Here is a 53,267-nt window from a genome sequence, read left to right on the forward strand (position 1 = left end):
ACCGGCACGGATGGTGTGTTCCGTTGTCCCCATTCCGTGGTTGCCGCAAGGATTCCGGCGGTGGCCTCGACCAGGCGAGGCCACGGCACCGTGCGCAGTTCGTCCTCGTCCTCGGCGCCGACGATCTCCAGATAGGCGGCGGTGCGGGCCAGCGACTCGGCAGGCGTGGCGAGGGGCATGGCGAGCGGGACGCTCTGCAGGATGGCCCGGTGGAAGAGACGGCCGCCACCTGCGTGGGCCGCGAGCGCCGCGGTGGAAAGGGCGCCGGCGGACTGGCCGGCGACGGTGACGTTGCAGGGATCCCCGCCGAAGGCGGCGATGTTGTCCTGGACCCAACGCAGCGCGGCGAGTTGGTCGGTGAGCCAGACGTTGCTGCCGCCCTCGGCGCCGTCGTCCGGCGCGAGGGACAGCAGGCCGAGCGGCCCGAGTCGGTAGTTGAGGTTCACCACCACCAGGTCGCCGTGGAGCGCGAAGGTCTCGCCGGAGTAGTTGGGCATCGCGCCGGACCCGGAGATGAAGGCGCCGCCGTGGATCCAGACGAGGACGGGACGGCGGGCGTCGTCGGTGCCGGGGGTCCACACGTTGAGCGTCAGACAGTCCTCGTCGAAGGGCGGGACGCCGTGGCCGCCGAGTATCGGGTCGCCCTCGCGGACGGCCTGTGGGGAACCGGGGCCGTACGCCGTCGCGTCGAGGGTGCCGGTCCATCCCGGATGCGGCTGTGCGGGGCACCACCGCAGGGGCCCGACGGGCGGCTCCGCGTACGGAACGCCCTTGAACACTGCCAGGTCGCCTTCGACGACGCCGCGGATCGCGCCCGAGCGCGTGTTCACGACGGGAGCAGCGCGGTCCTGAGTGGGGCCCATGGCAGTGCGTCCTTCCGGACCGGGATCGAGGATCTTGGACAACCTCACGATATTGCGTTTTTATGGCGAGCGTCAATATTCTTCGATCCACCATCAAGGGGAGGCTCGCATGGCAACGTGGCGCATCGGTGCGACGACGATCCACAAAGTGCTGGCAGCGGAGCTGCCCGTTCCCGTGGCCGGCCTGCTCCGGCGCGGTGGCGACGGGACCGTGCGGTTCGTTGCGGAAGACCTGCGCTGACCGTGGACTTCAGGCAGCTGACGTACTTGCTTGCCATCGTGGACCAGGGCGGCTTCAACCGCGCGGCTGCGGCCCTCTACGTGTCGCAGCCGTCCCTGTCGCAGGCCATCCAGGCACTGGAACGCGATCTCGGCAGCAGCCTGTTCCACCGGATGGGCAGGAAGGTGGTCCTGACCGAGGCCGGTACCGCACTGGTTCCCCGGGCACGTGAAGCCCTGCACGCCCTGGAGCTCGCCAGAGCGAGCGTCGGTGCCGTCCGTGAACTACGCGGCGGGCGCCTGGAGATCGCTGCGATGGCGTCGCCCACGGTCGAACCCCTGAGCACCATGGTCCAACGCTTCACCGAGCGCTTTCCGGCGGTGTCGCTCAGCCTGCGCGTAGCCCTCACCCGCGAGGCCGTGGTCGAGATGGTGCGCACCGGAGGCTGCGAGCTCGGACTGCTGACCACCTCGTCGCCACTGGCGAGTCGGGACGTCGTCCCGCACCATGTCGGAGACGACCGGCTCGTCCTGGTCACTCCGACGGACGGCCCCTTCCCGGCCGGACGGGCTGTTCGACGCGAACAGCTCGAAGGGCACCGGCTGATCGTCGGGCAGCGGGGGACCGGGATCCGGGCTTACGTCGACGACCTGAAGGCGCAGGGCATCGACGTCCGCATCGCGGTGGAGAGCGAACACCGCATGGCCTTCCTGCCCCTGGTGCTCGCGGGTGTCGGACTGGCGGTGGTGACGGCATCCTGGGCCGATCTGTCCGAGCGGGCCGGAGCCCTCGTCCTCGACCTGGAGCCGGCCTCCCTCCAGCACAACATCCTGGTCAGCCGCAAGGAGCAGCCGACGCCGGCTGCCCGCGCCTTCCTGGACATAGCCGTCCCGCCGGCCCATAGGGACAGCCTATGAGGGGCATCGGGGATACGTGTTGGACCCGGAGGGCGCCCGATTGCTGGAATTCGAGCCATGACGAACCACAGCATCGCCCTCATACCCGGTGACGGCATCGGCACCGAAGTCCTCCCGGCGGCACGGGAGGTCCTCGACACGGTCGGGCAGCGTCACGGCATCACCTTCACCTACGAGCGATTCGACTGGTCCTGCGAGCGGTACCTGCGACTCGGCTCGATGATTCCCGAGGACGGCCTGGAGCAGCTCCGCCGTCATGACGCGATCCTTCTCGGCGCGGTCGGCTACCCGGGCGTGCCGGACCCCATCTCCCTGTGGGGGTTGCTCATCCCGATTCGCCGGGCCTTCGGACAGTACGTCAACCTCCGGCCGATCCGCGTGTTCGACGGCCTTCCCAGCCCGGTGCGCGCCGCCGTGTCCGGCGAGGTGGACTTCGCGGTCGTCCGGGAGAACACCGAGGGTGAGTACAGCGAGATCGGCGGTCGGATGAACCGCGGAGGCGCCGATGAAATGGCGGTGCAGCAGGCCGTGTTCACGCGCAGGGGAGTGACCCGGGTCCTGGACTTCGCCTTCTCCCTCGCCGAGCGGCGCGGCGGCCGCCTCACGTCGGCGACGAAGTCCAACGGCATCGTGCACACGATGCCGTTCTGGGACGAGCTGGTGGCCGAGCGTTCCGCCGAGCACCCCACGGTGGCCTGGGATCAGGAGCACATCGACGCGCTGGCCGCGAAGTTCGTCCTCGATCCCGCGCGCTTCGACGTCGTTGTCGCCTCCAACCTCTTCGGGGACATCCTCAGCGACCTGGCGGCGGCGGTGGCCGGCGGTATCGGCATCGCTCCGTCCGCCAACCTCAACCCGGAGGGCGAGTACCCGTCCATGTTCGAACCGGTCCACGGATCGGCTCCGGACATCGCCGGGCAGGGCGTCGCCAATCCGATCGGCGCGATCTGGTCCGCCGGCATGATGCTCGACCACCTCGGCCACCCCGAGGCCGCCGCTGACGTCACCGACGCCATCGCCCGCGTCCTGGCCACCACCGCGGTGCGGACGCGAGACCTCGGCGGCCGTGCCTCCACCGCCGAATTCACCTCCGCCGTCATCCAGCACCTCTGACGGGCGCCGAGGCGGGGGCGCGCCGGGGCGGGGCGGTGAGAACCGCGCGCCACCGACCTCGATCCGCCCCGCCCCGTCAGAGCCCCGACTCCGCGTGCCAGATTCGGCGGGATGCCGGGAGCGGGTCCTCGACGACCGACGGGTCGGTGTCACAACAGGTGAGCCGTCGGCCGATCCGTTGTGAAGGGGGCCCAGCCGGGATCCCCCGAGGCGGCGAAGGAGACCCAGGAGGAACGGAGCTGTTCGGACAAGCGCGTGAAGTCTTCGGAGGGGCCCTTGCCGCCGAACAAGAAGCCGGCAAGAGGGCCTCGTGCGTGGTCGAAGGTCGCCGGTATGTCCACGGTGTGACAGGCGTCGAGGGCCCCGCGTCCTTCCCCGCTCGCGGCCTCCGCCGGTTCGAGCGCGCCGCGCACCGGGCCGGGGCCGCCGAGCGGCTGCTCGCCGGTCCAACTCCTGGAACACCGGCCCCGGCCGCCGTGCGGCCATCACCCGGGCCCTGGGCGGTTTCCGGGGCGAGGGCGGCACCGCCCTGGAGGAGATCCACGCCTTCCTCGCCCTGCGCATCCTCGGCGTCATCCCGGCAGCCCGGCTGACCGGCCACGACCTCCTGCTCGTGCTGATCAAGCTCGCTGAAAGCCAGGGCCCGCTCACGACCCTCGGCACGTTCCTCACCACCACACAGGCACCTCACCCCAGCCCCGGTGAACGGAGCAGCCATGTCCCTGCCCCTGCTTGAGATCCCCCTCCAGGGCCGCAACGCCCTCGTCACCGGCGGCGACACCGTCGCCGTCAACCACCTCGGCCAGGACCCCGACGCCCATGCCCTCCTCGCCGCCTTCGAGCGCGACGGAAGCCCCGACATCGCGGCGAACGCCGACCTGACCGCCCCGACCGCCGTACAGACCATGGCTGATCTCGTCCGCGCCACCGGGTAATTCGTCCACGTCGATGGCGGCTGGCTGCTGCACTGAGACGTCAACAAGCAAGGAGACAGAGCGAAATGATCGAACGAGTCCGAGCCGTCCTCGTCACCGCGGACGACACGATGCTGGTCATCCGCCGCACCAGGCCCGGAATCCCCGTGTACTGGGTGCTGCCCGGCGGCGGGGTCGAGGAGAGCGACGCGTCCCGGGAGGCCGCTCTCCACCGGGAGATCCACGAGGAGATCGCGGGGAAGGCCGACATCGTCCGTCTCCTGCACACGATGGAGTCCGAAGACGAGCGTCAGCTCTTCTACCTCGCCCGCATCACGACGTGGTCCTTCGAGGACCGCACCGGCCCCGAGTTCAGTGCCGAGGGTCGTGGCGAATACGCGATCGAGGAGATCCCGTTGACCGTGGACGGGCTGGACTGTATCGACCTCAAGCCCGAGGAGATCGCCCACGTTCTGCGGGCTGCCATCGGCCCCGGCACGCTCGGGACCGGGGCCGTGGCCTAGCTGTACGACGTACGGACACGCCGTCGGGGCCTCTTTTCAGGCTCCGGCGGCGTGCTGGTGGGCCCGCACGATCGTCGAGTCGACGCAGACGATCGTCCAGTCGACCTCGCCGATCGCATCCGAGTGCTGCTGAATGGTTGGGCAGTTTCCGGTGGTGTGTGGCCGCGTCGTTTGTAGTGGCTGACGCGGGCTTGGTGTTGTCGTTGGCGGCGCCACTGGGACCAGTGCAGGACGTGTTGAACGGGTGCTGGTCGGCGGTGGGGGCTACCGGCCGGCGCCCGTGAGGAGTTCCTCCGCCACACCCGTCCGTGAGTAGAGCACGACCCGCCCCGCCCGGTGCGCCGACACCAGACCGGCGGCGCGGAGCGCTCCGAGGTGCTGGGACACCGCGCCGGCGGTGAGGCCGGTGCGCCGGGCCAGTTCGGTCGTCGCGGTGGGTGCGGTGAGCTCCGCGAGGAGCCGCGCCCGGGAGCGCCCGAGCACCCGGGACAGGGCCGCGGAGGCCGATCCCGGCGGGGCCCCCCACAGCGTGCCGATGCCGCGCGGCGGATACCGTAGCGTCGGCTGGTACACGGCGTCCGTCGTCGCGAAGACCCGCGGCCACACGAACGCCGACGGCACGAGCAGCAGCCCTCGTCCGTCGAGTCGTCGCACGCCCCGCAGGAAGCGGTGCTCGACCTTCAAAGTCCCTGACGACCAGGCCAGTTGGGGTGCGAAGTCCTCGAAGAGGCTGTGCGTGCCGTCCTCGGCGAAACGGCGGGCCCGGTAGTGGATGTCGGCCTCCAAGTGCATCTGGATGCGGGGCCAGTACGGGGCCATCGCGAGCTCCCAGAACGCGGCGATGGCATCGGAGAGGCGCCCGAGCCCGCGCCCGGGATCCGCGCGCAGTGCCTCGATGCCGGCCTGCGCCTCGGGCGCGGAGGCGCGCAGCCGTTCGGGCGGGGTGGCGCGCAGGGCGGCCAGCTCCACGCCGAGCGACGGGCCGGACGTGCTGGGCGGAGGGCAGAGGAACCCGGGGACGGAGGTGGCCGTCACCGGCACCAGCGCGGTCAGCGGGCTCAGATCGAGCCGTGCGGCCGCGATCCGGTCGCGTGCCTGCCCGGCCCACCGGCGGTGCAGCACCTGCTCGTCGGCGCCGGACAGGATCCGTACCCCCGCGACGACCTCCCAGAGCGGCGAGATGGCGAAGCGGGTCCGTGCGACGTCCTCGGCCGAGAACTCGATCTCGAGCACCGGGCGCCCTCCTCCCTGGAAGGCCCTGGAGGCCGACCGTGCGCCATGGATTTAGGACAGGCTAAAACATTGGGTCGGAGCTGCGGTGACCGGCACCGTAACGGGCATGCCCAGACACCTCCCCGCGACCGCCGACGCGCACTCCCCGTGGCGATCGGGCGGCTTCCGCGTGCTCTTCTCCGCATCAGTTCTCGGCGTTCTCGGCACGAACGTCTCCTACGTCACCATCCCGCTGATCGCCGTACTCGCCCTTGACGCGGGCCCCGGGCAGGTCGGGGTGCTGGCCGCCCTGGGCACGGCGGCGTTCCTCCTCATCGGCCTGCCGGCGGGGGCATGGGTCGACCGCGTACGGCCCCGTACGGTCCTGGTCGCCGCGGACCTGCTGCGCGGCATCCTGCTCGCCGGGATCCCGCTGGCCTGGTGGTGGGACGTCCTGACCTTCGAAGGGCTCTGCGCGGCGGTGTTCCTGAGCGGGGTTGCGACCGTCTTCTCCGACGTGGCCGCGCAGAGCGCCCTGCCGCAGCTGGTCCGCCCCGAGGCCCTGGTCCCGGCCAACTCCGCCATGGTGAGCTTGATGGCCGCGGGCAACGTCGCGGGCCGGGGCGCGGGGGGCGCGCTCGTCCAGCTCCTCGGCGCACCGGTCGCTCTGGTGTGCGCGGCGGTGGGCCACCTGGGATCCGGGCTCCGGCTGATCCGCATGGAACGCGGCGATGCCGCTGACATCCCGGGCATGGCCGACGGCCCCCGCCGGGGCCCGAGCCTGCGCGCCCGGATCGCCGAGGGCCTGCGGCACGTCCTGCGCCACGGGGAACTGCGCGCCCTCGCGCTCACCGGGGCACTCGGCAACCTCGGGACGGTCATGGTGAACACGATGCTGCCCGTCGTCTTCACCCGCGAACTCGGTCTGTCCGCAGGCGCACTGGGCCTGTTCTGGGCGGTCGGAGGAGTCGGCCTGCTGGTCGGAGCCCGCTGCGCACGCCGGCTCGCCGACCGGTTCGGGCATGGGCGGGCGCTGGTCCTCGCGGACGCCTGCCTCGCCCCGACGGGACTCCTGGTACCCCTGATGGACCGGGGCATCTGGTTGTGGGTGGCGGGTGCCGGATGGTTCCTCTTCGCCGTCAGGACGGGGACGGGCAACGTCCTCGGAGTGAGCCTTCGCCAGCGCCTGACCCCGGATACCCTGCTCGGCCGTATGAACGCCACCTTCCGCTTCGTCCTCACCGGGGCCATGGCCCTCGGCGCCGCCCTGGCCGGTGCCATCGGTTCCTACGGGTCTCCCGGCGCGGCCCTCTGGTCAGGCGGAGCCCTGCTCTGCCTGGCCTCCGTCCCGACTCTGGTCTCCCCGCTGCGCGGGCGTCGCGAGCTCCCGCCCGCGGGCGCCGCCGGGGGCACCCTGCGCGGATCGGGCCGGGGGACGTGCCGTACCGCTTCGTGACGCGGCGCGGGCCCTCGGCAGGGGCAGGGGGCGGCTTCCAGCCCGACCTTCACGCGCTACCGGCTTGCAGTACTAGAGCTGCGCGGTCAGTCCCCGCGCAGCGCGGCGGCCACCGGGCCCTCGCCGTGCACCTGGAGGCGGCCTGCTCTGACGGCCTGTGCCACGCCGAGCGCGCCCTCGCCGAGCTCCCGGCAGGTGTCGGCGTCGAGTACGAGGCGTGCGTCCGCCGCGTCGGCGGGCCCGTCCCCGTAGACGGGCACGTCCCCCCGGGTCGGGCCGAGGCGGACGTGGAACACGCCCTCGTCGAGGACCACGTCGACCACGGCCGGTCCCCCGGTCGCCGGGAGGCGGCGTAGCAGGGGGAGGGCGTACCAGTGCGCGCGCAGCGCGTCGGTGGGGCGGCGTTCGGCGAGGTCGGGGGCGCCCCATTCGGCGAGTGCCGTGAGCACGGGTAGTAGTTCGGCGCCGCGTGAGGTCAGCTCGTACACGGTCGCGGGCGCCGGCGGTGGCAGCTTGCGGCGGGTCGCCAGGCCCTGCGCCTCCATGTCCTTGAGCCGGCCGGCCAGTACGTCCGTGGAGACGCCCGGCAGGTCGGCGTGGAGGTCGGTGTACCGGCGGGGGCCGGCCAGCAGCTCCCGGACGATCAGCAGGGTCCATCGGTCCCCTACCGCGTCCAGGGCGCGGGCCGAGGCGCAGTACTGGTCGTAGCTTCGGCGGCGTGGCTGACGAGGTGACATGCAGCGAGTCTAGACAGGGTGTTGGACTTTCCAAGCTTCTACTTGGTAAAACCAAGCAGGTAGTCCGGAGTGCGGGAACAGCGGGAACAGCGGGAACAGGGAGGGCACGGCATGGAGTTCAGGCAGTCGAGCAAGCTCAGCGAGGTCTGCTACGAGATCCGGGGCCCGGTGATCGAGCACGCCAACGCGCTGGAGGAGGCGGGCCACAGCGTGCTGCGGCTCAACACCGGCAACCCGGCCGCCTTCGGCTTCGAGGCGCCGGAGGAGATCGTTCAGGACATGATCCGGATGCTCCCCCGGGCCCACGGGTACACCGACGCGCGCGGGGTGCTCTCCGCCCGCCGGGCCGTCGTCCAGCGCTACCAGGCGATCGGCCTGACCGATGTGACGGTGGACGACGTCTTCCTCGGCAACGGCGTCTCCGAGCTGGTCTCCATGGCCGTCCAGGCACTGCTGGAGGACGGGGACGAGGTCCTCATCCCCGCCCCCGACTTCCCGCTCTGGACCGCCGTGACCACCCTCGCGGGCGGCAAGGCCGTGCACTACGTCTGCGACGAGTCCGCCGACTGGTACCCGGACCTCGACGACATGGCGTCCAAGATCACGGACCGCACGAAGGCCGTGGTCATCATCAACCCGAACAACCCCACGGGCGCCGTCTACCCCCGGGAGATCCTGGAGGGCATCCTCGAACTCGCCCGCCGCCACGGTCTGATGGTCTTCGCCGACGAGATCTACGACCAGATCCTGTACGACGACGAGGTCCACCACCACGCCGCCGTCCTCGCCCCCGACCTGGTCGTCCTCACCTTCTGCGGGCTCTCGAAGACCTACCGGGTGGCGGGGTTCCGGTCCGGCTGGCTGGTGGTGAGCGGCCCCCGGCAGCACGCGCGCAGCTACCTGGAGGGGCTGACCATGCTCGCCTCCATGCGGCTGTGCCCCAACGCCCCGGCCCAGTACGCCATCCAGGCCGCGCTCGGCGGACGCCAGTCCATCAAGGAGCTGACCGCCCCCGGCGGGCGCCTCCTCGAACAGCGCGACCGCGCCTGGGAGAAGCTGAACGAGATCCCCGGCGTGTCCTGTGTGAAGCCGAAGGGCGCGCTGTACGCGTTCCCGCGCATCGACCCCAAGGTGCACCCGATCCACGACGACGAGCGGTTCGTGCTCGACCTGCTGCTGCGGGAGAAGATCCAGGTCGTCCAGGGCACGGGCTTCAACTGGCCCCGCCCCGACCACTTCCGGATCCTGACCCTGCCGTACGCCGACGACCTGGACGCGGCGATCAGCCGGATCGGCCGCTTCCTGAGCGGGTACCGCCAGTAGGCGAGGTCCGGGGTCCGGGGGTCCGGGCGGGACGTTCGGAAACGGACGATCGGCGAGGTCCGGCGACGGGCGGTTGTGCGCGCCTGCGCCGCGGCCTCGGGCCGTCGGGAACGGTCGACGAACCGGTCGCGGCCACCTTCCGGATCCCCTGCTGGTTTGGTGCCGGTTCGCTGTCCTTCACGGCGTGTAGCCCTCCGCCCTGCCGGCCCCGTCGGTGGTCATTCCGTGTCCGGCGGCCATGTGGTGCGGTCGCGGAGGTGGTGGAACTCTGTCAGCTGGGAGGCGAGGACGTCGAAGTGGGGGAGCGGGGCCCACAGGCCGCGCTCGCCGATGACGTAGAGGCGGCGTTTGGCGCGGCTCGCGGCGACGTTGAGGAGGTGCGGGGTGCGGGCCGCCCAGTCGCGGGCGCCGGGGCGGCCGCCGCCGAGCACGAGGACGACGACATCGGCTTCCTTGCCCTGGGCCCGGTGGACGGTGGCGCAGCGCTCGTCGATCAGTTCGGACGTCCAGCCTTCACGGCCGCGACAGATCTTCTGGCATTCGGCGACGAGGGCCCGGAAGGGGGCGATGATGCGTACGCGCTCGATGTCGACGTCGTGCCGGTGCAAGTGGTCGAGGACGAACTCGAAGGCTCGGCGGTCACGGTCGCCCCACGGGGCCTCGGAGGGGCGGCCCGGGTCGTCGGTGTTGAGCCAGCGGCTGGGGAGCAGGCCGTCCCGTTCCGCATCAGGGAACGCCTTGGGTGCCGTGCCGTAGACCATGAGGCCGCCGTACGCGACCTCGTTGCTGACCGTGAACATCGGCTCTTCGCAGCGGCGGTGCACGCGCAGCGGCGAGCCCACCCAGACGTGCTCGTCCTCGGTGTCCGGGGCGGGCAGGTAGGTGCCATAGCGGTTGGTCCGGTCGGCGACGGCCTGGGCCGAGGTGGCCGAGGGCAGCCAGTGCTCGTTGACTCCGTAGGCGCGCAGCAGCCGGCGCTGCAGGGCCGTGGGCATGGTGACAACGGGTTCGAGCTGGAGCGGATCACCGACCAGAACGGCACGGCGGGCGCGCCACAGCGCGCCGGCGGCGGCCTGCGGGGTGGCCTGCCCGGCCTCGTCGACGAGGACCCAGCCGATCGACTCCCGGCCGAGGCGGGCGAACATGCTGCCGACGGAGGAGAAGGTGGTCGAAACGACGGGCACCAGGAGGAAGAGGGTCTGCCAGGCGCGCTCGACCTCCTCGTCGGGTACGGGCCCGTTGGTGCCGGCCATCAGTTCCATGAGGACCTGGAGGTTGCCGCGGACCTTCTTCGCGGCGCCGGCGACGAAGGCGCGGTGCAGGTCGAGGGCGCGCAGGAACAGGTCGCTGCGGGCGGTGGACCATGCCTCGTCGGACCAGGGCGAGCCGAGTTCCTGGTCGGCTTCGTCGAGGTGCGACCAGCCGAGCGGCAGCGACGGCAGCGTCAGGGCCGCCTCCCGCAGTTCGCGGTGGCGGCCGTCGAGTTCGGCCACGGCGGCCCGCAGGTCGCGGCGGGACGAGTCGGCGACCCACCGGGCGTGCCGAAGGGCGGCGGCTGCCGCGGCCTCCCGCGCGCTCGCGGCCCGTTCGTGGTCGAGGGCGGCGGTGAGGCCGGCGGCGGCCTCGTCGACGGCGGCGGCGGACCCGGTGTGCCGGCCGGCGGCCAGGGACTCGGCGCGCACGGCCGCGGCGACCTGCTCCACGGAGTCCTCGAGCGCGGCGCGCTGCTGGACGAGCAGGTGCGCGATCTCGGCCTGGGTGTGCTCCTGCTGTCGTTCGGCGGCCTGCCGCTCGGCCGAGCTCTGCAGCAGGCGGCGCAGCCCGCCGCGCAGGCCCCGCTCGACAGCCGGGGGCGTGTCGTGGCGGGCGGTGAGCGCGGTCACGTACTCACGGTGGTGCGCGGCCACTTCACGGGCGGCCGAGAGGTCCGCGCGGGCGGTGGCCAGCTCCTGGCGGGCCCGCGGTACGTGCTCGGAGGCCGTCCCGTGTCCGGCCTCGGCCATCGCCGTGGCCGTCCGGGCGGTGATGGTGGCGGCGGCAGCCCGGTCCAGGACCGTCGTGGCGGCGGCGGCCTGCTGGTCGGCCCGGGACACGGCGGCCTCCAGGTCCGCGATCCGCTGCCCGGCCGACGGGGACTCGACGGTCTCCAGGGCCCCGGCCAGCCGGGCGCGCCCGGCGCGCAGCCGCTCGACCTCGGCCTGGGCGCTGCGGAACGCCGTGACGGCATCGGTCCACGAGGGCACGGGTTGGGCGGGCCCGGCCATCGCAGCCGGGGCCTGGCCCGCAGGGACGACCGGGCGCCGGCCGGCGGTCGGGGGCTTGGGCGGAATCCAGTCGCGCAGGATGTTCTCCATGCCGCGCAGCGGTGGCAGTCCCGCGTCGGAGCGGGCCTCGGTCTCCTTCTCTGGCAGCTGGCCCCACCAGAACCGGTTTCCGAACTCCTTGCGGTTGGACTTGTTGCCGAGCACCGCCGCGACCAGACCCCAGGCCGGCCCGCCCAGGAGCGCGGAGGCGAGGTCGGAGAAGTGGTCGGGGCCGTCATGCCAGTGCTCGCCGAGCGCGCCCATGCCGGGCAGTTCGGCGGTGATGTTCTCCACGGCGCCGTTGTTGGAGGAGGCGACCACGATCTCGAACCCGGTCAGCCGCTGGTCGAGCCGCGACACGAACCGGGGATGCCTGCCCTGGCGGTCCCTGCCGTGCCACGCCGGACCGGTGAACGCCTTCCCGGGCCGGTCGAACGTGGCCAGCACCGCCGCCCGCTCGACGACCAGTGCGGCGACCAGGTCGCGCAGCATCGTGGTCTTGCCCGTGCCCGGCGGGCCGTTCACGGAGAACATCCCGCCCTCGGTTCCGGCCCGGTCGGCGAGCATGCGGTCGACCGCGAACTGTTGGCTCAGCGCGAGCGGGAACCGTGCCGGCGCAGGCCAGCGGCCGGCCGGAACAAGGTCCGGAGCCACCCCTTCCAGGACGACCTCGCGTTCCCCGCGCACATCCGTCCGCGCCCCCACGGCGACGGAGTCGAGCTCGGTCAGGTACGCCTCCAGCGCCGGGCCGATCCCTTTTCCGACGGCCGCGGACACCCGGGCCAGATCCGGCGGGAGAAGACTGTTGAGGAACGGCGCTGTGGCGGCGACCTTCGTCCGCGGGTCCCGCGGCCGGTGGACCAGCCTGCTGCGTACCCGGACCACCCTTGGCCGCAGGTGGTCCCGTACCCCGCACAGGTCGGCGATCTGGGCGGTCAGGGCGACCAGATCGGCGAACCCGAGCGCACGGGGACCGGCGTCGGCCCCGGACTCCGCCTCCGGCGGCGTGTTCGGACCGTCGGCCGACGCCCTCTCGGGAACGCCCTCGGTGCCGTCCGGCCGCCCGGATTCGGCCTGCTCCTCGGCGGGCCGGCGGGCCGCGACCCAGTCCGCGGCACGGCGAACCAGGGGTTCCGCCGCGCCCTGCAGGGCGGCGCCGGCGACCTCGCCGAACAGGGCCCCGACCGCGCCGACGGCCGCGCCGCCCAGGATTTGGGCGAGCAGCCGCTGCCAGCTCCCCCCGCCGGCCGGCGTTCCCGCCACACCCCCTGAGTCGGGCCACGGCTCGTACGTCGTTCCGGCGGCCGTGGTGGTGGGGCCGTATGGGATCGTGGTGGCCGTGAGCTCGTCGATCGCAGTGCCGAACGCTTCGTTGAGTTCCTCGAAGCCGTCCAGCCACCCCGCTGCGGACGGCCCCGGATCGAACAGACGCCCCGTCGCCCAGCCGCATGCGGAGATCACGGACGTGTCCTCGAGCGGTCGGCCCCCGTCGTCCAGGACCAGTGCGAACATCGCGCTCTGGCCCGACAGCACCAGCTCGCTCTGCGGCACGCCGGGATCGGGATCGGTCCCCGCGGGCAGTACCGCGATCATCGCCTGGCGGAGCAGCTCCAGGTCGAAGACACCGCAGTAGACCTCGTGCCGCCACATCCGGCCGTACGGTGCCCGCCGTGCCCCCGTCTCGGGATGGTCCGGCGCCCACGGTAGGCGTGGCGGTGTCTGGCCCGGCTCCGGGGTGAGGTCGATGACGTACTCGTCCCTCGGCCCGGAGCGGGCGGCGGGGCGTCGGCGGGGTAGTGCCGGGATGGTCGGCGGGCTGAACAGCTCGATCGCACGCCAGCACTCCAGCAGAGCCTCCCGCCGACGGTCCTGCGCGTGTCCGCTCCGCACCCACTGCCCCCGTGTCGCACACGCGGCATCATGCCGCTCCCCTGAAGATCAGCTGTACAGCCGAATCTACCGGACCGTCAGCAGTCCGGGTCCCGGTCAGAGGATCCTCGGGTGCTGGAACGCCCAGCCACAAACGCCCAGCCACACAGGGCCGGTTCGGCTACTCCGCCCCATGCTGGAGCGCGCCCGCGAGAGCGCCCGCGTCGAGGGCGCCGCCAACGCATCCTTCACCCAGGGCGACGCCCAGAGCCATCCCTTCGCACCGGACACCTTCGACGTGGCGATCGGCCCCACGGTGCGGCTTGGCGCCAGTGGGCGCGCTCGAACTCCGTTGTGGGCCGTACGCCTTGCCGGTTCGGTACGCCCTACCGGCTTCGCCCGGCAGTGGTAGATCTTGCGGGCGGCGGCGGCGGCGGCGGCGACGGGGGCGGGCATGGACTGGCAGAACGATTCGGCTGCTGGGGTGCGCGGCGTGTGGCGTATGGGTTTGCGCCCCTGGGCACTCAGGGAGCCGGGGAGTCGGTCGCGCGGGCGATGCCGTCGAGGCGGCCGTCGATCCACGCGTGCCGCGCCGCGTCGCGCGCGGCCGGGGGTGCGCCGGGGTGTCGGTTACGGGTGCGGACGTTCTCCACGACCGCCCAGCCCTTGCCGCCGTCGAGGGTCCTGAACTCGACCAGGTGGTGGTCGAGGTGTCCAGTGATCATCACTGCCATGAGGGACAGGTACTCTCCCCGGAGGTCGGGGGTGAGCTCGCCGCCCTGCGGCCCTCCGAGGAGGACCTGTTGTTCCTCGGCCAGGAGCGTGCAAGTGGTCTGGACGGCCCGGACGAGTGCCTCGAACTGCTCCCCGCCCAACCGCGTCCGTAAGAACTCCAGATGGGAGCCGAGGACGTCGTCCGCCTCGAGGCCACCTCCCGACCCGCCGGGATCCACCTGCGCTCCAGGCCCTCCAGGGTCCGGCGGATGGTTCTCGGTCACGCTTCCGCCCTTCCCCCAATGGCCGTTGCCCTGCGCAGTGTAGGCAGAGGCCCGCGCTCCGACGGCGCTCTTCAGCCACCCGGCCAGCCCCGGCTGCCTTCTCTGCGGCGCCCCTGGCCCCAGGCGCCCCGCACCCAATCGACTATGCCAATTGCACATTCAAAATGAATGCGATTTCGGCAATTCCGGGATGGATTACCCGCGTTCACTCTCCCAACGTTGACAGCGTGCTGCGTCTTGAGGGTAAATGAGTTCACAGGTGGCCTGATGTGGTCGCAGGTAGGCTGGATCAGGCCACTCCGTGACCGGTTCATTCCGCCCGTCACCTGGTGTGGCCGTGGCGATGTCGCAGTAGAGGGGTGTTTGGGTCGCGGGTGTACAGCGTGGTCGTGTAGTGAGCGGGTATTGACGAATCCGATTCTTCCGTGGGGGATCAATGGCCCAGCTCAGTTCCTTCTCCGTCCCCGATTTCCACCTTCCGTTCGGAAACTCCAAGCATCCCGGGGCCGCCCGGGCGAACGCCGAGGCGACCTCGTGGGTGTTGCAACACGAGCTCGTGACCGCCGCGGCCGAGGAGTTCTCGGGCATCGGCGTGGGCCACCTGGCCGGCCGGGTGAGCGGTGACGTCCCCTACGAGCGGGTCCTCCTGCTCGCCGAGTGGATGGCCTGGTCGTTCGTCCTGGACGATCAGCACGACCACCTCATCAGAGCGGGAGAGGTCGCTGCCTGGCGGCCCGTCACCGATGCGATCACCGGCTATCTGCGAACGGGGCGGATCGAGAGGTCGGCAGCGGGCCGAAATCCGTTGGTGACGGGATTCGTCGACCTGTGCGACCGGATCCTGGCCGGCATGTCCGAGGGGACCGCGGCCCGGTACCGCACCCATGTCCCCCTCATGCTCCGCTCCTTGGACCAGGAGGCGGGCAACCGCGCCACCGCGCGACGCCCGGGGGTCCAGGAGTACGCCCTCATGCGCCGCCACAGCTCCCAGATCCTTCCGATGATGGACATGGTGGAGGCCGGGCTGGGGATCGACCTCCCGCAGAACGTCCACGACCTCCCCGAGTTCCAAGCTCTCGCCGCGAGCGTGCTCGACGTCATCTCATGGGGCAACGACGTGTTCTCCCTGCCGAAGGAGCACGCCTGTGGGGACACCAACAACCTCGTCTCCCTCATCTCCTTCTGGGAGAGGTGCTCCCTCTCCGACGCCGTCCAGGCGGTCGAAGGGCGCATTCAGGAGCGCATCGAGCAGTACCTGACCGAAGAGCAACGTCTGATTCAGGCCGTCCATGCGCTCCCCGGGACGGAACCGTCGCTGGTCGACGCGGTCACCCGCTGCGTGCGCAGTTACGAGGACTGGATGATCGGCGCCGATCTGTGGCAGCGTTACGAGTGCACGCGGTACAGCGACGAACGGTTCGCGGCCGGACTGGAGTCTGCGTACACCCGCCCGGATCTCATATCCGCGGCGTGACGGAAAGTCAGTCCATGGCATCTGAAGCGCATTCCGGTCCCGAGGTCCATGCTCCGGTCGCCCCAGGACGGCTGCCGCTCCTGGGCCACGCACTGCAACTGTGGCGCCGGCCGATCGCGTTCCTGGAGTCGCTCCGGGAACACGGCGACATCGTACGGCTCGACATCGGGACCTGGCCCGTCCACGTGCTGACGAGCCCGGAGCACGTCCACTCCGTACTGGTCCAGCAGGCACAGCAGTTCGGCCGGGGAAGGATCTTCGACAGGCTCCGCCCGGTGTTCGGCAACGGGATCGTGACCACCGACGGCGACTTTCATCGCAAGCAGCGCCGGATGATGCAGCCCGCCTTCCACCGCAACCACATCGCCGAGTACGCCGAGGTGATGTGCCGGCAGGCGGAGGTGATGTCCGCGTCGTGGACGGCAGGCCGTGAGATCTCCATGGTCACGGAGGCGCGCGGGTACGCGATGTCCTCGGTCGCCGAGATGATCTTCTCGGGGGACCTGAGCCGGCCCGCCGTCGACGAGGTGCACCGCTCGCTGCCCATCGTCCTGGAGGGCATGCTCGTGCGGGCGGTCATGCCCAAGTCACTGGACCGGCTGCCCATTCCGTACAACCGGCGGTTCGACGGCGCAGCCGCCCGGCTGCGCCGGATCATCGACGAGGTGATCGAGCAGTACCGCGCCGAGAAGCCGGCCGAGCGGGGCGACCGCCAAGACCTGCTCTCCTTGCTGCTGGCGGGCGTGGACTCCGAGACGGGCTCGACGATGGATGCCGAGCAGGTGCGGGACGAGGTCATCGCCATCATGCTCGCCGGCACCGAGACCTCTGCGACCACCCTGTCCTGGATCTTCCACGAGATCGGCCGGCACCCCGAGGTGGAGGCGCGCGTCCACGCCGAAGTCGACTCGGTGGTGGGGTCCCGGCCCGTGCGTCCCGAAGACATACCCGCGCTGACCTACACGCACGACGTCTTCCAGGAAGCCCTGCGCCTGCATTCCCCCTTGCTCTTCACCCGCAGGGCCCTGGCCCCCCTCACCCTCGGCGGAATCTCGATCCCGGCCGGCGCGGAACTGGCCTACAGCCCGTACGCGTTGCACCGGGACCCCGTGCTCTTCCCCGACCCCGGCGTCTTCGACCCGGACCGCTGGCAGAAGGGGGCGAAGGAGCGGTCCCGTACTCACAGTTACGTCCCGTTCGGGGCCGGCCAGCACAAGTGCATCGGCGATTCCTTCGCCGTGGCGGAGATCCTGACCGCGGTGGCAACCGTCGCCCGGCGATGGCACCTGAAGCCCGCCCCGGGCATCACCGTGCGCGAACTTCCCGCAGGGATCCCGCAGCCCAGCGAACTGCCGATGATTCCCGTGGCGCGAAAGGTACAGCACTCTTCTCATACGAGTGATGAGATACCGCAATAGTGTGCTGAAACAGCATCAACTTCTCCTCCGGCCCGTACACTCTGCCGCACGTGCTGGAGGGGGCAAAGAATGTCGCAGGTCACGGAACCGAGAAGCTGGAACACTCAGCCCCTGCTGGAACGGGAGGCGGAAGTCCTCGCGATCCGACGCGCGGTGGACGTGCTCTGCGGCATCTCGGGCAGTGGTTCGGCCAACCGCAGCGGGGGTGTCCTGACCTTCGCCGGATCGGCCGGCATAGGCAAGACCACCCTGCTGAACGAGGCCCGCCGCCACGCCGCCGACCGCTCCTGCACTGTGCTCTTCGCACGCGGCGGCGAGCAGGAGCGGCAGGTTCCGTTCCACGTGATGCGCCAGCTCATCCAGCCGGCCCTCGCCGCCATGAGCGAGGACGAACGGCGCGACGCGCTCGGCAACTGGTACGGCATCATCGCCCCCGCGCTCGGGCTGACCGCCGCCCCGAAGGGTCCGACGGGGCCCGACCCGCAGGGCGTGCGCGACGGACTCGACTGGGTGGTCACGCATCTGGCGGTACGCAACGCCCCCGTCGTGCTGATCGTCGACGACGCGCACTGGGCGGACGCGGAGTCCCTGAGCTGGCTCACCTCCTTCGCGGCGCGCGCCGGGGAACTGGCCATGCTGATCATGGTGGCCTGCCGGCCCGACGAGATCCCCGCCGACGCCGGTGCGCTTCGCGCCCTCATGGGACGCCAGGGGACGCGCCCGCACGAGCTGGCTCCCCTGACCACGAGCGCCGTCGCGCGCGTCGTGCGCGACGCCCTCGGTGAGAACGCGGACAACGTGTTCTGCCGCGAGTGCTGGGCGATCACCGGCGGAAACCCCTTCGAGGTGGTCGAGCTGGTCATGAAGGGCCGCGACCGGGGGTTGAAGCCGTACCAGGGCAACATCCCCCAACTGCGCGACCTGGCTTCCGCGGTCAAGGGCAGCGGCCTGATCGACCGGCTCGAACAGCTCGGCCCGTCCACCGTCCGGCTCGCGTGGGCCGCCGCCGTCCTCGGCACCGCGGTCCCCCTCGGCATCGTCGGTGGCGTGGCCGCGCTCGGTGAGGCGCAGGCCGCCGAGGCCATCGACCGGCTGCGGGCCGCACGCATCCTGACCGTCCTCACGGGCGTACGGCGCAAGGAAGTCGTGGAGTTCTTCCACCCGCTCATCGCCACCGCCGTGTACCGCTCGATTCCGCCCGGTGTACGCGTAGGCATGCACGGGATGGCCGCCCAGGCCGTGATCGACGACGGGCAGGGTTCCGCGGCCGCCGCCCGCCACCTGCTGGAGATGCACCCCGAGGGCGACCCGTGGGTCGTGCAGCAGCTGCGCCAGGCCGCGCGCGAGAGCTTCTCCGCGGGCGCTCCTGATGCCGCGCGCCGCTACCTGGCACGTGCCCTGCGCGAGCCCCCGGAGGTGGAGGACCGCGCCGAGGTCCTGTTCGAACTCGGATCCGCCAACCTCCTGCACGATCCCGCGACGACGATCAACCAGCTCAGGGCCGCGCTGGAGGAGCCCAAGACCGACCAGGCCCTGCGCGAGGCGATCACGTACCGGCTCGCCCAGGCGCTCGGCCACACGGGTCAGCTGGGTCTGGCGGCAGGGCTCCTCGCGGACGAGGCCCGGCGTGCCACGAGCTCCCGTACGCGGCTGCGCATGCAGGCTGAGCAGTTCAAATGGAACGCTGTCCGGTTCGACGAGGAGAACTCGCCCGCCCGCTCCCGGCTCCTCGCCCAGTTCGCCAAGCGGCTCACCGGTCGGGGTCTGCCCGAGCGGCACATCCTCGGTCTGCGGGCCTGGGACGCCGCGATGCGCGGCGAGTCCGCCTCCACCGCCCTGGAGTACGCGGAACAGGCGCTTGACGGGGGCATGAGCTGGACCGACCAGGACTTCGGCTTCGAGGTGCCCGCCGTCCTCGCGGTCACGCTCATGTACTGCGACCAGCCCGGCCGGGCCGAGGACCTCTTCAACACCGCGATCGTCGAGTTCGAGGGGAAGGGCTGGCGCGGCGCGCACCTGTCGTTCGTCTACACCCTGCTCGGCTACGTCCGCTACCGGCGCGGGCAGCTCGCCGAGGCCGAGGACTTCGTACGCAACGGCCTGCAGATCGCCGACCGCGTCGGGACCGGGATCCCGGCGCAGTGGTACGCGATCGGTACCCTCATCGAGACCCTGCTCGCCCGGGGGAACACCGCCGAGGCCCAGCGCATCGCCAAGGCCTACAAGCTGGCGGACGGCTTCCCCCAGGCCGTGGTCTATCCCGATCCGCAGGCCGTGTGGGGCAAACTGCTCCTGGCCCAGGGCAGGATCGAGGAGGCGGAGCACCACCTCACCGCAGCCGGCCGGCGCCTGGATCTGCGCGGAACGCGCAATCCCTCGTGGAGCCCCTGGCAGCTGGACCTGGCGCTCGCGCAGGCAACGCACGCGCCCGAGCAGGCACAGGCCACGGCGGCCGAAGCGGTCGCACGGGCCCGCGCGTTCGGGACGTCCAGCGTGATCGGACACGCCCTGCGCGTCGCGGCCGCGGCCACGGACCCGTCCCATGCGGTGGGCCTGCTGCAGGAGGCGGTGGAGCACCTCGAACAGTCTCCGGCCGCCTGCGAACTCGCGCACGCGCTCATCGACCACGGCATGGCCCTGCACGCCATCGGCGACCCGCACCAGGCGGCACAACAGACCTACCGGGGCATGGAGTTGGCTGCCGACTGCGGCGCCGACGGGCTCGTGAGCCGGGCCAGGGCCCAGCTGGCCTCGGCAGGTCTGCGGCCTCGCCGTCTGCACACCTCCGAGCAGGACACCTTGACCGTCGCCGAGCTCACGGCTGCCCGCCAAGCCTCGGCGGGGATGGACAACAGGGCGATCGCCGCGGCGATGCACACCAACGCCCAAGCGGTGTCCGAGCTGTTGTCCGCGGTCTTCACGAAACTGGGCACCGGCCGGCTCGGACTGCACCGGGCGCTCGGAGCCTGATCGCCCGGCCGGCCCGGAGGAGAACCCGGGCCGGCGCCGGTGTCCCCGGCGCGGACCGACGGCCGTCTGCACGTGAATCCCGTGATCACCGCCTGGCACAACGGGGTGCTCGACGGGGTCAACACTGCTGGCGCTGGGGGCTGTTCGTGAGTCGATTCCTCGCGGGCGGGCCCTGGAGGTGGCGCTTGACTTCGCGCTGCCGTGGTCCGATGCCTTGCAGGGATGTCAGCCGACAGGGGCGGGTTTGCGGGGGTCGGTCGGGCGCGGGACGAAGACCGGGGAGTCCGACTGGTAGAAGAGGTCGATGTCGGCCTCCTCGCCGCCGACGATCAGGGTGTCCCATGCGCCGCTCTCCCGCAGGGTGCGGAGGGTGGCCGGGGCGATCGAGGCGAGGTGGGAGCGGAGTTCCCCGTCGCCGGGTAGGCCGGGCATCCGGGGCGCCAGCCGTTCGCGGATTCCGGCCATCCGGTCCAGGAGCGCGTCCAGGTCGTTCCCTTCCCCGGCGCCGCCGGTACCGGGGAAGGCGACCGCACTCCCTCCGGCCTCGGTGCTGCGCGCGATGATGTCCTTGATGGCGCGGGTGACGCCCTGTTCGTCGGTGGTCACCATGGCGTTCCAAGCCCGGCTCTTGTGCCGGTACTGGAGCATGGACATCGCCGCCTCGTGGCGGATGAAGTCGGCGTCCCGCAGCGGCTTGCCCCGCCAGGCGCGGCTGAGTGAGCGGGCCAGCGAAGTGGCCGAGGCCAGACCGCTGTTGAGGCCGCGCCCGGGCCAGAAGTGAATGGCGTTGGCCGCGTCGCCCAGGAGGAAGCCATAGGTGCCGGGAGAGGTCGCGGTGGGTTGGTGCAGCTGGGCGGTGAACCGTGGGCGCTGCACCATGTCCAGGCGGAAAGAGGTGATCGCGGACAGGTCCTCCTCGGCCACCCCGAACAGGCTGAGTCCCTGCCGGATCTCCTTCCACAGGGGGGAGCCGCGCAGCAGGGCGGGCAGGAAGAGGGTGCCGTGGGTGGGGCAGCGGAACTCGTTGTCCTCCTCCTGCCGGCTCATCAGGCAGGGCCGGGCGGCGATGCACTCCTCGAAGACCTGGCGGACCGGGTCGATGCCGATGACGTTCTTGGTCTCCTCCCGGGTGAGTCGCATGTTCAGGAAGCCCTCGCCGCGCAGAGAGTTGAGCAGGAACCGGTTCTGCGACACGGTGAGCAGCACGCTCATCGGGTCCGGCAGCGTCGACTTGACGCGCAGCCCCAGCACGATGTCCTGGAGGTGCTCGCCGTCGAGGGAATAGATCGAGGCGTCGGCCGAGCCGAAGCGGTCGGCGTAGTGCTCCCGGGTGCGGGAACGGCCGCCCTCGGCGACCACAAGGACGTGTTCCTGGGTGATCCGGTTCTGCTTCTCCGTCGCGTCGAAACGCTCGGGGACCAGGCGGATGGACGGCCTCCGGTTGGCCAAGTCCAGTAGCTGGTCCTCGATGTGGGCGATCCGGATGTTGCGGGGCGGGCGGCCGTCGACCGAGTCGGGGCCCACGGGCCACATCTCGGAGTAGGCGCCACCGTCGTCGAAGAGGGCGGTGAGCACCTCCTCGGACAGGGCGAGGTACTGCCGGCTCTGGACGGTCACCACCTGCTGGCGGCGGAAGTTCCCCTGGGTCTCGTCCTTCCAGACGACCGAGGAGCCCTTCCTGGTCCAGCGCCCGTCGTAGACGGTGATGGCGGTCCGCCCGGGCAGCATCTCGTCGAGCGCCAAGGCGAAGGCGAGGCCCACCGGGCCGCCGCCGGTGACGGTGACCCGCAGGGTGCCGGGGTCCGCAGCGCTCGGCCGGGGCACGTCCAGGAGGGAGAGGTCCATGACCGTCTCCATCACGTCCGAGGCCTCATAGAGGAACGTTTCATCGCCGATCCGGATGCAGTCGTTCGGACGCAGTACATGCCGTGTGACGCGCTGGTCGTTGACGAATGTGCCGTTGCGGCTGTCCCGGTCGTAGAGGACGAAACCGGCGTCCTCGTTAAGGATCTCGGCGTGCAACCGCGAGGCACTGGGGCTGACGATCACGATGCCGTTGTCGCTCTTGCGCCCGAAACTGAGGGGCTCGCTGCCCAGGACCACGCTCTGCCCGGTGAAGGGACCAGTGCTTCCAACGATGACCGAAGGCACGCCACGCTCCTTGAAAAAGACTCCTGCTGACTCCTCGTACGACGCAACACGCGATGGCGAACGTGCTCGGTTCAATCATTCTCGAAAAATCTCGACCACCCCGTTGAACTGGAAGTCCCGGTCCGTACGTGATGTCAGCGTCGGTAGGCGATCAGAGGAGAACCGCCCCCATGCACAACGAGGAATCCGAGACCGTGACGGAGAGCACGCTCGCTGCCACCACAACGGGCACGACCGCGGCCGCCACCGCGGCCGGACCGGCCGCCCCGGGCGGGGAACGCCTGGTCGCCGGCCGCTACCGGCTGCTGTCCCGGCTCGGCGAGGGCGGTATGGGCACCGTGTGGCGAGCCCGCGACGAGACGCTGCACCGCGAGGTCGCCGTCAAGGAGGTCCGGGCCCCGGCCCACCTGCGTGCCGGCGACATCGAGCGGATGTACAGCCGGTTGGAACGTGAGGCGTGGGCGGCCGCCCGGATACCCGACCGCAATGTGGTGACGGTCCACGACGTGGTCATGGAGGACGACCGGCCCTGGATCGTCATGGAGCTGATCCGCGGGCAGTCGCTGGCCGATCTGCTGCGCGCCGAGGGGCCGCTCACACCACGCCACGCCGCACACATCGGCGCTGAGGTGCTGTGCGCGCTGCGCGCCGCGCACGCCGTCGGGGTGGAGCACCGCGATGTGAAGCCGGCGAACGTGCTGCTCGCCGAGGACGGGCGGGTGGTGCTCAGCGACTTCGGCATTGCAATGGTCGAGGGCAGCACCGCGCTGACCATGACCGGCGAGGTGGTCGGCTCGCCCGAGTACCTGCCGCCGGAGCGGGCGCTGGGCCGCCCCTCGGGCCCCGAGTCGGACCTGTGGTCCCTTGGCGTGATGCTGTACGCGGCGGTGGAGGGGATCTCGCCGTTCCGGCAGGACTCCGCGCTGAGCACCCTGCGGGCCGTCGTGGACGAGGAACCGCCGGAGGCGACCCGGGCCGGTCCGCTCGCCCCGGTCATCGCGGGGCTGCTCCGCAAGGAACCGGGTGAGCGGACCCCCGCCGAGGAAGCCGCCGCGGCCCTGCGTGGTATCGCCCACGAACCGGACGCCACCACGACCGCCGCCCGCGTCCTGTCGGCCCCGGCGGAACGCGCTTTGGCCACTGGAGCAACAGCCACTGGAGCAACAGCCACGGCAGCAACAGCCACGGCAGCGGCGGTCGCGGCGACAGCTGCGGCTGCGGCAACGGTCCCCAGCGCGATGGCGCCCACCACCGCGGAGCCCGTCGCTGCCGCACCCACCTCGCCCGCCCCGCCCGCGCACCCGACAGCCGAGGTGCCGGCCGCCCCGCCCGGCAAGCGACGCCGTACGGCTGCCTTCGTCTCGGCAGGCGTGGCCGCATGCGTACTGATCGCCACCGGGCTGGTCTACGCCCTCAGCGGCAACGACGAGGGTCCCGACACCGGTTCGGGCGGCGTACGGATGTCGGTGGCGGGCGCGAACACCACCTACACCGGCAGCTGCCCGACCCCCGAGAGCCGGGCCCCGGCCTTCACCGCGACCTTCACCGCCTCCGAGCCCACCCTGATCTCCTACCGCTGGGTTTCCGGTGACGGCTCGGTGGTGGATCCGCACTGGCGCACGATGTCCATCGGGGACAAGGCCGACCCCACCGGGCACGACACCGTGCGCCTGACGACCTACGCGAAGGCCGGCACCCTGACCACCGGAATGGCCGTGGAACTCCAGAGCCCCACCCGTACCACCTCCAACCCGGTCCCCTTCTCCATCACCTGCACCGGCTGATCGCGGATGCGGCATCGCGGGCGTCGCCGATGTCCCCGCGGCCTCCGGAGCCGGGTCGGCGTGGAGGCGCTTGCGAACTCCGTGTCCTCACGGGGGCGGGGAGCCCGCTCGGTCATGGCCGCATGAGCCGGCTGGTGGCACCGGGAAAGAGGCTCGATTCCTGGACTGCTCGCGGGCGTGGACGCGGGCGCGGGCGCGGGCGTGGGCGTGGACGCGGACGGGCGAAGTGCGCGTCAGCTGACCCGAAGGCCGACCGCCAGTGTCAGTTCAAGGACGCGGTGTGGCGATGCGAGATCCGGAAACAGTTCCCGCAGCTGCGACATCCGGTAGCGGACTGTCTGGGGATGGACGAACAGCGCCGCCGCCACCTCGTCCCGCCTGCCCTGGTGCAGCAGCCACGCCCGCAGCGTCTCCTCCAGCCGCCGTGCGGTCGCGGCGGGCAAGGTCCGCAACGGGGCGAGGGCTCGGGCGCGCAGGTCTGCGAACGCGTCCGCGTCAGCGCTCAGCACCAGCTCGGGCAGGTGGTCCTCGGTGTCGCGAATGTCGGGGGAGAGGGAGCGCGCGCGTGCGGCTCGTGCGTACGAGTCGGACGCACGAGTCCATGGCCGGGCCGGGCCGACCACGGCGGTGCGGTCGGTCAGCTGCCGCAGGAGATGTGATCGGTCGGCATCGGGGACGAGCAGCACACCGGTGTCGTCCGGCAGATCGTCGAGGACGAGGGTGCTCGGGTCGAGCGCGCGGTAGGCGGGCCGGGCCTGGGCGGCGGGCAGCAGGACCGCGGTCAGCGAAACCGGAGGCTGCCACCCGGCCCGTTGAACAGAGGCGAGCAGCACGTCCGGGCTCGCGTCGGCGAGGAGATCGCGGGCCAGGTGTTCCAGGTGGCGCTCGTGGGCCCTGCCCCGGGCGGCCAGTTCGTCGGCGTGGCCCGCGGCGCTCGCGGCGGAGAGCTCGTCGATGTAGGCGAAGGTCAGCTCGGCGAACTTGGCGACCTCGGCGGCGGGCAGACCGGCGGGTACGGCACCGGCTGCCAGGCATCGCCAGGCCACGCGGGCGCCGACGCGGTAGGCGCTGAGCAGGGCGTCCATCGAACGGCCGTCGCGCACCTCGCCGCGGCCCAGCTCATACGCCGCGTCGCCGCCGTCGCCGCCCGTCGCGTTTCCGCTCGCGAGGTCCAGGTAGTGCGCCAAGGCGGTGCGGACGGAACGGCGGATGGTGCCGCCCATGCGGCCCGAAAGGGCGTTGGCGTAGGACGGGACCTCGTCGATGATCGCCTCGACGACCTCGTCGGCGGTGGTCTTCAGCGCGGCCCGAAGTGCTGTGACCGTCGTCTCATCCAAGGCCAGTTCGGTGGCCCTACGGATTGCATGGCTCATGTTTTTGTTCCCTGTGAACAATTCAGCCGACCAGATTTACGTCCTTGGGACAGGACTTTACGCCCTGAGGCACATCAAGCTGGAGCCATGACGAGTACAGCCCTCCGCAGCAGGGCGTGGAAACTGCTGGAGATGGTCACGACGCCGCTGCTGCCGTCGGACTACCTCGACCTGGTCAGCCCGCTGCGTGCGGGCGCCGACCTGCGTGGGCGCATCGAGGCCGTGCACCCCGAGACGGGGGACGCCGCGACCATCGTGATCAGGCCGGGACGGGGCTGGCGCGGCCACACCGCCGGTCAGTACGTCCGGATCGGGGTCGACGTCGACGGGGTGCGCCTGTGGCGTGCCTACTCCATCACCTCGCCGACGAACCGCCAGGACGGCCGCGTCACGATCACCGTGAAGGCGATCCCGGACGGCAAGGTCAGCAACCACCTGGTCCGCAGGGCGAAACCGGGCACGCTGATCCAGCTCGACCAGCCGACCGGTGACTTCGTGCTGCCGCAGGCCAAGCCCGCCAAGGTGCTGTACCTGACGGCCGGCAGCGGCATCACGCCCGTGATGGGCATGCTGCGCGACACCGAGTTCGACGACGTCGTCATGGTCCACTGCGCGCCACGGCCGCAGGACGTGATCTTCCGCAACGAACTGCACGACCTGGTCGCGGACAAGAAGCTGCGGCTCACCGAGGTGCACACCGACACGGACGGCATGCTCGACATCGCCCGCCTCGGCGAACTCGTGCCCGACTGGGCCGAGCGCGAGACCTGGGCCTGCGGACCCGCGGGCCTGCTCGACGCCGCCGAAGAGCACTGGGCCGCGCACGGCGTACAAGAACGCCTGCACACCGAACGCTTCCGCCCCGGCATCGTCGTCGCCGGCGACGGCGGCGAGGTCACGTTCAGCGTCACGGGCAAGACCGTCGACGCGGACGGCGCCACGCCGTTGCTGGACGTCGGCGAGGAGGCCGGCGTGCTCATGCCCTCCGGGTGTCGCATGGGCATCTGCTTCGGCTGCGTCACGCCGCTCAAGGCGGGCGCAGTCCGCGACCTGCGCACCGGCGAGATCACCGAGGCCGAGCCGGGCGTCCTCATCCAGACCTGTGTGTCCGCCGCGGCGGGCCCCTGCGACATCGAACGGTAGGAGCACCTTGACCGCCATCGACCCCACCGCCCATCTGACCGCTGAGCAGATCGAGGAGCTTGGCCGCGAGCTGGACGCGATCCGCGACGAGGTGATCGCCGACCGCGGCGAGAAGGACGCCGCCTACATCCGTAAGGTCATCTCGGCGCAGCGCAAGCTCGAGCTGGTCAGCAGGGGCGTGCTGCTGTTCTCGATCTTCCCGCCCGCGTGGCTGATCGGCACCGCCGGTCTGTCCGTGGCGAAGATCATGGACAACATGGAGATCGGCCACAACATCCTGCACGGCCAGTGGGACTGGATGCGGGACCCGAAGATCCACTCCACCACCTGGGAGTGGGATCACGTCTCGCCGTCCGAGCAGTGGAAGCACTCGCACAACGAGCTGCACCACACGTACACCAACGTGATCGGCAAGGACAACGACCTCGGCTACGGGATCATGCGCGTCGACGAGGACCAGAGGTGGCACCCGTTCCACCTCGGCCAGCCGCTGTGGAACTTCCTCAACGCCTGCTTCTTCGAGTACGGCATCGCGGCGTACGACCTGGAGCTCGGCAAGAACCTCACCAAGCGCCGCCGCAAGAACCCGGAGTTCCGCGCGCGGGCCAAGGCCGTGGGCCGCAAGATCCGCAAGCAGGTGCTCAAGGACTACGTGATCCACCCGCTGCTGTCGGGCCCGTCGTTCCTCCCCACGCTCGCCGCCACGTTCACCGCGAACCTGGTCCGCAACATCTGGACCCACTCGGTGATCATGTGCGGGCACTTCCCCGAGGGCGTGCAGGTCTTCGAGCGGCGGTCGATCAAGGGCGAGACGCGCGGCCAGTGGTACCTGCGCCAGATGATGGGCTCGGCGAACATCAGCGGCAGCAGGGCCATGCACTTCATGACCGGCAACCTGTCGCACCAGATCGAGCACCACCTGTTCCCGGACCTGCCGAGCAACCGCTACGCCGAGGTCGCGGTGAAGGTGCGCGCGCTGTTCGAAAAGTACGAGCTGGAGTACGTCACCGGCCCGCTGCCCAAGCAGGTGTTCTCCGCATGGCACAAGGTCTTCCGGCTCTCGCTGCCGAACAAGAAGCCCAAGGTCAAGGCGCCGGACCGTGAGCGGGAGCTCGTCGCGGCCTGATTCCCGGTACTGGTTCGGATCCTTCGGCCGTCCCGGCGGGGCCCCGCCGGATTCGGTGACAGGCTGACAACGCTCGTGACGTGTCGGCGTGCAGGATATTTCGGCGGGTGCTCGGCAACCTTTCGGGTTCCGGCGGCAACTGATGGGTGAACAGCGCACCTCACTCCAAGGAGCCACCGCCCATGTCTGCTTCCCCCCACCGCCGCCCCACTGGACGTCGAAGGCTTGCCCTGGTCGCAGTGGGCGCCCTGGTCGCCGCCGGTCTCGGCGCTGTGCCGCTGGTCGTGAGGCCGATGCCGTGGCGCCCGCCGACCTCGCCCACGGCGTGCTGCCAGCCCAGGACGGCTGGGCCGCGAGCGGCTCGGGCACCACGGGCGGCCGGGCCGCGGACGCGGCCCGCGTCTTCACCGTCTCCACCCGCGCCGAGCTGGCGAAAGCCCTGGCCGCAGGCCCGGCCGCCGCCCCGCGGATCGTCCGGGTCAAGGGCCTGATCGACGCGAACGCCGACGACAGCGGGAAGCGGCAAAGCTGCGCGGACTACGCCGCGGGCACCGGCTACTCGCTCGACTCCTACCTCAAGGCCTACGATCCCGCGGTCTGGGGCCGTGCCAAACTGCCGTCCGGCGCCCAGGAGGACGCCCGCAGGGCGGCTCAGGCCAGGCAGGCCGCCCGCATGGTCTTCACGGTGCCGGCGCACACGACCGTCATCGGTGTACCCGGCAGTGGAGCGGGCATCACCGGCGGCAGCCTGGTGGTGAAGAACGCCGACAACGTGATCATCCGCAACCTGTCGCTCACCGACGTCCGGGACTGCTTCCCGCAGTGGGATCCGACCGACGGTTCCGCCGGCAACTGGAACTCCGCCTACGACGCCGTCAGCCTGCGCGGCGCCACCCATGTCTGGGTCGACCACAACAGCTTCTCCGACCTCCCGCACCCGGACTCCGCCGAGCCGGTCCGCTTCGGCCGCCACTACCAGGTCCACGACGGCGCCCTGGACATCACCAACGCCTCCGACCTGGTCACCGTCGGGTACAACATATTCGGCAACCACGACAAGACGATGCTGATCGGCAGCAGCGACCAGGACACCAAACTTCGGGTGACGCTCCACCACAACGTCTTCCAAGGGGTGGTCCAGCGCGCCCCGCTCGCACGGGTGGGCCGGATCCACCTGTACGACAACTACTACGACACCACGGCCTCGGAGGGCTACAGGCACAGCTACAGCATCAACTCTCGTGCCGGTGCCCAGGTCGTCGCGCAGAACAACCACTGGAAGCTCTCCTCCGACCGGAAGGCCTCCCAACTGCTCAGTGGGGACGGCACCGGAGCCGTCGCGGGCAGCGGCAACCTCGTCGGCGGCGTCCCCGTCGACCTGGTCGCCGCCTACAACGCGGCCAACCCCGGGAAGAGGATCAAGACCACCGTCGGCTGGAAGCCCACCCTCACCGCCGGGCTGGAACCCGCCGCCGGACTGCCGAAGAAGCTCGCGGCGCAGGCGGGCGCGGGGGTCCTCACCGAGGCCGGAGGCCAGGGGGCGCACCCCGTCCGGTCCTGCCCCGTCCGCTCCTGCCCCGTCACGTCCCGCCGGCGCCCGTACGCTGACGGTCGCCGCCGACGGCTCCGCCGCCCACCGTTCCGTACAGGCGGCCGTCGACGCCGCCACCGCGGGCGACACCGTCCTCGTGGCGCGCGGCACCTACCGGGAGACGGTGAACGTCCCCGCCTCCAAGCACGGGCTGACCCTCAAGGGTGCCACCGGCAACGCGGAGGACGTCGTCATCACCTACGACAACGCCTCCGGCACGCCCAAGCCCGGAGGCGGTACGTACGGAACCGCGGGCAGTGCCACCGCGACCTTCTCGGCGAACGACATCACCGTCACCGGTGTCACGGTCGAGAACACCTGGCAGAGGTCGGCGCACCCGGGCGTCAAGGACACCCAGGCGGTGGCGCTCAACGCGTCCGGCGACCGCCAGCGGTACCTCAACTCGCGCTTCATCGGGCACCAGGACACCGTCCTGAACTGGGCTCCCTCGGCCACCGGCCAGTACCGCCAGTACTTCCGCCACTGCTTCGTCGCGGGCGACGTCGACTTCGTCTTCGGCAACGCCACCGCCGTCTACGACCACGTCAACATCACCCTGCGCGACCGGGGCGCCGCGGCCGGCGGTCACAACGGCTACCTCGCCGCACCGAACACCGACTCGGCCAAGCCGTACGGGATCCTCATCACCGACAGCACGATCAGCAGCCCCGCCCAGCCCCGGACCTACTACCTCGGCCGGCCCTGGCACCCCGGCGCGAGCGCGGTCGGCCGGCTGGTCATCCGCAACACGACTCTGCCCGCGGCCGTCAAGACCGAGGGGCCGTGGACCGACATGGGGGGCTTCTCCTGGAAGGCGGCCCGGTTCGCCGAGTACGCCAACACGGGCCCCGGCGCCGGCACCGGAGCCAACCGGCCCCAGCTCGGCCCGGACCAGGCGGCAACCCACACCACCCGCGCCTACCTGGCCGGTACCGACGGCTGGAACCCGACGGGATGACGGGCGCGACCGTGCTGACCGGCCCCGGGCGGACGGAACCGCCCGAACGGACATTCGGGCGGACTGTTGCTCTCCGGTACCTTCCTGAGATCGCCCCCGCCGTACCGAGAGGCCGTACCGAGGTCATGACCGAAGACCAGGCGGCCGCGGAGTTCCACGCGTTCTTCGAACGCCACCACGCCGAACTCTCCCGGCTGGCATAACTGCTGACCGGAGAGGCGGACGCAGCCGACGACCTCGCCGCGGACGCGATGATCGCGCTCTGGCGCCACTGGGACAGGGCCCGCGGCGCCGACTGCGCGGCTGCCTAGGCCCGCGGAATCGTCGCCAACCTCGCCCGCAGCCGGATCCGGAGCACGGTGCGCGAGCGGCGGCGCGTCCTGCTGTTCTGGTCTCACCGCCCGGAGCGCACCGACGGGCCGGACATGGCCGCCGTCATGCCCTGGCGGTGAGCGCCGCCAGGCACACGCCGGACGTGCCGCCGACCCCGACGGCCGCTGCCCCGTCCGCCACCGGCCGCGTGGCGCCGCCGACGACGGCTGCGGGCAGCCGGACGCAGGACGGCCCGCTGTGGGCCGACGGCTCGGTCGACCCCCACAGCAACGCCTACTGGGCACAGAGCAACAGCAGCACGTCCAGCGCCTGCGCGAGATGCCGGCCCCCGGCCCCGCCCGCAGCGGCGGCCGCCAGTCCTCCGGACCCCGCCGCACCGGAGCCGCCGGGAGCCGGTGACCCGGGCCGTTGATGCCTGCCTGGTCAGGCCGACGCAGCCGGACCCGGAGCGGGCGTGAGTTCGGTCCGGGCTGCACGGAGCGGCCAGGCCCGCTTTCCGGCGTGCTGGGGCTCACTGGCAGCGTGGGCAGCTCGCTGCGAGTGCTGACATGGCCGTGGACGGGGGTCCATCCATCGGCGACGACGCTGTCCACCGTGGTCGCCAGGTCGGCGAGTTCACCGAACATCTCGGCGGCCTCCGGCGAAGGGGCGCGGTCCCAGAACGACTCGCCCACCAGAACGCGGCCACCGGGAGCCAGGTGCCTACGGGCCGCTGCGAGGGTGGGGAGGAGACCGCCGAAGGCATGCGTGGCGCCGACGCTGATCACCAGGTCGAACGGCCGAGGAGAGCCGAAGTCCGCGGCCTCCTGCTGATGGAGGACCAGCCGGTCTCCGACCCCGAGTTCGCTCGCTGCCTGGCGGGCCCGCGTCAGGGACACTTCGGAGACGTCGACGCCCTCGGCGCGCAGGTACGGGCGCTTCGCCAGCGCGCGCAAGAGCCACTCCGCCGTGCCGCATCCGAGGTCGAGCACGCGCTCGTCGCCCCGCGGGAGGCAGCGGTCGAGCAGCTGGGTCACCGACTCGTCGGAGAGCGGAGACTTGATCGGGTGGTCGGCGTGGGCGATCGCGGAGATCTGTTCACGGCTCATCGGTGCGGTCTGCTTCGTGTCGAGGATCAGCTTCGCGGCCACCGCCGTGCCGTCGGTGCGGATCGTGGCGGCGACGGCCTTCGCCCGTGCTTCGGTCTCCGGGGTCAGGGCCGTCACGAGTGCGGCGGACAGGGATTCGAAGGTCGGGGTCGGACCGTCGTGTGCCGCGCCGATGCCCAGCTCGGCCACGCGGGCGGCCCAGTGCGGCTGATCCACGAACTGGGGCACCACCACCTGGGGTGCACCGGCCCGCGCGGCCGTGGTCGTGGTGCCCGCGCCGCCGTGGTGGACGACGGCCGCGACCCGGCGGAACAGTGACTGGTGGTTGACGTCGCCGACGGCGAAGCAGTCGTCCGAGTCGTCCACCAGGCCCAGGTCGGCCCAGCCACGGGAGACGAGCACGCGGCGTCCCTGCGCGCGGGCCGCTTCGACGGTTGTCCGGGCGATGTCGGAGGCCGTTCCCATGGGCATGCTGCCGAAGCCGACGTACACCGGCGGGGTGCCGGCGTCCAGGAACGCCTCCAGATCGGCGGGCAGGGGGCGTTCGTCGGGCAGGATCCAGGCGCCGGTCTGTATGACGTCGAGGTTCGTCAGCCGCTGCCAGGGGCCCAGGACCGGGTCCACCGCCAGCCACGGCCGTTCCGTGAACACGTGGTCGCGGACGTTGTCCACCGGCGCGAGGCCGATCGCCGCGCGGTGGGCATTGAGGGGCTGGAGGTAGAGGGCGTTGACCTTCTGGGCGTCCAGGTCCCACAGCGCCTGGTTGTCGGTCATGCCGGGCGGAGCCGGCGGGCCGGGCCGCGGCGACGGCCGGTAGTGCTCGGAGGGCATCTCGAACGGGTGGAAGCCGGCGTACACGTAGCGGATGCCCAGCTTTTCGGCCACCGACCGGACTCCGGCCGGCATCAGACCGCTCGCCACCAGCACGTCACAGTCCTCGGCAGCCTTGCCGACCGTGTCGAAGTGCGCGGCGACCAGCTCGGCCGCGAACGCGGCCGGGTCCGACGGGGGCGCGTGCGTCCGCAGCGCGCGCACGTCCCGCCCGAAGGGCACCAGCTCGGCGCCGACCCCGGCCAGCAGTTCCGCGAACTCCTCGTCCGGCGGTGCGCACACCCGGACCTCCGCACCGCGGTTCCGCAGCTCGGCCGCCAGTCCCGCCAGCGGTGCGATGTCGCCGCGGGATCCGTACGCCATCAACAGCACTCGCATGTCGTCCTTCTCATTTCTGTGGGTGCCGGTCTCGGCCGGCCCTCGTGCGGCAGGACCCGGTCGGATCTGCCCCGGGCCCCTTGGGCCGGTTCGTGTCGGGGGGGAGGTGGCGAATCGTGTTGCCTTCACCCTGCATTCGCGACGGTGAAGGGAGCGGGAATGATCGACTGTGTCTCCTGAATCACCGGGCCCAGGGCAGTTCACGGGTGCCCTCGGTGCCGGGAACGGAGGCGACCCCGTCGGCGGGCATCGAGACGTGGGCCTCGGCCCGTTCCAGAGCGTGGATCCGGCGGAGACGGCCCGCCGGCAGGATCAGGGTCTGGCCGGCCGCAACCTTCACCGTACGACCGCGGCAGGTCACCTCCAGCATGCCCGCGGTGACCGTCCAGACCTGCTCCCGGCTGATGGAGTGCTCGGGACCGGTGGCGCCCGCCTCCATCGCGACAGTCCACGTGCTGAGTTCGGTGCTGCCGCGGCTGGGGGCCGCCAGGCCGGCCATGGTGGCGTTCGGGGAGATGGTGACGTGGCCGGTGGAGGGCGTGATCACGACCACGGCGGCGCTCTCCTCGTCGCCCGCCGGATCGGCGTCGCCGACGGATGTCCACTCGACGAGCTGGACGACGACGCCGTTCGGGTCGGTCATCTGGAACAGCCGCTCCCCCCAAGGCTCTTCGCGCAGCGGCATGGTGATGGGGGCACCCGCGGCGCGCAGCCGGGCCTCCTCCGCCGCGAGGTCGGCAACGGTGAGCGCCAGGATCAGACCGGCCGCCCGCTGGTCTCGCTGCTCGGGCGGGAGGACGTCCGTACCTCCGCGGAGCAGGACGACGTCCACGGCGGCGTCTTTGCGACTCAGGGACACGAAACCGTCGTCGGCCATGGCCACTTCGTAGCCGAGGTGGGTGCACAGGAACGCGCGGGAGGCGTCCACGTCGGCGACGGTCAGGGAGAGGGTGGAGGAGGAGACGTTCATGACAGCACCTTCGCGAAGTGAGTGAGGGAGAAACCGGTGTCGAACGCCTGCCCGCCGAACGGGTCTTGGACCACGGTGCGGGGGTGGGAGGCGCGTGTGGAGGCGGCCACGGATCAGGTAGCGGGCACGTCGAGTTGGAGCTCGCACGTGCGCCGGTAGGAGCGGAACCCCAGGCGGTGGTTGACCGCCAGCATGTGGACGTTGTCGTCGGCGTTGTCCGTCTCGATCTCGACGACGCCGGGGTGCTCGGCGCGCAGGAGGTTGGCCATGGCGGCCTTGACCCACAACCCCAGCCCGTGGCCGCGGTGTTCCGGCACGACCGCCGTGTCGTACTGCTGGACCCGCGGCGGCGCTCCATGGGGGATCAGGATCTCGGTGTAGCCGGCCACGGCCCCGCTGTCGTGCACGGCGGCGAGGGTCAGCAGGGTGTCCCCGCGGTCGGCGACCACGGCGGCCATGGCGCGAACGCGATCCGCGTCCCACGCCACGCTCCCGTAGTCCAGGTCACCGACGGGCGCGTCGTTCATCGCGTTCTTGGCAGCGGCGAAGGCGGCGGCGAGGCCGTCGGGAACCGTTCCGGTCCAGCCGGTCAGCCGGTACCCGGGGTGCTTGGCATCGGCGATCCGGAGCAGGTCGGCCCCGTCCGTCTCGTCGAGGCGCAGCAACAGGTGACTCAAGGCCAGCGCCCGGCGGAAGCCCCTTCGTCCGCTGAAGGCTTCGCCCGGACCGTCGGCCGCGGTCGTGGCGATCAGGCTGCGCCGGTTCTCGGCGCGGCAGGCGGCAACGACCGCTGACAGGAGGAGGGAGCCGGTTCCCAGGCGCCGGTGTGCGGGGTCGACGTGGAGTTCCAGCTCGGCCAGGTGCTCCTGGCCCGCGGAGGTGAACACCCGCAGGGAGGCGACTCCGACGGTGACCCCGTCCGTGCCGGTGGCCACCCACATCAGCCGGCGGCTGCCCAGAGGGGGCTGGGTGAGCTGGGCGTGGATCTGTCCGGGTTCGGGGGTCGGTACTCCCGGCAGGTCATGGGCCGTCGAGGCAGCGACGACCCGATGCCACGCGAGGGCTTCGGCGGCCGAGACGTGCTGGAGCGGGTTGACTTGTACTGATGTGGGCAAGGTGGGCAAGGTGATGGCCTTCGTGGTCGAGTTGGTCGTGCGTCGGATACTTGAGTCACTTCGAACGCCCGCGGTACTTCGCGTACGTGGGTCGGTCGTCCAGTCGGTGTGGCGCACAAGCGGCCAGTCGACGTCGACACGGGCGGCCGTCGCGAGGTAGTTGGTGAACACGTTGAGAGCGACATGGGCGATGACCTCGACGATCTGCCCGTCGGACAGCCCGGCGCGCCGGGCCGCGGCCAGCTGCTCGTCGGCAACGGTTCCACGGTCACGGACCGTCGCGGCGGCCAGCTCCAAGACAGCGGTGGCCCAGGGGGCGTCGGCCTTTCCCCGGCGTGCGCTGGTGGCATCGGCCGCACTCAGCCCGGCCGCCATGGTCCCGCGGAACGCATGCACGGACAGGCAGTAGTCGGACCCGTTCTCCTGCGCCACCAGCAACGCGATGCTCTCGCGCACATCCGCCGGCAGGGTTCCCTCCGCGCTCAGCAGGGTGACGACGCCCAGGTACCCCTTCAGTACGGCCGGGCTGTTGGCCATCACCCTGGCCAGGTTGGGGATGACCCCCAGGGCCCGGTGCGTGGCGGTGAACAGAGCTGCGGTTTCACCGGTCGCGATCTCCGGTTCAACGGTGTGGAGTGACATGCCGGTAACCATGCGGCTTGATCTTGATACATTCGCGATGCTTCTTCGATGCACGCACTGGTGACCCCGGGGGTAACGGCATGCGGTTCACGATCCTCGGCCCGGTGGAGGCCCTGGCTCCCGGTTCGGAAGCGCCCGGCCTGGCACCCCGTCATCGTGCGGTACTCGCCTACTTGCTGCTGCACGCCGGGGTCGCGATCAGCACGGATCGTCTGATCGACGCGATGTGGGGGCCGCTGGCACCGGATTCCGCCCGCGCACAGATCCAGACCACGATCGCCGCGATCCGACGGATGCTGCGGGCTTCGGAAGCCGACGGGATGCTGGCCACGCGACCGGCCGGCTACGTGATCACCACCGAGCCGGGGCAACTCGATCTGGACGAGTTCACCAGCCTGACCGCGAGTGCAGCGGCCGTCTCCGACGAGCCGGGGGACGCCGTGGACCGGATACGTGCGGCGCTGGCGCTGTGGCGGGGGGAGCCGCTGGCCGACGTCACCGCCCATTACGTCCAGAGCGCCAGAGCGCGTCTCAACGGCCAACTGCTGGCCGCCGTCGAGCGCCTGGCCGAGTTGGATCTGGCCCGGGGGCGGCATGAAGACCTCATCGACGAGCTGTCCGTCCACGCGGCCGCCAACCCCTTGCGGGAACGGCTCTGCTGCCAGTTGATGCTCGCCCTGCACCGCGACGGACGCCAGACCGACGCGCTGGAGGTGGCGAGGACCTTCCGGGCGACCCTGGCCGATCAGCAGGGGCTGGACCCAGGCCACGCGTTCGGCAAGCTCGAGCAGGACATCCTGCGGGACGCCCCCGATCTACGGCCACCCGTCACCGCGCCGGCGAAGCCGCCGCAGGGGACCAATTTCCTTCCCTACGACGTCCCGGACTTCACCGGACGCGAGGGCGAGCTGGACGGCCTGATCCGCCTGTGGTCGGGCAACAACGGCGGCGTCGTGACCATTTCGGCGATCGACGGGATGGCCGGGGTGGGCAAGACGACGCTCGCGGTCCACGCGGGGCACCGCCTCGCGGACCACTTCCCGGACGGACAGCTCTTCGTCGACCTGCAGGCGCACACCGCCGGGCAGGCGCCCCTCGACGCCGGCGCCGCGCTCGAGATACTCCTGGGGCAACTGGGCGTGCCCACCCAGCAGATACCGGCGTCGGTCGCCGACCGCGCCGCACTGTGGCGGTCCGAACTCGCGGGCCGCCGCGTGCTGGCCGTCCTGGACAACGCCCTCGGCGCCGACCAGGTACGCCAGTTGCTGCCCGGCTCCTCCCGTGCCCTCATCCTGATCACCAGCCGCCGGCGGCTGACCGACCTGGACGGGGCACATGCCCTGTCCCTGGACGTGCTGCCCGCCGCGGACGCGCTGGAGCTCTTCACGGCGATCGTCGGCCAACGGGCGGCTGACGAACCCCTGGCCGTCCTCGACGTCCTGCAGCTGTGCGGATTCCTGCCGCTGGCCGTCCGCATCGCCGCCGCCCGCCTGCACCACCGCCCGCGCTGGACCGTCGCCTACCTGGCCGACCGGCTCCGCGACCAGCGCCGCAGGCTCTCCGAGCTGGCCACCACGGAGCGGGGAGTGGCAGCGGCGTTCACCCTGTCCTACGAGCAGCTGACCGCGGATCAGCAGCGCATGTTCCGGCTCCTGGGACTCCAGCCAGGCCGCGATATCAGCCCCGAGGCGGCCTCCGCGCTGGCCGACCTCCCGCTGGACGACGCCGAGACGCTCCTGGAAGACCTCCTGGACGCCCACGTCCTGAGCCAGCACCAGCTCGGCCGCTACACCTTCCACGATCTGCTGCGCGAACACGCCCTCGCCACCGCGGCCGCCCAGGAACCGCCGGGCGCCCAGCGGGAGGCCCTCGACCGGCTGTTCCACCACTATCTCCACACGGCGTGCGCGGCCATCGACCACCTCTACCCCGAGGGCAAGAACCGCAGGCCGCGCGTCCCCGCGCCAAAGACCCCGGCCTGGCCCCCGCGGGACGAGGCCGAGGCGATCATCTGGCTGGACGGCGAACGCGCGAACCTCATGGCGTCCGCCCAGTACGCGGCCGAGTACGACTGGCTCCCGCACGTCGGCCAACTGGCCGCCACCTTGCACCGCTACCTGCTGGGCCACGCCCACCAGGCCGACGCGCTGGTCCTCAACGGCCTGGCACTGCGAGCCGCCCGCCTGAGCGGCGACACAGCCGCCGAAGCCCGTACGCTCATCGACCGCGGTCAGGTGCACTTCTGGTGGCACGGCGACTACGAGCAAGCGGCCGAGCACTTCCGGCAGGCCTTGGACCTCGCGCGCGGGATCGGCGACCAGGGCCTGGCGGCCAGCGCGCTGGCGGCCCTCGGCACCGTCTCCACGCGGCGGCGGGAGTACGACCGGGCCCACGACCAGTGCGCGCAGTCCCTCGCGCTCTTCCGGGAACTCGGCGACCGCGGTGGCGAAGCCAGGTGCCTGACCGACCTCGGCATCGTCCACGAACGCCAAGGACGTTACGAGGACGCCCACGAGCACCACCGGCAATCGCTGCTCGCGTACCGCGAGACGGGATCCCGCATCGGCGAGACCGTCGTGCTGAACAACATCGGGCTGCTGTACCAACGGCAAGGCCGCTACGACGAGGCCCGGCACCATCACCGTCAGGCCCTGGACCTGAGCCGCAGGTTCGACTTCCCCGGAGACGAGGCCGAGTCGCTCAACGCCCTTGCGGAGGCCGCCCGGTCCACGGGCGACCTCGCCCAGGCCGCGGCCGAACACCACGCCGCGCTGACCATCGCTCGCGAGTGCAGCTACCGCCCCGAGCAGGCCCGCGCCCACAACGGGCTGGCGCACGTCCACCGCGACCTCGGCCGCATCGACCTCGCCCACGACCACGCCCGACAGGCCCTCGACCTGTACACCGCCCTCGCGGTCCCCGAGGCAGACGAGATCCGCACCTTTCTCGCAGGGCTGCCGGCAACCCCGGGCGAGCCCGAGCCGTCGCCGTCCACCGCCGGCCGGCCGTCCTGAACACCATCAACCCTGGGCACGAGGGGGATCAGGGCACGACAGGGCCTGACACCGGCCGCTCGCCGTGGTGTCACCGATGGTTTCGAAGACTTGCGCCGCCCGCAGGTCTCTCCCGCGGTGGGCCGTTCACCAGGGTGTGCCGCGACCAGGTCGACGGTGGGGGAACCGGTGGGTGTCGAGAACAAGGGATCCGAGCCGGGCGTGCGCGTGCTCGGGCACTACGAGGTGGCCGGGCTGCTGGGCGCCGGCGGCATGGGCGAGGTGTACCTGGCGCACTCGCCGTCGGGCCGTGCGGTGGCCGTGAAGGTGATTCGCGAGGAGCTGGCGGATCGTCCCGGGTTCCGCGAGCGCTTCGCGCGCGAGGTGGCAGCTGCCCGTCAGGTCAGCGGGGCCTTCACCGCCCCGGTGGTCGACGCCGACACCACGGGGCCGGTGCCGTGGATGGCCACCCCGTACGTGGCCGGCCCCAGCCTCGCCGACCGGGTCGCCGCATCCGGCCCGCTCACCGCGGACGCCGTCTGGCAGCTCGGCTCGGGCCTCGCGGAAGCGTTGCGCGACATCCACCGGGTCGGGCTCGTCCACCGGGACTTCAAGCCGGGCAACATCCTGCTCGCCGAGGACGGCCCGCGCGTCATCGACTTCGGCATCTCACGGGTCCCCGACGCCACCGCGCTCACCCAGACCGGGGAACTCCTGGGAACGCCGCCGTACATGGCGCCGGAGCAGTTCCAGAGCGGCCGCGACGCGGGTCCGGCGGCGGACGTCTTCGCGCTGGGAGCCGTACTGGTTCACGCGGCGACGGGACACGGCCCCTTCGACGCCGACGGGCCGTACGCGGTCGCCTGGAAGGTGGTCCACGAGGACCCCGACCTGACCGGACTCCCCGCATCCCTCCTCCCCGGTGGCCGCATCTACTCCTTCGACGGATCGGCCCCCTGAACTCGGCGAGGACAGGGCAAGCTCAGGGGCGGCGGCCGCCGCGGACCTCGCCGATTGCCTCCAGGGTGTGTACGGCTGCGGCCTTGAGCCGAGGGCGCCCTCTCACGAAGCGGCGGAGGGCACGTGACGGTTCGCGGCTGAGCCAGTGGAGAGCCGCACCGGGCCTGGGCCGTAGGACGGCACCCTCGTGCACCACGAGCTCTCGTGTCTTGAGGGAGTCCTTGTAGGCGGCGTCACCCCTGCCGAGGTCGAGCAGTTCGATGCCGGCGGCAGCGGCGGCCTCGATCAGGCGGAGATGGAGAACGAGACCCGGGGAGAACGTGGCGAAGCTCCGGTCGTAAGCGGGGAACCAGTAGGACAGGACGGTGCGTGAGCGCATTCCGAAGTGTGCGGCGACGGGCCTGTCACCTGCGTAGAGCACCGAGAGCACGCCCGAGCAGGCGGGTGTGCTGGTGTCGGCGAGGTTGCGCACCAGGTTGCTGATCCAGTCCTGCGCGAACCGGTCGCGTCGGCCTGTTCGGCGGTACTGGGCAGATTTCCACGCCATCAGCGTCCGCAGGGCCGCCGGGTTTCGTTCGTCGAACACGAACTTCAGAGGCCCGGCTTGACGTGCCAGGCGGCGGTCCTGTGCCAGCGTGGATTTGAGGAACTTGCGGGAGCGCGTGCGGAGCAGCTCCTCGTAGTGGGCGTAGCCGCTGGTGAGGTCGATGACGGGCGAGGCGAACCGCCCCGTCGCGAAGGGGAGGAACAGGTCCTGGCCGCTTTCGAGGTGGTTGAACCCCCAGACGGCCAGGGAACTGGCACGCAGCAGCTCGTGCGGATCCACGTGCAGGTCGGGGTGCAGGACGGCGCCCTGGCAGTCGGAGACGCCGAGGCCGACCGCGCGGCCGCGGCCCCACCGTGCGCGCTCGAAGGGGAAGAAGCCGGCGGGCTCGCCGTCCTGGCGTACGACCGCAACCCTGGTACCCGGCCGGACACGGCCGACCGCCTGGCAGAACTCCGGGCTCATGAAGGGATTGGCCAGGGGTGCCGTCCTGGCCCGCAGTTCGCCCCACAGCTCTACGTCTGCCGGGCTCATGTCGGCAGGATGAATCACGTCGATGCGTCGGGTGGTCATTTCGGCTCCTGCTGCTCGGACTGCTCACGGGGCCGTGACCGGTCTGCCACCACACGAGGAGTGGGGCTGCCGGCCGGGCCGAGGACAACGGGCGCACAGGCATGCCCCGGCGTCGTCGGCGAGCCGGGGGACGGTTTCCTCCTCCCCTTTGCAGAACCTGCTCGACGGTGAAGGGGAGCCGCGATACGTGGGCGCCTACGGCCTCACGACTGCCGAAGCCTCGGCAGCCACGGGCGAGGACCCCGAGGCGGGCCACGGCGCACCACCGCGTCGGCCAGGAGGACTTCAGGAGGGCATGCGCCCCTTGGGCTGCTTCGCGGCTCGACGACCGGCCGTGGGCCCTGCTCGGCTCCTTGGGCGGTCCAGGGGACGAACAGAGCGCGCAGACGTACGGCCAAGCAGCCCAGCTCCTCCTGCACCGCGCTCACCATCCGCGAGCAGGCGGTGTCGGCGGCGCGCAGTGCCCAGCCGATGGCGAGCGTCATGGCGAGGTAGGACATGCCCCACGGGCCGTTGTGGGAAGAGGCCGACGCGGACTCAGGGGCATCGCTGAGATGAGTGAACCACCAGCAGGTGGCTGCCTGTGCGGCGGTCATGGCGCTCAGGTCGGTACTCAACGAGCCCGGCCTTCCGGCTCGAGTCAAGGCCGCGGCGAAGAGTCCCAGTACGGCGATCAGACATGCGTTTGCCGAGGACGTGCCGGCGAAGACCAGATGGTGTCCTGCGGCTGCCAGCACTGTCGCCATGACGGCAAAGGAGGCAGCCCGCGTCACTCCTCTTGCGGACGCGGAAGCCGAAGCGAAAGGAAGAAGGAGAACCGAGGAGAACAGGAACGAGTGAGCTGCCATGACAGGTCCCATACTCGGCGAGAGGTCACGCACGGCGCCGTGGAATGAGACGGCTGGTGTACTCGAACCTTCGCTCCAGGAGGAGTCCTAAAGAGTTCCCCCCGGGCAGGTGGCGGGGAGAAACGATCCCACCCCGCCCGTGACGGGCTCAGGGGGGCGGCCCGGGCGTCCTCAACCTGTCGCTCTGAGTGGGGTGCCCCTCACGAGGCGGGAGGCACGCGCTTCTCGATTCTGGAGAGGAGCTCCTGGTGCCGGACGCTGTCGAGGGTGAGGGCGTCGAGCGGGCGCAGGTAGGGGAGGTTGTCGCGGATCGGGTAGCCGCGCCGTAGACGGGGGTTGTAGAGGAGTTCTTCTTCGGCGACGTGGACGAGCGGACCCTTGTCCACGGGGCAGGCGAGGAGGGGGAGGAGGCGAGGGTCGGGCTCAGTGGGTTGTTGCACGGCGGGGTTCTCCTTGACGGGTCGGTGCGGGTGACGGTTCCTCGTGGCGCGGAAGCGCGAGCAGGACGAGGACGGCGAGTGCGGTGCCGCCGAGGCGCAGCGCCAGCCGGATTGGGTCGGTGGGGAGTTGTTCGTCGAAGACCACGGTGCCGGCGATGACGGTGAAGATGCTGGACACGGTGGTGGTGACCGGGACGATCACGGAGGCGCGGTGGCGTTGGAGCGCGGTCTGGGACAGGGCGAGACCGGCTGCTCCGGTGGCGACGAGCAGCCAGGGGTGCGGTCCGCGCAGGAGCTCGGGCAGGGCCGTCGTCACCGGTCGGTCGGCGAGCACGGCCGAGGTGCCCTTGATGGCGAGTGAGCTCACCCCGTACAGCAGCCCGAGGGCGACGCCGTACGGTACGCCGGAGCTGCTGCGGCGGTGCCGGCGTCCGGCCCGGCGCAGCGAGGCGAGGAACAGCGAGAGTCCGAAGGCGAGGCAGGGGAGGCAGACGGCTAGCAGGGGCAGGACGGGTGCCGCGGCTCCCACCTGGTTCCCGTCGGCTCCGCCGTCGCCTAGCGAGCCGATGACGGCGAGCAGGGCGAGCAGGATGACGCCGGTCGCGAGGAGTTCCCGGCGGCCCGGGCGCTCACCCAGGGCGACGGCGGAGAGGGCGATCAGGAGCACCGTCCCGGAGAGGAACACCCCCTGGGCGGCGGCGATCGGGAGCAGTTGATAGACCTTCAGCTGGGCACCGAAGCCCAGGCCCAGCACGGTGAAGCCCAGCAGCCAGCCGGGGCTGGAGGCCAGGGCCCGGAGCAGGTGCAGCGGGCGGCGGGGGTCCAGCGCGGGGAGGGCGGCCAGCGCGCGCTTCTCGAGGACGAAGCCCGCGCTGTAGAGGGCGTTGGCGAGCAGGGCGACCGCGACGCCGATGATCATCGGCGGCTTCCTTCCTGCGCCAGTGCGTCAAGGTTCTCGGCGCAGCGCCGGGCGAGCTCGGCGGCGGCGGTCCGGTCGAGCAGCTGGTGGCAGTGGCGGACGGCGAGGTGGAGGCGGCCGTCGAGGGTGAGGGCGCTGACGGAGAGCCCGCGGGGCATCCGCACGGGTGCCGAGAACCACAGTGCGTCGGGCGGGCCGGCGGGGCCGAAGTCGAGCGGGTGGGTGACCCGGCCGAGGTTGCTGACCAGGGCGGTGGACGTCCAGGGTGCGGCGACGCGGCGCAGAGCCCGGGTCAGCGGGGCCTTGGCGCCGAGGGGCAGCCAGGGGGTGCTGACCAGACCGGCGACGAGGCCGCCGCTGGTGACGGGGGCGGCCTTGGCGGCGCGGGTCTGCGCGCTGATCCGGCCCAGCAGCGTGGCGGCACCGGCACCGGCGTCGGGGGCGGGCGTACTGGTTCGGATGGTTGCCAGGTGGTTGTGGTTGCCCATGGGGGCGCCGGGGGCGAGTGGCCCGTACGGGCGATCGTCGATCGGCATCGACAGGTGGATCGGGCCGGTGGGGTGGTTGTGCCGGTGGTTCCATTCGGCCAAGGTCAGCTGAACCGCCGTCAAGAGCAGGTCGTTGACGGTCGGGCGGGGTCGGCCGGAGCCGGTCCGGGGGAGTGGGAGCACGCTGAGGTGGACACCCGTGCCGGGAGAGGGGTTTGCGGCGGGCGCGATCCGCACGGGGCGGCCACCACGGCCGGCGGCTGCCGCGGAGACGTCGGCCGAACCCGCGGAGCGCTGCCCGCTCTCACCGGTGGTGGTGTCACCAGTGTGCTCGACCGAGCCGTCGGGGCTCTTCAGGTTGCTGATCGCACCGGCGGAGCGTTCCCCGGCCGAAGCGGCCGAACCGGCCGAACCGGCCGAGCGCCCCCCGCCCGGGGTGCCGGAGTAGTGGTCGGCGAGGTCGCAGAGCAGCCGAAGACAGGTTCCGGCGTCCGCGAGGGTGTGCGCCGCCGTCAGGAGCAGGGCGGTGCCGCCACCGGGTGTGGGTGCGGTCTCCAGCCGCAGTGGTGGGCCGGCCGCCAGCGGGGGCGGTTCGGTGAGGGCGCGGTGGCGGGTGGTGCCCAGGTCGGCGGTGGCGGCCACGGCGGTGGGGCCGATCGGTGCCGGCTCCCAGTGGTAGCGCCGTTGCCACCAGTGGGAGTCGCACTGTCGCACCTGGAGCGTGGGGTGGTCGGCCAGGGTCCGGGTGAAGGCGGCCCGGAGCCGCTCGACGTCGACGGTGCCGGGGAGGTGGGCCTCGACGTGGACGGTGTCCGCGTCCAGGTGCTCCTGCAGCAGGTGGCGCGAGTACTCGTCCATCGCGGGGAAGGGGACGCGCCCCTGTCGCCCGGACGGGGTCCGGGCGGCAGGGGCGGCGAAGGACGGGCGGATCACGGAGCCTCGGACCGGTGCCGGGGCACGCTGACCCGGCCGCCCGCAGTGACCAGCGCGGCGGCGACTGCCAGCAGCGCGAGCACCTGGGCGGTCGGGGAGAATGCCCCGCTCGGGGGTGCGAGGGCCGCGACCAGACCGGCGCCGGCCATGGCCGCCCCGGCGACGTACGGCAGCAGGTTCGGCCACCGGAACGCGATCAGGACCAGCGGCAGCGCCAGCAGTGCGAGCGGACCACCGACGATACCGAGGACCAGCAGCGGGAAGACCGTGCCCAGCAGCCACCGGGGGGCGTCGGACGCGTCCCAGTCCTGCGCGCCGGGGCTGTCGGGCCGCCCGCTACGACGCCGGAGCGCCGGCACCACGACCATCCCGGCGAGCACCAGGAGGGCGAGGGCGCCGAGGACGAGCCCGACGTCGTACGTGGCGGCGGGGGCATAGGAGAGAAGTACGGTTCCGCCGGAGCCCGCCGGGACCACGTAGCCCTGCTGCCAGCCGTCGAGCCGGACGGACTGCAGCGGCTTGCCGTTCAGGGTCGCGCGCCAGCCGGAGTTGGCGTTCTCGTGTACCTGGACGTAAGCGGCATCGCCTTCGCCGATCCGTACCCTGCGCTCGTCCCCGGACCAGGACAGGACTTCCACCGTCCGCCGCGCGCCGGGATCGGCGGCCGGGCCGGCGCCGCGGGCCGAGAGGGTGAGGTCGGTGACGGCCAGTGCGCCGTCGTCGGAGGAGGACACCCGGTGCTCGCCCTCGCCGAGCGTCAGGGCGGGCCCGGTGGCCGGGCACAGTTTCACGGTGACCGCGTGCCGGTTCCGCAGGGACGCGACCGTGCCCGACACGGAGGTCTGGTGGGCGACTCCGTCCACGGTGACGACCGGGCCGCCCTTGCCGCAGGGCAGAGCGAAACCGGCGCCCCGGGTGTCCGGGGACTCCTGGCGGATCATCAGGTCGGCCAGGGCGGGGACGTGCACCTCGCTCAGGCCCGCCGGCAGCTGGAGTTTCTGCCCGGCGAGCGGGTTGTGGAGGAGGACGGGAGCCGTCGCGGTGACCGTGATCGTCAGCTGGTCGGTGGTCAGCGGGGCGAACCGGACCAAACCGTTGGCGTCCACCCCCGCGCTCACGGCGTCGGTCGGAGTGCTGAGCTGTACTTGGGTCGGCCGGGAGGAGAGACCACCGGCGGCACCGAGCACCAGCTGGTCGATGCTGCGGCTGCCCTGCCAGGCGAGGCGGACGGTGGGCTTGCCGCCCGCGATCCAGGCGGTGGTGAGGTCGCCGTCGAGCAGATTGCGTGGGCTGCCGGAGGCGGTGGAGTCGGCCTCGACGCCGATCCGCCCGGCGGCCCGGCCGGGGGCGACCTGGTCCAACAGGGAGTCCAACGCCGGGCCGGGGAGGGCGACGGCGCTGCCGGTGACCGTGAAGGCCCCCGCATCGCTGGTGAGTTGACGGTTGAGCCCGGTCTCGACGCTGCCCGACTGGGAGCCGCCGAGGTCGAGGGTGCGGTGTAGCGAGTAGGTGTCGGCCGTAGCAGTCGGGAGGGACAGCACGCGGGTGGCCTTGATGCCCGGGATCGAGATCTCCGAGAACCCGGCCCCGCCCACGCCGGTGTTGGCGGTGACGGCGCCCTCGATGGTGATCTTGACCCATGCGGCGGGCCCTGCCGGGGCGTTGACGTCCTGCGCGACGGCCTGCGGCTGCAGCACGCTCACCTGCGAGCCGCGGTCCGTGGTGATCCGCAGCTTGGTGACGGTGGGCCGAAGGGAACCCCCGGCCAGCGGGGTGACCTTGAGGGTGGCGGGGAGGTCCATCGACCCGTTGAAGTCGATCCGCAGCCACTGACCCACCGGGTCCGCGCTGCTGCCCTCCGCCCAGGCCGTGCCGGAGTTCCCGTCGAAGGCACCGACCGGGTCGTACTGCGGCAGGGCGAAGAGCCAGGATCCGTAGGAGGAGGCGGTGACCGACTTGGCGCCTTCGATCACCGAGGTGGTCTGTTCGGCGGTGGAACCGGCCGGGCCCGAGGGCAGGATCTGCCTCGGTGCGCCTCCGGGGTCCTGGCCGGCGTCCGCCGGGTTGGTCTCGGTGGCCGTGTAGGTGTACGAGTTGTTGCCGTCGACCAAGCCGAAGAGCGTGTCGCCCCGGCGCTGCCCGTCGGCGGTGGCCCGCAGCGCGGCGCTGGTGCCGGCCGGCAGGGGGTCGCCGGAGAGGATCACCGGACGGTCCGTCACCGTACCGCTCGCGGAGAGCTGGAGCAGCGACTCGGTGCCGCCGCTGACCACCGCGGTGTCGGCGACCGGGAGGGTGGTGACCCGGCCGGGTGCGGGGTCACCACCGGTGGGGGCGAAGATCTCCACCGCGTCGTACTGCCGGTACAGGCCCTGGACCTGGACCGGGGTGTCGGGCGGGAGCTGTCCGGAAATCGTAGGGGAGCCGAAGCCGGTCACCCGCTCGTAGCCGGAGGCCAGCAGGGTGGCGCGCACCGTCTGCGGCGGGATGTAACCGGCCTGCGCGGGGTCGAGGTCGTTGCGGACCACCAGGTGGTGCACCCCGGACCGCTCCAGGAAGGCGCCGAGCCCCGGCACCCGGGTGCCCGTCGCCAGAGCCTCCTGGATCGCCTCCAGGTAGCGTCGCTCGCCGGCCTGGCCGAAGGGCACGAAGTTGTACTGCGCCCATGGCGAGTCCGCCAGCACGTCGAGCGGCTCGTCGATGGTCGAGCCCCAGGTGTAGAGGCCGTGCGCGTCGGCGGGGACCACCAGGGCCCGGCTGTCGGACGCCTTTGCGGTCAGGTACGCGGCGGTCTGCTTCCACTGCGAGGGCAGCGCCTTGAAGGAGCCCGGCTGGACGATGCTGCCGTTCAGGTAGGGGAGCGCGAGGCCGGGCAGTACCGCGAGTGCGACCAGAGCCGGGACCAGCCGCGGTCGGCCGGCCACCCGGGGCAGCGGCCGGCCGCACAGGTGCGCCAGGCCCAGGGCCAGCGCCAGCGCGAGGCCGGTCTGGAACTTGTAGATGTTGCGCAGCGGCGCCAGCGCGCCGTCGAGCAGCTGCTGCACCGTGCTGTGGAAGGGCGCCCCGAGGGAGCCGCCGTACCCGGCGAGGGTGAGCAGCGCGACCGCGGCGACGACCAGCAGCAGCCAGCGCCGCTCGGGCAGGTCGCGGCGGGCGAGCCCGGCCAGGCCGAGCGCTGCCGCGAGCGCGGAGCAGGCGATCACCAGCACGTTCGCCGCGACGTCCCAGCCCGCGGGCAGCCAGGCCGAGCCGAAGTGCAGGTAGGCCACCCAGTTCCCGGCCCCGCGCAGCAGCTCGGTTGCGGACATGGTGGCGGTGGTGGTGGACGCCTGCTCGATGTAGCGCAGGAAGTCGGCGCCGTAGGAGTTGAGCAGCACCAGCGGCACGGCCCACCAGGCGGTGGCGAGCAGCACGCCGGGCACCCACCAGGCGATCAGGCGCCACTTGCGGCTGCCCCCTGGCCGGCTGAGCAGGTAGAGCCCGACCGGCAGCAGTGAGGCCGCGACCGAGGTCGCGTTGACGCCGCCCATGAGCGGGATGACCAGTGCGGAGCGCAGTGCGGCGGCGCGCGCCGAGACGAAGCGGGTGAGCGGCAGCAGGACCCAGGGCAGGACCGCGCCGGGCAGTGCGGCGGCGGAGGTGGAGCCCACCACGATGGTGAACACCGGCCACAGCGCGTAGCAGGCCGCGCCGAGCAGCCGGCTCGGCCGGGAGCCGTACCCGAGGCGTTCGGCGAGCCGCAAAGCGCCCCAGAAAGCGGCGGTCACCACCAGCGACAGCCACAGCCGCTCCGCCAGCCAGACCGGCAGCTGGAGCAGATCGGTGATCAGGTAGTACGGCAGCATCGGGAAGGCGTAGCCGACGTACTGGTTGGACAGACCGCCGAAGCTGCCCTCGCTCTGCCAGAGCGTTCCGAGCGAGCCGAGGAAACCCACCGGGTCGAGCGCGACGGCGAGTTTGGTGTCGAAGGCGATCCGTCCGGGCGCGGCGGCCAGGAAGGCGGACAGGACCAGCAGCCAGAAGACGGCGAGCCAGCGGCGGCCGGTACGGGGCTCGGGGCGCGGCCTCGAGGGCGGCGCGGCGGGGAGCTGCAGAGTGGGGGCGCTCATTCGGAGGTTCTCCGCATCACCAGGAGAAGATTCCAGGACGCGATCTCGCGCAGGCCTGGAATACGGACGAGGGTCTCGGCCAGGAACGGCCAGTAGCGCGATCGTGCGGAAAGGATCTCGACATCGGCGCGCCCGCGTACGTGACGCAGCACCGGTCCGATGTGCACTCGGTAGAGGTTTTCGCCGAGGGTGTGCTTGGCACTGTGCCCGGTGCGCCGCTGGTAGCGGCGCCGGGCCCGGTCGGCGCCGAGCAGGTGCCAGGGCGAGGTCTCGTGGCCGCCCCACGGGGAGAGCCAGTTGGTGTAGGAGACGTAGACCAGGCCGCCGGGGCGGGTGACACGCACCATTTCGCTGATGAAGGTCTCCGGGTCCGGCACGTGCTCCAGCACGTTGGAGGAGAAGCAGACGTCGGCGGCGCCGTCGCTGAGCGGTAGCCAGTACCCGTCCGCGACGACAGCGTGGTCGGGTGCGAGCCCACCGCGCGCGTGCAGCTCGGCAAGGTCCGGTTCGAAGAGGAAGGCGTGCGCGCCGCGGGCCCGGAACGCCTCGGTGAAGTGGCCGGCGGCGCCGCCGACGTCGGCCACCACGGCCCCGGCCAGGGGTGTGTACCGCTCGACCTGGTCGGCGGCGTCCTCGGCCAGCAACGAGTAGAACGTCTCCGGGTCGCTCTGCTCGCTGCGGAACGCTCGGAACAGCGCGAGGGAGCGTCGTAGAGAGGGGTCTTTCACGAGCGCTCCGCCGTGGTCGGGGCCGGGGGCTCGGCCATGGTGCGTCCGGCCCCGGCCCGCCCGGAGGCGTGCAGGGCCACGGCCTCGGCGGCAGCGGCCTGGAAGCGGTCGACGCTGTGCCCCCAGGTGAACTGCTCCGCGTGGCGGCGGGCCGCCGAACCCATCGCGGCGCGCCGCTCGGCGGACAGGGCCAGCGCGCACCAGGCCGCGGCGAACCCGCTCTCCGCCCGGGCGAGCAGGCCGGTGCGGCCGTGGACGACGGAGTCCCGCAGGCCCGGAATCTCGAAACCCACCGCGGGCGTGCCGCGGATGGCGGCCTCCGTGACCACCAGGCCCCATCCCTCCAGGGAGGAGGGGTGCAGCAGCAGCCAGCTCCGGCAGAGCAGCCGGTGCTTCTCGGCTTCGTCGACCCGCCCGGCGAAGACCACATCGGGCCCGGCCTGCGCCTCCAAGCGGTCCCGCTCCGGGCCGTCGCCCACGATCACCAGCTTGCCGCCGGTGATCGGGCGGACCCGCTCCCACAGACGCAGCAGCAGGTCGATCCGCTTGTACTCCACCAGCCTGCCCACGGCGGTGAACAGCGGTTCGTCGGATTCGGGGAGCAGCGGCGCGGGGGCCTCGACCCCATTGGGAACGAGATGGATGCGGTCGGCCGGTACGCCGATCCGCACCATCGCCTCGGCGGTGGACGGGGACACCGCGACCATCAGGCTGCGGCGGTGGGTCCGGGTCAGCGCGCGGTGTTCCAGCATCCGGCCGGCCCGGGCGACCGGTCCGGGCAGGCGCTGGTCCCAGAGATCGGTGTGCACGTGGTTGACGAGGCACATCACCGGTCCCCGGTGCCACAGCGGCGCCAGGTACGGGACGCCGTTGCAGACCTCGACCAGCAGGTCGGTCTCGCCGACGCTGCGGCCGAACGCGCCCGGCGTGCGGAGGAAGTGGTCGTACGTGCCGCCGGCGGAGACCACGCGGTAGTTGCGGTCGACGGACGGTTCCGGGCCTCCGCAGAGCAGAGTGACCTCGTGCCCGCGATCGGCCAGTCCGGAAGACAGCCGGTCGACGAGCAGTTCCGAACCGCCGGCGGCGGGGTTGGCCAGGTCGCGCCAGGCGAGAACGGTGATCCGGCGTGGGACCTCCGGCGACGGTCGCACGGCCGTCGTGGCCGGAGGTGGGTGCGGGGATATCTGATGTGCCATGGGAGCTCCTGGGAGGGGCAGTGCTCAAGGCAGTGAGGGCAGGGATACGCAGGGATACGCAGGGATGCGCGGGGACGTGCAGGGGACCGGGGGTGTCCGGGGGTGGCCTGGGGCGGCCGGTGGGGCAGTCGCACGGGAGGGACCGGGGGATGTGCGTCTGGCGGCGCGCGGGTGGCGCGCGCCGCCAGTGTGTGCTGTTGCTACCGCCCGGTACTACTCACCAAATTGCTAAATTCCCGTCGAGTTCACGTGGAATTAGGTGAATCCTCTATCACTTCGGCGAGCGACGGTTGTCACTGCGAGGCGCGACGGCGCAGCAGCACGCCGGCCGCAAGCAGGCAGACGAGGCCCGCGACGCCGGCGGCGACGGGGGCGGTGGTGCCCACCAGGTTCAGCTTGCGGGCGGCGGCCTGCGCGGTCCGCACCTGGCCGTCCCGGCTCTCCGCCGTCATGGTGAGATCCGCCCGCAGCAGGGCCAGCAGGTCAGGGCCCTCGGCCGAGGTCCGCAGGGTCACCAGCGGCTGCGTACGGGCGTCCATCACGGTGCCGGTGACCGGGTCCACAACCACTTTGAACCCGCTGTTCGCGTAGTAGCGGTCGGCGACGACCTGACTGCGGTCGGCCAGTCCGAGCAGTTTGCCGGGGACCTGCTGGGTCCCGACCTTGGTCGGGGCGAGCACGGCGCCGTAGCGGTAGCCGAGCCGGCCGTTCACGGTCGTGGAGCCCTGGAAGTCAAGGGTCACAGTGCCGCCCAGCGTGGAGTCCCAGTAGACGTACGGGCGCTTGGCCAGGCCGAACGGGAACTTCAGGTAGGCCTCGCCGGAGAAGGAGGGGCTCTCGCCGTGCGAGTGCAGCGGCAGGTTGGTGCTGCGGTCGGTCACCCAGCGTTCCACCGTCCATTGGACGGACCTGCGCGGGTCGCGGAGCTCGAGCGTGGCGGCGGTGTCGATCTGTGTGGATATGTCCATGACTGCGCGGGTCGGTCCGCTCTGCGCGACGTTGCCCACCACTCGCCGGGTGAGCGTGAGGTCCTGGACCGGGCTCACGGCGACGGCCTTGGTGTCGAAGACGGTGCCACTGCCGGTGAAGACGGTGGTGGTGTTGGTGTCGATCGGAGTCTTGCGGAGGTTCGGCAGCGCGTACCAGTGCAGCAGCGGCGCCATTACCAGGAGGAAGGCCGCGACGGCGGTCAGCACCAGGCCGGTGCGGGACAGGCGCCGGGGCGCCGGGGGAGGTTCGGGGTGTTCCCCCGCGGACTGGTCGAGGATCTGACCTGTGGGCACGGGCATGATTACGCTCCGTAAGGGATTGGGGTCGGCACAGACCGTGCGGTGGTGAAGGCAGTGGTGCGACGAAAGGTCCCCAACGGCTGCCGAAGGTGAGGCAGGTCCCGTGTACATCCCCTGAGCGCGGAACCGTAGGTCCCCCCTTGACGGATTGTCAACGCCAGGGCAAAACTGTGCGGGCACGGGACCGGGCCGGTGCGAATGGTGTCGCTTGTCGTTCCGCCCCGCTTGCTCGGGGCCCACGAAAGGGACATTCCGCAGCCATGCGTACCCGACGCCCCGTTCTCGCCGTCGTCCTCACCGCCGCGACGGGGGCACTCCTCGCCATCGCCGCCGTACTCGCCCTGGTCGCTTTCACGACCGCGGCTCCCGCCCAACCCGACGTGCCGCTCGTCTCCTTTACCGGCTGATCCCGACGGACTCCCAGGGAGGCTGCCCGCATGAGCGTACGAACCGATCCCGCTCCGGTTGCCGCCGCACCGCGGTCGGCCTCCCTGTGGAGCGCCGTGAGCACCGCCGACACCGAGCGGTTCATCAGCCTCGCCTCCGCAGAGATCCCCACGCTCTCGATCGAGGTGATGCAGCAGATCCACGCCCAGTTCCCGCAGGTCGTGGAGATCTTCGACGACCACGGCGTCTCGGGCGTCCTCACCCGGATCAGACTGGCCCTCGGCCCCTTCGTCGAGAGTGTCCGGGTGGCCGGCGGCCCGAAGATATCGGGGGACGGCGCCGTACGCTTCCGCGAGGTCGCCGCCTCCCTCAACCGGTGCGAGACCCTGCCCGGGCCCGCGCTCGACTTCATGCGCGCGGTCTACCGCTTCGGGGCACGGGTGTCCTGGCGCCGGCTCACCGAGATCGCGGACGGAGTGGGGATCCCGCCCGCTGCGATGTACGAGCTGGCCGAGGCCGGTTTCGACTACATCGAAGCCCTCGTCGGTGAGGCGACCCGGGACCAGCTCGGCAACGAGTCCCTGGCCGCCGGCGAACGGCTTCGCCGCCAGTGCCGCCTGGTGGGGCTGCTGCTGGCGGACCAGCCGACCAACCTCGAGGCGATGGCCCAGTACGCCGCCAACATCGGCTGGCGGCTCCCGGAAACGGTCGCGATCGCCGTTCTCAGCCGCCACGAGAACGTGCTCCTGCCGCCGGCCCTCGGCGCAGGCATCCTGCTCGACTGGGAGAGCGAGCAGCCCCGGCTGGTCGTCCCGGGCTCCGCCCAGGCCGGCCGGGCTGACGCGCTCCGCCAGGCTCTCCCGGGGTGGAGCGGCGCGCTGGGGCCGACCGTGCCGTTGGCCCAGGCGGCTCGCTCGTTGCACTGGGCGCAGACGGCGGTCGGCCTCATCGCGGCCGGGGCCCTGCCGTCCCGGGGGGTGGTTGAGAGGCACGGACGAAACACAAAAACACCCCTCTCTCCCCGCCACCACCACACCCCCAAACCCCCCCGCCGCTCCCACCCCCCACC

General features: G+C 71.7%; 37 protein-coding genes and 5 pseudogenes. 22 read left to right on the top strand and 20 right to left on the bottom strand.

What is annotated here, in order from left to right; translation table 11 throughout:
* Positions 1–863 (bottom strand): carboxylesterase family protein (locus ACFWBW_RS17095; protein ID WP_385373181.1); only part of this gene is annotated, 863 nt, incomplete at its 3' end.
* Positions 864–897: 34 nt separating this feature from the next.
* Between ACFWBW_RS17095 and ACFWBW_RS17100 the strand changes: the two genes are divergently transcribed.
* From ACFWBW_RS17100 to ACFWBW_RS17120, 5 genes are all read left to right on the top strand, one after another.
* Positions 898–1,104, top strand: a complete 207-nt coding sequence (locus tag ACFWBW_RS17100) for a hypothetical protein (RefSeq protein ID WP_385373183.1) — start codon at positions 898–900, stop codon at positions 1,102–1,104.
* A 2-nt stretch (positions 1,105–1,106) separates the two neighbouring features.
* Positions 1,107–2,000 (top strand): LysR family transcriptional regulator, encoded by an 894-nt coding sequence (locus ACFWBW_RS17105; RefSeq protein ID WP_385373185.1) that lies wholly within the window; start codon positions 1,107–1,109, stop codon positions 1,998–2,000.
* A 57-nt stretch (positions 2,001–2,057) separates the two neighbouring features.
* On the top strand, positions 2,058–3,113 hold the full coding sequence (locus ACFWBW_RS17110; RefSeq protein ID WP_385373187.1) for a tartrate dehydrogenase: 1,056 nt from the start codon (positions 2,058–2,060) through the stop codon (positions 3,111–3,113).
* A gap of 716 nt (positions 3,114–3,829) precedes the next feature.
* A complete protein-coding gene (locus ACFWBW_RS17115) occupies positions 3,830–4,048 on the top strand; it encodes a hypothetical protein (RefSeq protein ID WP_385373189.1) in 219 nt (72 codons plus the stop codon).
* A gap of 65 nt (positions 4,049–4,113) precedes the next feature.
* On the top strand, positions 4,114–4,551 hold the full coding sequence (locus ACFWBW_RS17120; RefSeq protein ID WP_385373192.1) for an NUDIX domain-containing protein: 438 nt from the start codon (positions 4,114–4,116) through the stop codon (positions 4,549–4,551).
* Between the two features lie 39 nt (positions 4,552–4,590).
* Here the strand turns inward: ACFWBW_RS17120 and ACFWBW_RS17125 are convergent.
* Together ACFWBW_RS17125 and ACFWBW_RS17130 are read right to left on the bottom strand one after the other, a co-directional pair.
* Positions 4,591–4,686, bottom strand: a pseudogene (locus tag ACFWBW_RS17125) (IS5/IS1182 family transposase); the annotation flags it as partial.
* Between the two features lie 129 nt (positions 4,687–4,815).
* Positions 4,816–5,784: an ArsR/SmtB family transcription factor gene (locus ACFWBW_RS17130; protein WP_385373194.1), complete on the bottom strand. Its 969-nt coding sequence runs from the start codon at positions 5,782–5,784 to the stop codon at positions 4,816–4,818.
* A gap of 106 nt (positions 5,785–5,890) precedes the next feature.
* On the opposite strand from ACFWBW_RS17130, the gene ACFWBW_RS17135 reads away from it, so the two are divergent.
* Positions 5,891–7,219 (top strand): MFS transporter, encoded by a 1,329-nt coding sequence (locus tag ACFWBW_RS17135; protein ID WP_385373196.1) that lies wholly within the window; start codon positions 5,891–5,893, stop codon positions 7,217–7,219.
* Positions 7,220–7,305: 86 nt separating this feature from the next.
* Here ACFWBW_RS17135 and ACFWBW_RS17140 read toward each other — a convergent pair whose 3' ends face one another.
* Positions 7,306–7,956 carry a winged helix-turn-helix transcriptional regulator gene (locus tag ACFWBW_RS17140; RefSeq protein ID WP_385373198.1) on the bottom strand — a complete coding sequence of 217 codons (651 nt, stop codon included), beginning with the start codon at positions 7,954–7,956 and terminating at the stop codon, positions 7,306–7,308.
* Between the two features lie 111 nt (positions 7,957–8,067).
* Between ACFWBW_RS17140 and ACFWBW_RS17145 the strand changes: the two genes are divergently transcribed.
* Entirely contained in the window at positions 8,068–9,279 is a 1,212-nt protein-coding gene (locus tag ACFWBW_RS17145; protein WP_385373200.1) for a pyridoxal phosphate-dependent aminotransferase, read from the top strand.
* Positions 9,280–9,497: 218 nt separating this feature from the next.
* Here ACFWBW_RS17145 and ACFWBW_RS17150 read toward each other — a convergent pair whose 3' ends face one another.
* A complete protein-coding gene (locus ACFWBW_RS17150) occupies positions 9,498–13,472 on the bottom strand; it encodes an AAA domain-containing protein (RefSeq protein ID WP_385373202.1) in 3,975 nt (1,324 codons plus the stop codon).
* A gap of 172 nt (positions 13,473–13,644) precedes the next feature.
* Here ACFWBW_RS17150 and ACFWBW_RS17155 point away from each other — a divergent pair, with 172 nt between their 5' ends.
* Complete coding sequence (locus tag ACFWBW_RS17155) at positions 13,645–13,863, top strand: class I SAM-dependent methyltransferase (protein WP_385373204.1); 219 nt, start codon at positions 13,645–13,647, stop codon at positions 13,861–13,863.
* A 112-nt stretch (positions 13,864–13,975) separates the two neighbouring features.
* Here the strand turns inward: ACFWBW_RS17155 and ACFWBW_RS17160 are convergent, their stop codons facing one another.
* On the bottom strand, positions 13,976–14,449 hold the full coding sequence (locus ACFWBW_RS17160; protein WP_385373206.1) for a hypothetical protein: 474 nt from the start codon (positions 14,447–14,449) through the stop codon (positions 13,976–13,978).
* Between the two features lie 436 nt (positions 14,450–14,885).
* Here ACFWBW_RS17160 and ACFWBW_RS17165 point away from each other — a divergent pair, with 436 nt between their 5' ends.
* The 3 genes from ACFWBW_RS17165 to ACFWBW_RS17175 all read left to right on the top strand — a co-directional run bounded on the left by ACFWBW_RS17165 (position 14,886) and on the right by ACFWBW_RS17175 (position 20,311).
* Positions 14,886–15,923: a lyase gene (locus tag ACFWBW_RS17165; RefSeq protein WP_385373207.1), complete on the top strand. Its 1,038-nt coding sequence runs from the start codon at positions 14,886–14,888 to the stop codon at positions 15,921–15,923.
* Between the two features lie 14 nt (positions 15,924–15,937).
* Positions 15,938–17,341, top strand: coding sequence for a cytochrome P450 (locus ACFWBW_RS17170; RefSeq protein WP_385373209.1), 1,404 nt, complete (start codon positions 15,938–15,940; stop codon positions 17,339–17,341).
* A gap of 69 nt (positions 17,342–17,410) precedes the next feature.
* Entirely contained in the window at positions 17,411–20,311 is a 2,901-nt protein-coding gene (locus ACFWBW_RS17175) for an ATP-binding protein (protein WP_385373211.1), read from the top strand.
* A gap of 225 nt (positions 20,312–20,536) precedes the next feature.
* Here ACFWBW_RS17175 and ACFWBW_RS17180 read toward each other — a convergent pair whose 3' ends face one another.
* Positions 20,537–22,462 carry an FHA domain-containing protein gene (locus ACFWBW_RS17180; RefSeq protein ID WP_385373213.1) on the bottom strand — a complete coding sequence of 642 codons (1,926 nt, stop codon included), beginning with the start codon at positions 22,460–22,462 and terminating at the stop codon, positions 20,537–20,539.
* Between the two features lie 170 nt (positions 22,463–22,632).
* Here ACFWBW_RS17180 and ACFWBW_RS17185 point away from each other — a divergent pair, with 170 nt between their 5' ends.
* Positions 22,633–24,246 carry a serine/threonine-protein kinase gene (locus ACFWBW_RS17185; RefSeq protein ID WP_385373215.1) on the top strand — a complete coding sequence of 538 codons (1,614 nt, stop codon included), beginning with the start codon at positions 22,633–22,635 and terminating at the stop codon, positions 24,244–24,246.
* Between the two features lie 233 nt (positions 24,247–24,479).
* Here the strand turns inward: ACFWBW_RS17185 and ACFWBW_RS17190 are convergent, their stop codons facing one another.
* The gene (locus tag ACFWBW_RS17190) at positions 24,480–25,619 is read right to left on the bottom strand and encodes a PucR family transcriptional regulator (protein WP_385373217.1); all 1,140 of its coding nucleotides are present in this window, start codon (positions 25,617–25,619) and stop codon (positions 24,480–24,482) included.
* An 87-nt stretch (positions 25,620–25,706) separates the two neighbouring features.
* On the opposite strand from ACFWBW_RS17190, the gene ACFWBW_RS17195 reads away from it, so the two are divergent.
* The 5 genes and pseudogenes from ACFWBW_RS17195 to ACFWBW_RS17215 all read left to right on the top strand — a co-directional run.
* Complete coding sequence (locus ACFWBW_RS17195; RefSeq protein ID WP_385373219.1) at positions 25,707–26,762, top strand: ferredoxin reductase; 1,056 nt, start codon at positions 25,707–25,709, stop codon at positions 26,760–26,762.
* Between the two features lie 7 nt (positions 26,763–26,769).
* Complete coding sequence (locus ACFWBW_RS17200) at positions 26,770–27,888, top strand: fatty acid desaturase family protein (protein ID WP_385373221.1); 1,119 nt, start codon at positions 26,770–26,772, stop codon at positions 27,886–27,888.
* 673 nt (positions 27,889–28,561) lie between these two features.
* Positions 28,562–29,104: pseudogene (locus ACFWBW_RS17205) on the top strand (polysaccharide lyase family 1 protein); the annotation flags it as partial.
* 100 nt (positions 29,105–29,204) lie between these two features.
* Positions 29,205–30,437, top strand: coding sequence for a pectinesterase family protein (locus tag ACFWBW_RS17210; protein ID WP_385373223.1), 1,233 nt, complete (start codon positions 29,205–29,207; stop codon positions 30,435–30,437).
* A gap of 125 nt (positions 30,438–30,562) precedes the next feature.
* Positions 30,563–30,877 (top strand): annotated as a pseudogene (locus ACFWBW_RS17215) (sigma factor); the annotation flags it as partial.
* Positions 30,878–31,297: 420 nt separating this feature from the next.
* Here ACFWBW_RS17215 and ACFWBW_RS17220 read toward each other — a convergent pair.
* The 4 genes and pseudogenes from ACFWBW_RS17220 to ACFWBW_RS17235 form a co-directional block, all read right to left on the bottom strand.
* Positions 31,298–31,858 (bottom strand): annotated as a pseudogene (locus tag ACFWBW_RS17220) (SAM-dependent methyltransferase); the annotation flags it as partial.
* A gap of 18 nt (positions 31,859–31,876) precedes the next feature.
* Positions 31,877–33,067: pseudogene (locus ACFWBW_RS17225) on the bottom strand (glycosyltransferase); the annotation flags it as partial.
* Positions 33,068–33,248: 181 nt separating this feature from the next.
* Complete coding sequence (locus ACFWBW_RS17230; RefSeq protein WP_385373225.1) at positions 33,249–34,037, bottom strand: VOC family protein; 789 nt, start codon at positions 34,035–34,037, stop codon at positions 33,249–33,251.
* Positions 34,038–34,150: 113 nt separating this feature from the next.
* Positions 34,151–35,794, bottom strand: a complete 1,644-nt coding sequence (locus ACFWBW_RS17235; RefSeq protein ID WP_385373227.1) for a GNAT family N-acetyltransferase — start codon at positions 35,792–35,794, stop codon at positions 34,151–34,153.
* Between the two features lie 80 nt (positions 35,795–35,874).
* Here ACFWBW_RS17235 and ACFWBW_RS17240 point away from each other — a divergent pair, with 80 nt between their 5' ends.
* The gene (locus ACFWBW_RS17240) at positions 35,875–38,808 is read left to right on the top strand and encodes a BTAD domain-containing putative transcriptional regulator (RefSeq protein ID WP_385373229.1); all 2,934 of its coding nucleotides are present in this window, start codon (positions 35,875–35,877) and stop codon (positions 38,806–38,808) included.
* Positions 38,809–38,976: 168 nt separating this feature from the next.
* A complete protein-coding gene (locus ACFWBW_RS17245) occupies positions 38,977–39,747 on the top strand; it encodes a serine/threonine-protein kinase (protein ID WP_385373231.1) in 771 nt (256 codons plus the stop codon).
* Between the two features lie 22 nt (positions 39,748–39,769).
* Here ACFWBW_RS17245 and ACFWBW_RS17250 read toward each other — a convergent pair whose 3' ends face one another.
* Complete coding sequence (locus tag ACFWBW_RS17250) at positions 39,770–40,864, bottom strand: GNAT family N-acetyltransferase (protein WP_385373233.1); 1,095 nt, start codon at positions 40,862–40,864, stop codon at positions 39,770–39,772.
* A 558-nt stretch (positions 40,865–41,422) separates the two neighbouring features.
* On the opposite strand from ACFWBW_RS17250, the gene ACFWBW_RS17255 reads away from it, so the two are divergent.
* Complete coding sequence (locus tag ACFWBW_RS17255) at positions 41,423–41,704, top strand: hypothetical protein (RefSeq protein ID WP_385373235.1); 282 nt, start codon at positions 41,423–41,425, stop codon at positions 41,702–41,704.
* A 208-nt stretch (positions 41,705–41,912) separates the two neighbouring features.
* On the opposite strand, the gene ACFWBW_RS17260 is transcribed toward ACFWBW_RS17255, so the two are convergent.
* The 7 genes from ACFWBW_RS17260 to ACFWBW_RS17290 form a co-directional block, all read right to left on the bottom strand.
* Complete coding sequence (locus tag ACFWBW_RS17260; RefSeq protein WP_385373237.1) at positions 41,913–42,152, bottom strand: Trm112 family protein; 240 nt, start codon at positions 42,150–42,152, stop codon at positions 41,913–41,915.
* A complete protein-coding gene (locus ACFWBW_RS17265) occupies positions 42,136–43,071 on the bottom strand; it encodes a hypothetical protein (RefSeq protein ID WP_385373238.1) in 936 nt (311 codons plus the stop codon). The genes ACFWBW_RS17260 and ACFWBW_RS17265 overlap by 17 nt, the downstream gene beginning before the upstream one ends.
* The gene (locus ACFWBW_RS17270; protein ID WP_385373240.1) at positions 43,068–44,417 is read right to left on the bottom strand and encodes a condensation protein; all 1,350 of its coding nucleotides are present in this window, start codon (positions 44,415–44,417) and stop codon (positions 43,068–43,070) included. The genes ACFWBW_RS17265 and ACFWBW_RS17270 overlap by 4 nt, the downstream gene beginning before the upstream one ends.
* A 71-nt stretch (positions 44,418–44,488) precedes the next feature.
* Positions 44,489–48,598 (bottom strand): alpha-(1->3)-arabinofuranosyltransferase family protein, encoded by a 4,110-nt coding sequence (locus tag ACFWBW_RS17275; protein ID WP_385373242.1) that lies wholly within the window; start codon positions 48,596–48,598, stop codon positions 44,489–44,491.
* On the bottom strand, positions 48,595–49,326 hold the full coding sequence (locus ACFWBW_RS17280; RefSeq protein WP_385373244.1) for a class I SAM-dependent methyltransferase: 732 nt from the start codon (positions 49,324–49,326) through the stop codon (positions 48,595–48,597). The genes ACFWBW_RS17275 and ACFWBW_RS17280 overlap by 4 nt, the downstream gene beginning before the upstream one ends.
* Positions 49,323–50,522 carry a glycosyltransferase family 4 protein gene (locus ACFWBW_RS17285; RefSeq protein ID WP_385373246.1) on the bottom strand — a complete coding sequence of 400 codons (1,200 nt, stop codon included), beginning with the start codon at positions 50,520–50,522 and terminating at the stop codon, positions 49,323–49,325. The genes ACFWBW_RS17280 and ACFWBW_RS17285 overlap by 4 nt, the downstream gene beginning before the upstream one ends.
* A gap of 293 nt (positions 50,523–50,815) precedes the next feature.
* A complete protein-coding gene (locus ACFWBW_RS17290; protein WP_385373248.1) occupies positions 50,816–51,811 on the bottom strand; it encodes a DUF3068 domain-containing protein in 996 nt (331 codons plus the stop codon).
* 260 nt (positions 51,812–52,071) lie between these two features.
* Between ACFWBW_RS17290 and ACFWBW_RS17295 the strand changes: the two genes are divergently transcribed.
* Complete coding sequence (locus tag ACFWBW_RS17295; protein ID WP_385373250.1) at positions 52,072–52,218, top strand: hypothetical protein; 147 nt, start codon at positions 52,072–52,074, stop codon at positions 52,216–52,218.
* Between the two features lie 30 nt (positions 52,219–52,248).
* The coding region (locus tag ACFWBW_RS17300; protein WP_385373252.1) for a PucR family transcriptional regulator at positions 52,249–53,267 on the top strand (1,019 nt) is incomplete at its 3' end.

The sequence above is a fragment of the Streptomyces sp. NPDC059957 genome (assembly GCF_042730015.1).
Taxonomy (GTDB): Bacteria; Actinomycetota; Actinomycetes; order Streptomycetales; family Streptomycetaceae; genus Streptomyces.

Bases quoted from the DNA above. Each gene is read 5' to 3' on its own strand.
- ACFWBW_RS17110 (WP_385373187.1), top strand. From the start codon at position 2,058: ATGACGAACCACAGCATCGCCCTCATACCCGGTGACGGCATCGGCACC.
- ACFWBW_RS17115 (WP_385373189.1), top strand. From the start codon at position 3,830: ATGTCCCTGCCCCTGCTTGAGATCCCCCTCCAGGGCCGCAACGCCCTC.
- ACFWBW_RS17120 (WP_385373192.1), top strand. From the start codon at position 4,114: ATGATCGAACGAGTCCGAGCCGTCCTCGTCACCGCGGACGACACGATG.
- ACFWBW_RS17135 (WP_385373196.1), top strand. From the start codon at position 5,891: ATGCCCAGACACCTCCCCGCGACCGCCGACGCGCACTCCCCGTGGCGA.
- ACFWBW_RS17140 (WP_385373198.1), bottom strand. From the start codon at position 7,956: ATGTCACCTCGTCAGCCACGCCGCCGAAGCTACGACCAGTACTGCGCC.
- ACFWBW_RS17145 (WP_385373200.1), top strand. From the start codon at position 8,068: ATGGAGTTCAGGCAGTCGAGCAAGCTCAGCGAGGTCTGCTACGAGATC.
- ACFWBW_RS17155 (WP_385373204.1), top strand. From the start codon at position 13,645: ATGCTGGAGCGCGCCCGCGAGAGCGCCCGCGTCGAGGGCGCCGCCAAC.
- ACFWBW_RS17165 (WP_385373207.1), top strand. From the start codon at position 14,886: ATGGCCCAGCTCAGTTCCTTCTCCGTCCCCGATTTCCACCTTCCGTTC.
- ACFWBW_RS17170 (WP_385373209.1), top strand. From the start codon at position 15,938: ATGGCATCTGAAGCGCATTCCGGTCCCGAGGTCCATGCTCCGGTCGCC.
- ACFWBW_RS17175 (WP_385373211.1), top strand. From the start codon at position 17,411: ATGTCGCAGGTCACGGAACCGAGAAGCTGGAACACTCAGCCCCTGCTG.
- ACFWBW_RS17185 (WP_385373215.1), top strand. From the start codon at position 22,633: ATGCACAACGAGGAATCCGAGACCGTGACGGAGAGCACGCTCGCTGCC.
- ACFWBW_RS17190 (WP_385373217.1), bottom strand. From the start codon at position 25,619: ATGAGCCATGCAATCCGTAGGGCCACCGAACTGGCCTTGGATGAGACG.
- ACFWBW_RS17195 (WP_385373219.1), top strand. From the start codon at position 25,707: ATGACGAGTACAGCCCTCCGCAGCAGGGCGTGGAAACTGCTGGAGATG.
- ACFWBW_RS17230 (WP_385373225.1), bottom strand. From the start codon at position 34,037: ATGAACGTCTCCTCCTCCACCCTCTCCCTGACCGTCGCCGACGTGGAC.
- ACFWBW_RS17235 (WP_385373227.1), bottom strand. From the start codon at position 35,794: ATGTCACTCCACACCGTTGAACCGGAGATCGCGACCGGTGAAACCGCA.
- ACFWBW_RS17240 (WP_385373229.1), top strand. From the start codon at position 35,875: ATGCGGTTCACGATCCTCGGCCCGGTGGAGGCCCTGGCTCCCGGTTCG.
- ACFWBW_RS17250 (WP_385373233.1), bottom strand. From the start codon at position 40,864: ATGACCACCCGACGCATCGACGTGATTCATCCTGCCGACATGAGCCCG.
- ACFWBW_RS17265 (WP_385373238.1), bottom strand. From the start codon at position 43,071: ATGATCATCGGCGTCGCGGTCGCCCTGCTCGCCAACGCCCTCTACAGC.
- ACFWBW_RS17270 (WP_385373240.1), bottom strand. From the start codon at position 44,417: ATGGACGAGTACTCGCGCCACCTGCTGCAGGAGCACCTGGACGCGGAC.
- ACFWBW_RS17275 (WP_385373242.1), bottom strand. From the start codon at position 48,598: ATGAGCGCCCCCACTCTGCAGCTCCCCGCCGCGCCGCCCTCGAGGCCG.
- ACFWBW_RS17285 (WP_385373246.1), bottom strand. From the start codon at position 50,522: ATGGCACATCAGATATCCCCGCACCCACCTCCGGCCACGACGGCCGTG.
- ACFWBW_RS17290 (WP_385373248.1), bottom strand. From the start codon at position 51,811: ATGCCCGTGCCCACAGGTCAGATCCTCGACCAGTCCGCGGGGGAACAC.
- ACFWBW_RS17295 (WP_385373250.1), top strand. From the start codon at position 52,072: ATGCGTACCCGACGCCCCGTTCTCGCCGTCGTCCTCACCGCCGCGACG.